This is a genomic window from Williamsia deligens, from assembly GCF_024171765.1.
GTDB classification, from domain to species: Bacteria; Actinomycetota; Actinomycetes; order Mycobacteriales; family Mycobacteriaceae; genus Williamsia_A; species Williamsia_A deligens.
Genome location: NZ_JAMTCI010000002.1, coordinates 458,788 through 516,458, shown reverse-complemented (window position 1 = coordinate 516,458; position 57,671 = coordinate 458,788). Strand labels below are relative to the sequence as shown.

General features: G+C 71.1%; 55 protein-coding genes (2 of these 55 only partly in view). 47 read left to right on the top strand and 8 right to left on the bottom strand.

Features of this window, described 5'->3' with window-relative positions; translation table 11 throughout:
• The 6 genes from ndk to proB form a co-directional block, all read left to right on the top strand.
• A protein-coding gene (ndk, locus tag LX14_RS16690) for a nucleoside-diphosphate kinase (protein WP_253648447.1) crosses the window boundary here: on the top strand, window positions 1–194 show its 3' end. It extends 220 nt beyond the left edge of the window; 194 of the gene's 414 nt are visible here — the last part of the coding sequence; its start codon lies beyond the left edge, outside the window; its stop codon occupies window positions 192–194.
• A 435-nt stretch (window positions 195–629) separates the two neighbouring features.
• Window positions 630–3,929 carry a translation initiation factor IF-2 N-terminal domain-containing protein gene (locus LX14_RS16685; protein WP_253648446.1) on the top strand — a complete coding sequence of 1,100 codons (3,300 nt, stop codon included), beginning with the start codon at window positions 630–632 and terminating at the stop codon, window positions 3,927–3,929.
• Between the two features lie 272 nt (window positions 3,930–4,201).
• Window positions 4,202–4,513 (top strand): 50S ribosomal protein L21, encoded by a 312-nt coding sequence (rplU, locus tag LX14_RS16680; protein ID WP_253648445.1) that lies wholly within the window; start codon window positions 4,202–4,204, stop codon window positions 4,511–4,513.
• A 36-nt stretch (window positions 4,514–4,549) separates the two neighbouring features.
• Window positions 4,550–4,813, top strand: coding sequence for a 50S ribosomal protein L27 (gene rpmA / locus LX14_RS16675; RefSeq protein WP_253648444.1), 264 nt, complete (start codon window positions 4,550–4,552; stop codon window positions 4,811–4,813).
• 117 nt (window positions 4,814–4,930) lie between these two features.
• A complete protein-coding gene (obgE, locus tag LX14_RS16670; RefSeq protein WP_253648443.1) occupies window positions 4,931–6,430 on the top strand; it encodes a GTPase ObgE in 1,500 nt (499 codons plus the stop codon).
• Window positions 6,417–7,556 carry a glutamate 5-kinase gene (gene proB, locus LX14_RS16665; RefSeq protein WP_253648442.1) on the top strand — a complete coding sequence of 380 codons (1,140 nt, stop codon included), beginning with the start codon at window positions 6,417–6,419 and terminating at the stop codon, window positions 7,554–7,556. The genes obgE and proB overlap by 14 nt, the downstream gene beginning before the upstream one ends.
• Here the strand turns inward: proB and LX14_RS16660 are convergent.
• Window positions 7,509–8,465, bottom strand: coding sequence for a Sir2 family NAD-dependent protein deacetylase (locus tag LX14_RS16660; RefSeq protein WP_253648441.1), 957 nt, complete (start codon window positions 8,463–8,465; stop codon window positions 7,509–7,511). The genes proB and LX14_RS16660 overlap by 48 nt on opposite strands.
• Window positions 8,466–9,186: 721 nt before the next feature.
• Here LX14_RS16660 and LX14_RS16655 point away from each other — a divergent pair.
• Window positions 9,187–9,537 (top strand): hypothetical protein, encoded by a 351-nt coding sequence (locus LX14_RS16655; protein ID WP_253648440.1) that lies wholly within the window; start codon window positions 9,187–9,189, stop codon window positions 9,535–9,537.
• Between the two features lie 24 nt (window positions 9,538–9,561).
• Here LX14_RS16655 and LX14_RS16650 read toward each other — a convergent pair whose 3' ends face one another.
• From LX14_RS16650 to ectA, 4 genes are all read right to left on the bottom strand, one after another.
• Entirely contained in the window at window positions 9,562–10,512 is a 951-nt protein-coding gene (locus tag LX14_RS16650) for an NAD(P)-dependent oxidoreductase (RefSeq protein WP_253648439.1), read from the bottom strand.
• A gap of 7 nt (window positions 10,513–10,519) precedes the next feature.
• Window positions 10,520–10,918: an ectoine synthase gene (locus LX14_RS16645; RefSeq protein WP_253648438.1), complete on the bottom strand. Its 399-nt coding sequence runs from the start codon at window positions 10,916–10,918 to the stop codon at window positions 10,520–10,522.
• A 42-nt stretch (window positions 10,919–10,960) separates the two neighbouring features.
• Window positions 10,961–12,214, bottom strand: a complete 1,254-nt coding sequence (ectB, locus tag LX14_RS16640; RefSeq protein ID WP_253648437.1) for a diaminobutyrate--2-oxoglutarate transaminase — start codon at window positions 12,212–12,214, stop codon at window positions 10,961–10,963.
• Between the two features lie 171 nt (window positions 12,215–12,385).
• On the bottom strand, window positions 12,386–12,904 hold the full coding sequence (ectA, locus tag LX14_RS16635) for a diaminobutyrate acetyltransferase (protein WP_253648436.1): 519 nt from the start codon (window positions 12,902–12,904) through the stop codon (window positions 12,386–12,388).
• A 165-nt stretch (window positions 12,905–13,069) separates the two neighbouring features.
• On the opposite strand from ectA, the gene rsmD reads away from it, so the two are divergent.
• The 30 genes from rsmD (at window position 13,070) to LX14_RS16485 (ending at window position 44,243) form a co-directional block, all read left to right on the top strand.
• Window positions 13,070–13,627 (top strand): 16S rRNA (guanine(966)-N(2))-methyltransferase RsmD, encoded by a 558-nt coding sequence (rsmD, locus tag LX14_RS16630; RefSeq protein ID WP_253648435.1) that lies wholly within the window; start codon window positions 13,070–13,072, stop codon window positions 13,625–13,627.
• 5 nt (window positions 13,628–13,632) lie between these two features.
• Window positions 13,633–14,106, top strand: coding sequence for a pantetheine-phosphate adenylyltransferase (coaD, locus tag LX14_RS16625; RefSeq protein ID WP_253648434.1), 474 nt, complete (start codon window positions 13,633–13,635; stop codon window positions 14,104–14,106).
• A 118-nt stretch (window positions 14,107–14,224) separates the two neighbouring features.
• Entirely contained in the window at window positions 14,225–15,007 is a 783-nt protein-coding gene (locus LX14_RS16620) for a DivIVA domain-containing protein (RefSeq protein WP_253648433.1), read from the top strand.
• Between the two features lie 119 nt (window positions 15,008–15,126).
• The gene (locus tag LX14_RS16615) at window positions 15,127–15,705 is read left to right on the top strand and encodes a YceD family protein (RefSeq protein WP_253648591.1); all 579 of its coding nucleotides are present in this window, start codon (window positions 15,127–15,129) and stop codon (window positions 15,703–15,705) included.
• 35 nt (window positions 15,706–15,740) lie between these two features.
• Window positions 15,741–16,496, top strand: a complete 756-nt coding sequence (gene rnc / locus LX14_RS16610) for a ribonuclease III (RefSeq protein ID WP_253648590.1) — start codon at window positions 15,741–15,743, stop codon at window positions 16,494–16,496.
• A gap of 1 nt (window position 16,497) precedes the next feature.
• Window positions 16,498–17,403, top strand: coding sequence for a bifunctional DNA-formamidopyrimidine glycosylase/DNA-(apurinic or apyrimidinic site) lyase (gene mutM / locus LX14_RS16605; protein WP_253648432.1), 906 nt, complete (start codon window positions 16,498–16,500; stop codon window positions 17,401–17,403).
• A 280-nt stretch (window positions 17,404–17,683) separates the two neighbouring features.
• Complete coding sequence (locus LX14_RS16600; RefSeq protein WP_253648431.1) at window positions 17,684–17,782, top strand: potassium-transporting ATPase subunit F; 99 nt, start codon at window positions 17,684–17,686, stop codon at window positions 17,780–17,782.
• 7 nt (window positions 17,783–17,789) lie between these two features.
• Window positions 17,790–19,475: a potassium-transporting ATPase subunit KdpA gene (gene kdpA / locus LX14_RS16595; protein WP_253648430.1), complete on the top strand. Its 1,686-nt coding sequence runs from the start codon at window positions 17,790–17,792 to the stop codon at window positions 19,473–19,475.
• Window positions 19,472–21,586 (top strand): potassium-transporting ATPase subunit KdpB, encoded by a 2,115-nt coding sequence (gene kdpB, locus LX14_RS16590; RefSeq protein WP_372505414.1) that lies wholly within the window; start codon window positions 19,472–19,474, stop codon window positions 21,584–21,586. The genes kdpA and kdpB overlap by 4 nt, the downstream gene beginning before the upstream one ends.
• A 2-nt stretch (window positions 21,587–21,588) precedes the next feature.
• Window positions 21,589–22,215: a potassium-transporting ATPase subunit C gene (locus LX14_RS16585; RefSeq protein ID WP_253648429.1), complete on the top strand. Its 627-nt coding sequence runs from the start codon at window positions 21,589–21,591 to the stop codon at window positions 22,213–22,215.
• A 33-nt stretch (window positions 22,216–22,248) separates the two neighbouring features.
• Window positions 22,249–24,867, top strand: a complete 2,619-nt coding sequence (locus tag LX14_RS16580) for a sensor histidine kinase (protein WP_253648428.1) — start codon at window positions 22,249–22,251, stop codon at window positions 24,865–24,867.
• Complete coding sequence (locus LX14_RS16575) at window positions 24,845–25,552, top strand: response regulator (protein WP_253648427.1); 708 nt, start codon at window positions 24,845–24,847, stop codon at window positions 25,550–25,552. Before LX14_RS16580 ends, LX14_RS16575 begins: the two co-directional genes overlap by 23 nt.
• A gap of 54 nt (window positions 25,553–25,606) precedes the next feature.
• A complete protein-coding gene (locus LX14_RS16570) occupies window positions 25,607–26,062 on the top strand; it encodes an OsmC family protein (RefSeq protein ID WP_253648426.1) in 456 nt (151 codons plus the stop codon).
• Window positions 26,059–26,343 carry an acylphosphatase gene (locus LX14_RS16565; protein WP_253648425.1) on the top strand — a complete coding sequence of 95 codons (285 nt, stop codon included), beginning with the start codon at window positions 26,059–26,061 and terminating at the stop codon, window positions 26,341–26,343. The genes LX14_RS16570 and LX14_RS16565 overlap by 4 nt, the downstream gene beginning before the upstream one ends.
• A gap of 55 nt (window positions 26,344–26,398) precedes the next feature.
• Window positions 26,399–30,010, top strand: coding sequence for a chromosome segregation protein SMC (gene smc, locus LX14_RS16560; RefSeq protein ID WP_253648424.1), 3,612 nt, complete (start codon window positions 26,399–26,401; stop codon window positions 30,008–30,010).
• A 35-nt stretch (window positions 30,011–30,045) separates the two neighbouring features.
• On the top strand, window positions 30,046–31,485 hold the full coding sequence (gene ftsY, locus LX14_RS16555; RefSeq protein WP_253648423.1) for a signal recognition particle-docking protein FtsY: 1,440 nt from the start codon (window positions 30,046–30,048) through the stop codon (window positions 31,483–31,485).
• Between the two features lie 210 nt (window positions 31,486–31,695).
• A complete protein-coding gene (locus LX14_RS16550) occupies window positions 31,696–33,078 on the top strand; it encodes an ammonium transporter (RefSeq protein ID WP_253648588.1) in 1,383 nt (460 codons plus the stop codon).
• A 4-nt stretch (window positions 33,079–33,082) separates the two neighbouring features.
• On the top strand, window positions 33,083–33,421 hold the full coding sequence (locus tag LX14_RS16545; RefSeq protein ID WP_253648422.1) for a P-II family nitrogen regulator: 339 nt from the start codon (window positions 33,083–33,085) through the stop codon (window positions 33,419–33,421).
• Between the two features lie 14 nt (window positions 33,422–33,435).
• Entirely contained in the window at window positions 33,436–36,039 is a 2,604-nt protein-coding gene (locus LX14_RS16540; RefSeq protein ID WP_253648421.1) for a [protein-PII] uridylyltransferase, read from the top strand.
• Window positions 36,040–36,101: 62 nt separating this feature from the next.
• A complete protein-coding gene (ffh, locus tag LX14_RS16535; protein ID WP_253648420.1) occupies window positions 36,102–37,652 on the top strand; it encodes a signal recognition particle protein in 1,551 nt (516 codons plus the stop codon).
• 8 nt (window positions 37,653–37,660) lie between these two features.
• Window positions 37,661–38,734, top strand: coding sequence for an amidohydrolase family protein (locus tag LX14_RS16530; RefSeq protein WP_253648419.1), 1,074 nt, complete (start codon window positions 37,661–37,663; stop codon window positions 38,732–38,734).
• A gap of 173 nt (window positions 38,735–38,907) precedes the next feature.
• Window positions 38,908–39,342 (top strand): 30S ribosomal protein S16, encoded by a 435-nt coding sequence (gene rpsP / locus LX14_RS16525; RefSeq protein WP_253648418.1) that lies wholly within the window; start codon window positions 38,908–38,910, stop codon window positions 39,340–39,342.
• Window positions 39,339–39,581, top strand: coding sequence for an RNA-binding protein (locus tag LX14_RS16520; RefSeq protein WP_253648417.1), 243 nt, complete (start codon window positions 39,339–39,341; stop codon window positions 39,579–39,581). The genes rpsP and LX14_RS16520 overlap by 4 nt, the downstream gene beginning before the upstream one ends.
• A 13-nt stretch (window positions 39,582–39,594) precedes the next feature.
• On the top strand, window positions 39,595–40,113 hold the full coding sequence (rimM, locus tag LX14_RS16515) for a ribosome maturation factor RimM (protein ID WP_253648416.1): 519 nt from the start codon (window positions 39,595–39,597) through the stop codon (window positions 40,111–40,113).
• Window positions 40,114–40,121: 8 nt separating this feature from the next.
• Complete coding sequence (gene trmD, locus LX14_RS16510; protein ID WP_253648587.1) at window positions 40,122–40,850, top strand: tRNA (guanosine(37)-N1)-methyltransferase TrmD; 729 nt, start codon at window positions 40,122–40,124, stop codon at window positions 40,848–40,850.
• 9 nt (window positions 40,851–40,859) lie between these two features.
• Window positions 40,860–41,825 carry a hypothetical protein gene (locus tag LX14_RS16505; protein ID WP_253648415.1) on the top strand — a complete coding sequence of 322 codons (966 nt, stop codon included), beginning with the start codon at window positions 40,860–40,862 and terminating at the stop codon, window positions 41,823–41,825.
• A gap of 78 nt (window positions 41,826–41,903) precedes the next feature.
• The gene (gene rplS / locus LX14_RS16500) at window positions 41,904–42,245 is read left to right on the top strand and encodes a 50S ribosomal protein L19 (protein WP_253648414.1); all 342 of its coding nucleotides are present in this window, start codon (window positions 41,904–41,906) and stop codon (window positions 42,243–42,245) included.
• A gap of 69 nt (window positions 42,246–42,314) precedes the next feature.
• Window positions 42,315–43,187: a signal peptidase I gene (gene lepB, locus LX14_RS16495; RefSeq protein WP_253648413.1), complete on the top strand. Its 873-nt coding sequence runs from the start codon at window positions 42,315–42,317 to the stop codon at window positions 43,185–43,187.
• A gap of 39 nt (window positions 43,188–43,226) precedes the next feature.
• Window positions 43,227–43,910, top strand: coding sequence for a ribonuclease HII (locus LX14_RS16490; RefSeq protein ID WP_253648412.1), 684 nt, complete (start codon window positions 43,227–43,229; stop codon window positions 43,908–43,910).
• Between the two features lie 9 nt (window positions 43,911–43,919).
• Window positions 43,920–44,243: a DUF2469 domain-containing protein gene (locus tag LX14_RS16485; protein WP_253648411.1), complete on the top strand. Its 324-nt coding sequence runs from the start codon at window positions 43,920–43,922 to the stop codon at window positions 44,241–44,243.
• Here the strand turns inward: LX14_RS16485 and LX14_RS16480 are convergent.
• The gene (locus LX14_RS16480; protein ID WP_253648410.1) at window positions 44,209–45,969 is read right to left on the bottom strand and encodes an MFS transporter; all 1,761 of its coding nucleotides are present in this window, start codon (window positions 45,967–45,969) and stop codon (window positions 44,209–44,211) included. The genes LX14_RS16485 and LX14_RS16480 overlap by 35 nt on opposite strands.
• Before the next feature lie 5 nt (window positions 45,970–45,974).
• The gene (locus LX14_RS16475) at window positions 45,975–47,402 is read right to left on the bottom strand and encodes a condensation domain-containing protein (protein WP_253648409.1); all 1,428 of its coding nucleotides are present in this window, start codon (window positions 47,400–47,402) and stop codon (window positions 45,975–45,977) included.
• A 312-nt stretch (window positions 47,403–47,714) separates the two neighbouring features.
• Between LX14_RS16475 and LX14_RS16470 the strand changes: the two genes are divergently transcribed.
• The 6 genes from LX14_RS16470 to LX14_RS16445 all read left to right on the top strand — a co-directional run bounded on the left by LX14_RS16470 (window position 47,715) and on the right by LX14_RS16445 (window position 53,919).
• Entirely contained in the window at window positions 47,715–48,767 is a 1,053-nt protein-coding gene (locus tag LX14_RS16470; protein ID WP_253648408.1) for an alpha/beta hydrolase, read from the top strand.
• A 106-nt stretch (window positions 48,768–48,873) separates the two neighbouring features.
• The gene (locus LX14_RS16465; RefSeq protein ID WP_253648407.1) at window positions 48,874–49,251 is read left to right on the top strand and encodes a YraN family protein; all 378 of its coding nucleotides are present in this window, start codon (window positions 48,874–48,876) and stop codon (window positions 49,249–49,251) included.
• 16 nt (window positions 49,252–49,267) lie between these two features.
• Entirely contained in the window at window positions 49,268–50,788 is a 1,521-nt protein-coding gene (locus LX14_RS16460) for a YifB family Mg chelatase-like AAA ATPase (RefSeq protein WP_253648406.1), read from the top strand.
• Complete coding sequence (gene dprA, locus LX14_RS16455; RefSeq protein WP_253648405.1) at window positions 50,785–51,990, top strand: DNA-processing protein DprA; 1,206 nt, start codon at window positions 50,785–50,787, stop codon at window positions 51,988–51,990. Before LX14_RS16460 ends, dprA begins: the two co-directional genes overlap by 4 nt.
• A gap of 69 nt (window positions 51,991–52,059) precedes the next feature.
• Entirely contained in the window at window positions 52,060–52,905 is an 846-nt protein-coding gene (locus LX14_RS16450; RefSeq protein WP_253648404.1) for a siderophore-interacting protein, read from the top strand.
• Window positions 52,906–52,980: 75 nt separating this feature from the next.
• A complete protein-coding gene (locus LX14_RS16445) occupies window positions 52,981–53,919 on the top strand; it encodes a tyrosine recombinase XerC (protein ID WP_253648403.1) in 939 nt (312 codons plus the stop codon).
• Window positions 53,920–53,922: 3 nt separating this feature from the next.
• On the opposite strand, the gene LX14_RS16440 is transcribed toward LX14_RS16445, so the two are convergent.
• A complete protein-coding gene (locus tag LX14_RS16440) occupies window positions 53,923–54,456 on the bottom strand; it encodes a peptidoglycan DD-metalloendopeptidase family protein (protein WP_253648402.1) in 534 nt (177 codons plus the stop codon).
• 287 nt (window positions 54,457–54,743) lie between these two features.
• On the opposite strand from LX14_RS16440, the gene rpsB reads away from it, so the two are divergent.
• The 4 genes from rpsB to frr all read left to right on the top strand — a co-directional run.
• Complete coding sequence (rpsB, locus tag LX14_RS16435) at window positions 54,744–55,619, top strand: 30S ribosomal protein S2 (RefSeq protein ID WP_253648401.1); 876 nt, start codon at window positions 54,744–54,746, stop codon at window positions 55,617–55,619.
• A gap of 88 nt (window positions 55,620–55,707) precedes the next feature.
• The gene (gene tsf / locus LX14_RS16430; RefSeq protein ID WP_253648400.1) at window positions 55,708–56,532 is read left to right on the top strand and encodes a translation elongation factor Ts; all 825 of its coding nucleotides are present in this window, start codon (window positions 55,708–55,710) and stop codon (window positions 56,530–56,532) included.
• A 147-nt stretch (window positions 56,533–56,679) separates the two neighbouring features.
• Entirely contained in the window at window positions 56,680–57,432 is a 753-nt protein-coding gene (gene pyrH, locus LX14_RS16425; RefSeq protein ID WP_253648399.1) for a UMP kinase, read from the top strand.
• A gap of 66 nt (window positions 57,433–57,498) precedes the next feature.
• A protein-coding gene (gene frr / locus LX14_RS16420) for a ribosome recycling factor (protein WP_253648398.1) crosses the window boundary here: on the top strand, window positions 57,499–57,671 show its beginning. 385 nt of this gene lie beyond the right edge of the window; the window shows 173 of its 558 coding nt (coding positions 1–173); its start codon is at window positions 57,499–57,501; the stop codon falls past the right edge of the window.

Sequence of the window (57,671 nt, the reverse complement as noted above, 5' to 3'; positions counted from 1 at the left end):
CCGTGCTCGAGGGACCGCGGGCCATCGCGGCGTTCCGCCAACTCGCCGGCGGGACCGATCCCGTGGAGAAGGCCGTGCCCGGCAGCATCCGCGCGGACCTCGCCCTCGAGACGCAGAACAACCTGGTGCACGGGTCCGACTCGCCCGAGTCGGCGCAGCGCGAGATCGCGCTGTGGTTCCCCGGTCTCTCCTGACACCCCACCTCTCCTGACACCCCGCCGGTCGTGAGACCGGCCGTACCCCGTCGAACCCCGGCCCGCCCGGACCCATCGGTCCCGGCGGGCCGTGTCGTCCCGCGAGGCGTCCGCGGAACGGTGTGACGCGTGTGGGATACTCGGGTGTCGTCGACGACACAGGAGTCGGCGGTCACGGTGACCAGTCCAGTTCACCGCGGATCCCCCGGACATCGCGGCTCCCGCCGCTCGCACGCAACGTGTGACAGGTGCACCGGACACGGGGCCCGCCGGCCTGGGGCCGGACACCAGCAGGTGTCGTACCGCGACCTGGAACCCCCGGTCACGGACGACGCGAGACCAGACAGACTCGGGCGTCACCTGACGTTCCCGACACACAGCAGAACCCTCGTGCGGCCGCGTCGAACTGATGCGCCCGAGGGTCGAGGAGAATACGTGGCCGACACAGGCACACCGGACGACCGCAGCGACACGTCACCGGCGCAGGAGTTCCCGCACAAGATGAGGGTGCACGCCCTCGCCCGCATGATCGGGCTGACCAGCCGGGAGGTGCTCGCGCACCTCGCCGACCTGGGAATCACCGCCCGCAGTCCGCAGTCGAGCATCGACCGCAGTGCTGCCATCGCCGTGCGCGACGCCCAGGTGGCGGCCGCGGACGGCCCGGCGACGAGCGACGCGGCGGCGACGGACGCCCCTGCCGGCCCGACCTCCACGAAGGCGCCGGGTGCGGGCGACCCGCCACAGGGCACGGCATCGGCCGATCCTGCGCCGTCGCTGTTCTCCGCAGCGACCTCATACGACGCCGCACCCGCGACGCCCGCGGCGGACGCCGCGGCGTCGCCCCTCTTCCTCCCGCCACCGGCGCCCGAGGAGGTCGAGCGGACACGCCGCCGACGTCCCCGCGCCGCCGAGACCGCCGACAACGCCGAGACCGACGGTTCGACCCCCTCGACGCCCGCGCCCGACGCGCCGCGGCGACGCGGTGGTGCCGACACCTCCGGCTCCTCCGACGGCACCGTCGACGCAGAGAAGGTCGCCGACACCACCCCCACCTCCGGACCGGACGACTCCGCAGCGGACGACAGCGACGACGACTCGACATCGGGCGGTCGCCGTCGTCGTCGTGGTCGGCGTGGACGCGGTCGTGGTCGTGGTGACCAGAACGATTCCGAGAACGGCGACGAGACCGGCTCGGGCGGCTCCGACGAGTCGGCCTCCGCAGCGTCCGGCGACTCCGCGGGCGGAAACGACGCCGCCGCGAAGTCCGACACCGCTAAGTCCGACACCGAGAAGTCCGACACCGAGAAGACCGACACCGGCAAGCCCGACACCCGGAAGTCCGAGGCCGAGAAGTCCGACTCCGAGAAGCCCGACACCGCCGAGTCCGACACCGACGGTGAGAAGTCCGACGCGGACGACGGCTCCGACGACGGTGACGACGAGAACGGCTCGGGCACCCGCCGTCGCCGCCGTCGGCGTCGTCGCAAGGGTGGCGCCGACGCCGACGAGTCCGGCGGTGGGGACGACGACCCGCCGAACACGGTCGTCCACGAGCGGGAGCCACGGAACAAGTCGCGTCAGCGCGACCGCGACGAGGTGCAGGGCATCTCGGGGTCGACGCGTCTCGAGGCGAAGCGCCAGCGTCGCCGCGACGGTCGTGACGCCGGTCGTCGACGTCCGCCGATCCTCACTGAGAGCGAGTTCCTGGCCCGTCGAGAAGCGGTGGACCGCGTCATGGTGGTGCGGGAGCGTTCCGCGAACACCGCGCTGACCGCCGACGACGGCTCCGCGGCCACCGAGGACTACACACAGGTGGCCGTCCTCGAGGACGGTGTCCTCGTCGAGCACTTCGTCACCACGTCGACCTCGTCGTCGATGGTGGGCAACATCTTCGTCGGCCGCGTCCAGAACGTGCTGCCCGGCATGGAGGCGGCGTTCGTCGACATCGGCCGCGGCCGCAACGGCGTTCTGTACGCCGGCGAGGTGAACTGGGATGCGGCCGGTCTCGACGGCGGCAGCCGCAAGATCGAGCAGGCGCTCAAGCCCGGCGACCACGTCGTGGTCCAGGTGAGCAAGGATCCGGTGGGTCACAAGGGTGCCCGGCTGACCACCCAGATCTCGCTGGCGGGTCGCTACCTCGTCTACGTCCCCGGCGGTTCGTCCACCGGCATCTCGCGCAAACTGCCCGACACCGAGCGGAAGCGGCTCAAACAGATCCTGTCGAAGGTGGTCCCCGCCGAGGCCGGCGTGATCATCCGCACGGCGTCCGAGGGTGTCAGCGAAGCGGAACTCGCCGCCGACATCGAGCGCCTCAAGGCCCAGTGGGAGACCATCGAGGCCGCGGCCGCGGGTGCCAAGGGCTCGTCGTCGGGCAAGAACGGCGGCAAGGGCGGCGGTCCCTCGGGACCGCAGGTGCTCTACTCCGAGCCCGACCTGCTGGTGAAGGTCGTCCGCGACCTCTTCAACGAGGACTTCTCGAAGCTAGTCATCGACGGGAACGGTGCCTGGGACCAGGTCCACGGATACGTGCAGGCGGTCGCTCCCGACCTGCTCGACCGCGTCACCCGGTTCGAGCGGGCGCACGCCGACGCACCGGACGCGTTCGCCGTCCACCGGATCGACGAGCAGCTCACGAAAGCGCTTGAGCGCAAGGTGTGGCTGCCCTCCGGCGGCACGCTCATCATCGAGCACACCGAGGCGATGACCGTCGTCGACGTCAACACCGGCAAGTTCACCGGCTCGGGGGGCAACCTCGAGGAGACGGTGACGCGCAACAACCTCGAGGCCGCCGAGGAGATCGTGCGGCAGATGCGTCTGCGCGACATCGGCGGCATGATCATTGTCGACTTCATCGACATGGTGCTCGAGTCCAACCGCGACCTGGTGCTGCGCAGGCTCACCGAGGCGCTCTCGCGGGACCGGACGCGCCACCAGGTGTCGGAGGTGACCTCGCTGGGTCTGGTGCAGATGACGCGCAAGCGTCTGGGCACCGGGTTGCTGGAGGCGTTCTCCTCCACCTGCACCTGCTGCAACGGCCGCGGCATCGTCGTCCACGCCAACCCCGTGGAGGTGACCGGCGGCGGCGGTGGTGACGACTCCGGTCGCGACCAGGGCGGCTCGAAGCGGTCGCGCCGTTCGGGTCGCAAGAAGTCCGATTCCGGTCAGGCCGACCAGTCCGACGCGAACGGCAAGGCCCACAACCCCGCCGAGCACCCCATGTTCCGTGCGATGGCCGGACACGGCGAGAACGGCGACGGCGAGGACGGCGGCGGCGCCGAGCAGGCCACCGCCCCGGACACCGAGGCCGAGGCCCCGGCGGAGAGGCGATCGGGGCGGCGCGAGAAGGCCGCGCCGAAGCAGGCGCCCGAACCGCAGAGCGCACCCGAGACGCAGAGCGCACCCGAACCGCAGGGCGCGCCCGAGCCGACCCCGGAACCCGATGTGGTGGCGCCGTCCGAGCCGAGCGTGGAACCCGTGGCGGCCGGTGAGCCCGAGCAGGCCGCCGATCCCGCGGCGCCGCGTCGACGACGACGCGCCGCGCGCCGACCGGCCTCGGCGCCCGTCGGTGGCGGCGACGCCGTCGCGGGCACCGTCGAGACGATCGTGGTGGAGGCGCCGTCCGCGCCGACGACCACCGTCGTCGCCCAGCAGCCCGACACCCCCGTGGTCGCCGTGCGTCGGACCGCCCGTCGCCGCGCTGCCGGTCGCCCGGCAGGCCCCCCGGTGGAGGACTGACCCCGACACCCGGATGCGGGGCACGCGCCGGGGTGACCACGGTTTGACCCGGTCGTCGCTGCTCCCGTAACCTCACACGGTCGCCTCATCGCGGGTCGGACAGTGCTGTGCGGATCACTCCGCCCCGGCACGTCGATCCCAGGGGCAGCCAGGACCACGTCCGGCGCCGGACGGTATCGAGAGATCCGCAGGCGCGGGCGTACCCCGCACAGCACAATGCCGGCGCACCCGCGCGGGCGCAGGACAACGACAGTGAGAAGGTGGTTTTCGCGATGGCAACGTACGCGATCGTCAAGACCGGCGGTAAGCAGTACAAGGTCGCCGAGGGTGACCTCGTCAAGGTCGAGAAGATCGAGGGCGCTGTCGGCGACACCGTCTCTCTCCCGGTCGCCCTCGTGGTCGACGGTGCGTCGCTCACCACCGACGCCGCGGCCCTGGCGAATGCGGCCGTGACCGGTGAGGTCGTCGAGCACGTCAAGGGCCCGAAGATCCGGATCCACAAGTTCAAGAACAAGACCGGCTACCACAAGCGCCAGGGCCACCGTCAGCGTCTGACGGTCCTCAAGGTCACCGGCATCAAGTAGACCTGCAGCACTCATCGTCTCGAGAGGACCGAAGACATGGCACACAAGAAGGGCGCGTCCAGCTCGCGCAACGGTCGTGACTCCAACGCCCAGCGGCTCGGCGTCAAGCGGTTCGGTGGCCAGCAGGTCAACGCCGGCGAGATCCTGGTCCGCCAGCGCGGCACCCACTTCCACCCGGGCGTGAACGTCGGCCGCGGTGGCGACGACACCCTGTTCGCCCTGGAGACCGGCGCGGTCGCCTTCGGCACCAAGCGCGGTCGCAAGACCGTCAACATCGTCCCGGCGCCCGCGCAGGCCTGACCTCGCGACGTCGCACGACACACGTCCATCAGGGGCGGGCAGGTCTCCGAGACGAGACCGCCCGCCCCTGATGTTTTCCACCCCCTCATCAGCACCGACATCGAAGAAGGACCGAGCATGTCGCGTTTCGTCGACCGCGTGACCATCCACGCCGTGGCGGGCAACGGCGGCCACGGCTGCTCGTCGGTGCACCGTGAGAAGTTCAAGCCGCTCGGCGGTCCCGACGGCGGGAACGGTGGCAACGGGGGCGACGTGATCCTGCGCGTGGACCCGCAGGTCCACACCCTGCTCGACTTCCACTTCCGCCCGCACGCGAGGGCCCAGAACGGCAAGCCCGGTGCCGGCTCCAACCGCGACGGCGGTCACGGGGAGACCCTCGAGATGCCCGTCCCCGACGGCACCGTCGTGCTCGACGAGAACGGGCGCATCCTGGCCGACCTCGTCGGCGAGGGCGCGACGTTCGTCGCCGCATCCGGCGGCCGCGGCGGGCTGGGCAACGCGGCGCTGGCCTCGAAGGCGCGCAAGGCACCCGGTTTCGCGCTCCTCGGCGAGGAGGGGCAGACGCGGGAACTCGTCCTCGAGCTCAAGTCCGTCGCCGACGTCGGCCTCGTCGGCTTCCCGTCCGCGGGCAAGTCGTCGCTGGTGTCGGTCTTGTCGGCCGCGAAGCCGAAGATCGCCGACTACCCGTTCACGACGCTGGCCCCGAACCTCGGCGTGGTGACGGCCGGTGCCTCGGTCTTCACCGTCGCCGACGTCCCCGGACTGATCCCCGGCGCCTCGCAGGGGCGTGGACTCGGACTGGACTTCCTGCGGCACCTCGAGCGCTGTGCGGTCCTCGCGCACGTGGTCGACTGCGCCACACTGGAACCCGGACGCGATCCCATCTCCGACATCGACGCACTCGAGGCCGAGCTGGCGGCGTACACGCCGGCACTCTCCGCCGACCACGGCCTGCAGGACCTCGCCGACCGTCCCCGAGTGGTGATCCTGAACAAGATCGACGTCCCCGAGGCCGCCGAACTCGCCGAGATGGTCACCCCGGACCTCGAGGCCCGCGGATGGCCGGTCTACGCGATCTCCGCGGTCGGCCATGTCGGGTTGGACACGCTGCGGTTCGCGCTGGCGCAGAAGGTCGCCGACCACCGCGCGGCGACGCCGACCCCCGTCGCCCGGCGTGCGGTCATCCGACCGATCGCGGTGGACGAGAGCGGTTTCACCGTCTCCCCGGATCCGGCTGTCCCGGGCGGGTTCATCGTGCGTGGCACGCGACCCGAGCGCTGGATCAAGCAGACCGCCTTCGACAACGACGAGGCCGTCGGCTACCTCGCGGACCGGCTGAACCGCCTCGGCGTCGAGGACGAGCTGGTCAAGCAGGGTGCGGTCCCCGGTGCCCCGGTGACCATCGGGGACGTCTCCTTCGACTGGGAGCCCCAGCTGCCCAGCGGCGACGCCGTGCCGGTGACCGGACGCGGCACCGACATCCGACTCGACCGCACCGACCGTGTCGGTGCGGCCGACCGCAAGGTCGCGCGCAAGGCCCGCCGCCACCATGCCGACGACGGACTGGGTCCCGTGGACGGGCCCGACGACTGGTCGGGTCCCGATGGCGACGACTGACCGGTCGGTCGACCCGACCGCCCTGACCTCGCCGGTGCGGACGCAGATCGCGACGGCCCGCAGCATCGTCGTGAAGATCGGGTCGTCGGCGCTGACCGACCTGCACGAGGGGTTGGCGCTCGACCGACTCGATCGGCTGGCCGACGCACTGCAGGCACGCATGGCGGCGGGGACCGACGTCATCGTCGTCTCCTCGGGTGCCATCGGCGCGGGACTGGCCCCGCTGGGGCTGCGTCGGCGTCCCACCGATCTCGCCACGAAGCAGGCGGCGGCCAGCGTGGGCCAACTCGCACTCGCCCACGCCTGGGGTACGTCGTTCGCCCGCCACGGACGCACCGTCGGTCAGGTGCTGCTCACCGCACACGACATCTCCCGCCGGTCGCACCACGCCAACGCGCAGCGCACGCTCGACCGGTTGCGCTCGCTCGGTGCCGTGGCGGTGGTGAACGAGAACGACACCGTCGCCACCGACGAGATCCGCTTCGGCGACAACGACCGTCTCGCGGCCCTCGTCGCCCACCTGGCCGGGGCCACCGCGCTGTTCCTGCTCTCCGACGTCGACGGTCTGTACGACGGTGACCCTCGGAAGGGGGATGCCCGGCTGATCCCCGAGGTCGCCGGCGCCGCCGACCTCGACGGCGTCGTCGCCGGGTCGGGTGGGGCGTTGGGCACGGGTGGGATGGCGTCGAAGCTGTCCGCGGCGCGCCTCGCCGCCGACGCCGGGGTCCCCGTGCTGCTGGCGGCTGCGTCCGATGCCGCCGCCGCGCTGGGCGGCGCCGACGTCGGGACCGCCTTCGCGGCACGTCCCGCGAGGATGTCGGCACGTCGGTTCTGGGTCCGTCACGCCGCGGAGACGCGCGGCCGCCTGATCGTCGACGACGGTGCCGCGGCGGCGATCGCCCGCCGCGCGTCCCTGTTGCCCGCGGGGGTCGTCGGCGCCGACGGCGTCTTCGGCGCCGGGGACGTCGTCGAGGTGGTCGGGACGGACGGCGTGCTGCGGGCACGCGGCGTCACGGCCTACGACTCCGACGAGGTCACCGCGATGATCGGTCGCAGCACCGCCGACCTACCCGAGGGGCTACGACGCGCGGTCGTGCACGCTGACGATCTCGTCGCGACCGCCTGACCGGTCGCCGCCGGTGGACCGCTCGGCGTCGATGCGCGCGACGAGACCCGTGAGCACCTCGGCGCACCGGTGGTCGATCTTGAGCGTGGCGCAGTCGTCGCCACGGGTGACCCCGCGGTTGACGATGACGACCGGCATCCCACGCCGTCGGGCGTGGCGGACGAAGCGCAGCCCGGACATGACGGTCAGGCTGGACCCGAGGACGAGCAGAGCGTCGGCGTCGTCGACCATCGCGAACGCCTCGTCCACCACAGGACGCGGCACGCTCTCCCCGAAGTAGACGATGGCCGGTTTCAGGGCCCCGCCGCACTCCGGGCAGTCGATCATCTGGAAGTCGCCGGTGTCGTCGACGGCCACGTCGGCGTCGGGGGCGACGTCGATCGCTCCGCCCGCGCGGATCCGGGAGGTGAAGGCCGCGTTGAGCGGATCGAGGACGGCGGCGAGGCGGTGCCGCGAGATCTGCCATCCGCACCGCAGGCAGCACACACGGCCGTAGCAGCCGTGGAGTTCGATCACGGGCCGTGAGCCCGCCTTGGTGTGCAACATGTCCACGTTCTGCGTGATCACGCCGCTCACCAGCCCCCGGTGCTGCAGCGCGGTCACCGCGCGATGCCCGGCGTTGGGGGTGGCTGCGTCCATGTGGCGCCACCCGAGATGGTTGCGCGCCCAGTAGTGACGCCGGAAGTCGGGTGAGGCAAGGAACGCGTCGATGGTCATCGGTGTGCGGGGTGCGGCGTCGGGGGAGCGGTAGTCGGGGATGCCCGAGTCCGTCGAGATGCCGGCGCCGGACAGGACCACGGTCCGACGGCCGCTCAGCAGGGCATGGGCCTGCCCGATCCGAGCTGGGAGGTCGTCGTCGGGGTCTGTCGGTGTCCCCGGCGTCCACGCGACCTGGAGTCGTGTCCGCATCGTCCACCAGCCTACCGGCGGGGTCGGCGCGGACCGGTCGATGATTTTGTACTGCACACAGTGGAATTACTGTTCAACATCTCGGACATGGGGTCACCGGTGGCCGGGAGGTGATCTGCTGTGCGTGGGCCGGGACGTCCACGAAGAAGAGTGCAGTGCGGAAGACGATGATGGCGACCGTCGCCGTGTACAGGTCGAGTGACCGGTCGTGGTGGGTCGGGCGGGTTGACCCCGCGGTGTTGGGCGATGCCCGCCAGGAGACAGATGCCCTCCGGATCGACTGGGGGCGCCGTGGGATCGAAGTTCCCGTCGAGGACATCCGGCCGCCACTGCTGGTGATTCAGGACCCTCTGGGTCGGTACGGCCGGGGATGCTCGACGAACTCCCACTTCGACGCACGCGACCACCAGGACACCGATCCCCACGCCGATTGCGCCCACGGGCGGGCGATCGATCGGGTCATCGCGGTGCTGCGCGGGGCGCGCGAACAGGCGCAGGGGCGGGGAGAGTGCCCGGCCGACACGCCTGCCCCGATCGACATGCCCGCCCCGGTCGCACGGTCGACAGCAGCGGGGCCGGGGAGCTGACGGTCTCTCTGCGACGGGGCGCCCACCGATGCTGTCCGTCGAACAGTGGAATTGCGATGACGGATCGTCGGAGAATTCGCCGTGTCGCCGGACCAGGTGGTCTTCTGTACGCGGGGAGTCGAGAAAGAGCGCGAGTGCGAGAGAACAGCTATGCGACGGTCGCCGTCTACCGGCCGTCGGATCGGACCTGGTGGGCCGGTCGAGTCGATCCCGACGTCATGGGTGATGCCACCCGTGAACACGATGCCCTGGTGGCGGATCTGCGCGAGAGAGGCGCACCCGTGACAGGTGACGACGTCGCGCAGCCGACGCTGGTGGTCCGTGACCCCAGTGGCAGGTTCCCGCGGGGCTGTTCGACGAACTCCCACTTCGACGACCACGATCGCGCACACACCGATCCCCATGCCGACTGCGCTCACGGGCGCGCGATGGATCGGGTCCTCGCCGTGCTCCGGACGACCAGGGATCTCGCCGCCGGCCAGTAGCGAGCAGGTCGGTGGTCGAGCAGGTCAGTACGAGCTGTCCGGTCGCACCGTCGACAACAGCGGCGTCCCGGCACGGAACCGGCGCAGGTTCTCGGCCACCCACGGCGCGAGCGTGCGGGTGAGGCCCGACGCCGGATTGGCGACATGCGGTGTCACCACGATGCGGGGTTCGTGCAGTATCGGGTCGTCGGCGTCCGGGGGCTCGGGATCGGTGACATCGAGGGCGGCCCCGGCGATCTCGCCGGATCGCACCGCCTCCAGCAGCGAACCCTGATCGATGAGGGTGCCGCGCGCGACGTTCACCACCCACGCATGAGTGGGCAGTGCCCGGAGGGCGGCGGCGTCCACGAGATGCCGGGTCTCCGGGGTCGACGGTGCGGCGACCACGACATGGTCGACCTGTGACCACAGCTCCGGGAGACGATCCGACGGGAGGGTCGCCCGGGCGCCGTCGACGGTCCGCCCCGACGCGGTGACCGCGATGACATCGGCACCACAGGCGATCAGGCGGGGGATCAGCGCACGCCCGATGCCTCCGGCGCCGACGATCCCCACGGTGGCGCCGTGCAGTTGTCGGACCGCGGTGTCGACGCGGTCCTTGTCCCACCCGTCGCGAACGGCGTCCGGGATGCGATGCAGGCCGGCGAGCAGCAGGGCGAGCGCGTGTTCGGCCACGTTCTCGGCGTAGAACCCGGAGGCGTTGGTCCAGATGCGTCGATCGTCGACGATCCCGGCGGCGAGGAACGCCTCGATCCCGGCCAGTCTCAGTGCCACCCACCGGATGTCGTCACCGAGATCCCGCGGGAAATCGACCTCGCCACCGAGCCAGACGAGCACCTCGGCGTCTGCGAGGTCGGTGACGACCTCACCGCCCGCGGACGACACCGCCGCGGCGATGTGATCGTCCGGCGCGGGGGCTATGGCGACCCGGGTAGGTCGCGACGACCCGTCGTCGCCGGTGGACGCCGGGTCCACGGCGATCTCAGTCCTCGACGGTCATGAGCGGGTAGACGCCGTTCTCGTCGTGGGTCTCGTTGCCCACCACGGGCGGGTTGAACACGCAGAACATGCGGAGCTCGGTGTCGGCGAAGACGGTGTGCCGGTCGTGCTCGTTCAGCAGGTACATGGTGCCGGGGGCCAGCGGGTACTCCGTGCCGGTCTCCCGATCGAGCAGCCGCCCGGTACCCGAGATCAGCCACACCGCCTCGATGTGGTTCGCGTAGTGGAACTCGTTCTCCGTACCGGCCTTGATGACGGTCTCGTGGTAGGAGAATCCGACCTTGTCCCCGCCCAGGATGATCCGCTTGGACCGCCAGTTCCCGTTCTCGGCGACGATGTCGCGATCGGTGTCGGTGATCTCGTCGAGGGTGCGGACGATCAACTGTTTCTCCTGTCGTTGCGGGGACTGCGGACGGCTGTCGGGTCAGACGACCTGTGCGGTCGCCTCGGAGAGGATCTCCAGACCCTGGTCGAGTTCGTCGTCGGTGATGGTGAGCGGCGGGAGCAGCTTGACCACCTGGTCCTGCGGGCCCGAGGTCTCGGCGAGCAGGTGGCGATCGAAGGCCAGCTGACACACCTTGCCGGCGTGTTCGGGGGTCTCGAAGACGAGGCCCTGCGCCATGCCGCGACCGCGGGTGGACACGCCCTCGTGGGCGTCGTCGAGTTTCGCGAAGGCGTCGTGGATCTTCTGGCCCTTGCGCAGCACGTCCTTCTCGAGGGTGTCGTCACTCCAGAAGTGGTCGACGGCGGCCGTCGCGGTGACGAACGCCGGGTTGTTGCCGCGGAACGTCCCGTTGTGCTCGGCGGGACCCCAGATGTCGTGTTCGCGCTTGAACAGCGTGAGCGCCATCGGCAGGCCGTAGCCGCCGATCGACTTCGACAGCGTCACGATGTCGGGGGTGATGCCGGCGATCTCGAACGAGAAGAACGGGCCGGTGCGTCCGACACCCATCTGGACGTCGTCGACGATCAGCAGGATGTCGTGGCGCTTGCACAGGTCGGCGAGGCCACGCAGCCACTCGGCACGCGCGACGTTGACGCCGCCCTCGCCCTGGACCGTCTCGACGATGACGCCGGCGGGCTTGTTGAACCCGCTGCCCGAGTCGGTGAGGATGCGTTCCATCCACCCGAAGTCCTCGACGGAGCCGTCGAAGTAGTCGTCGAACGGCATCGGGGTGGTGTGCACGAGCGGGATCCCCGCACCCGCGCGCTTCATCGAGTTGCCGGTCACCGAGAGGGCGCCGAGCGTCATGCCGTGGAAGGCGTTCGTGAAGTTGATGATCGCCTCGCGCCCGGTCACCTTGCGCGCGAGCTTGAGGGCGGCCTCGACGGTGTTGGTCCCGGTGGGGCCGGGGAACATGACCTTGTAGTCGAGTCCGCGCGGCGTGAGGATCTTGTCGGTGAAGCTCGCGAGGAACTCGCCCTTGGCGACGGTCATCATGTCCAGGCCGTGGGTGATGCCGTCACGCGACATGTACTCGAGGAGGGCCTCCTTGAGCACGGGGTGGTTGTGGCCGTAGTTGAGGGCACCGGCGCCGGCGAAGAAGTCGAGGTACCGGGTTCCGTCACGGTCGGTCAACCACGAGCCGGAGGCCGTGTCGAACACCGCGGGCCAGCCGCGGCTGTAGCTGCGGACCTCGGACTCGCGGTCGGCGAAGATGTTGTCGGGAAAGCTCATCGGTGTTCCTCACTCGTGGTTCGGTTCTCGCCGGTCGCGTCTCGCGGCGGTGTCGCTGGGGCGGCGGGATGCCCGGGCTGGGCGGTCCCGTCCGACGCACGCGTGACGCGATGCGCGACGGTCCGTGCGTCCGCGACCGGTGGTGCGACGGACGCGATCACGGCGGTCGCCTCAGACGCGCGGCGCGATGGTGTAGAGGTCCTCGGGCTCGTGGGAGTCCGGGAAGTCCTCGGGCGCGAAGTAGTCGCGGCGGGTGATGGTCATGCCCCGCTTGTCGGCGAACGACGTGAACAGCTTCTGCGACGCCTCGTTGTCGGGGCTGATGGTCGTCTGCATCCGGGTGATGGCGTCCTCTTCGACGCGGTCCATCAGCGCCATGAGCATGCGGCCTGCCAGGCCGAGCCCGCGCTGGTCGGCGTCGACCGCGACCTGCCAGACCATCACCGTGTCCGGGGCCTGCGGGCGGACGTAGCCGGTGACGAACCCGACCACACGGCCGTCGACCTCGGCCACGACCGACGACCGGGCGTAGTCCTGGCACCACAGCACATATGCGTAGCTGGAGTTGAGGTCGAGGACCTTCGAGTCGCGGGCGATCTCCCACAACCGCACCCCGTCGGAGACGTCGGGGAGGCGAAACGTGACTTCCGGTGTCGTGGTCAGTGTCGCGCCTGTCTGTGCGGTTGTCATGGCATCAACGAAGCTAACAACGGGTCACACCGATGTCACACGACGGACACACCCGTCGAGGTGATGCCTCGGTAAAGGGGCAGTATATCGGGCGGTTGTGATACCTGTCACGACACGGTCCCCGCAGCGCATGGGCGTGCAGGGCGGTACGGGGACAATCGGGCCATGAGGATCATCGCCGGTGACGCGGGCGGGCGGCCCATCGCGGCGCCCCCGGCCGGGACCCGCCCGACCACCGACCGCGTCCGTGAGTCGGTCTTCGCCATGCTCGAGGCCCGGCGCGACCTGACCGCGCTGCGCGTGCTCGACCTCTATGCGGGATCGGGGGCGCTGGCGCTCGAGGCGCTCTCGCGCGGGGCGGGGCACGCGACGGTCGTCGACTCCGATGGGCGGGCGGTGGCGACGATCCGCGCGAACATGCGGGCGGTCGGCGTCGGCACCGACGCCGTGACCGTGGTGCGTCGACGTGTGGAGGCGTTCCTCGACGCGTCGCCGGCCGAGCCCGTCGATCTCGTGTTCTGCGATCCGCCCTACGACGTGGCCTCGGCGGTGGTCGACGAGCACATGGTGCGGTTGACCGACGCAGGACGGCTGGCGCCCGACGCCCTGGTCGTCGTGGAACGCTCCGCACGGTCGCCGATGACGACGTGGCCGACCGGCCTCGTCGCCGACGGTGACCGCCGCTACGGGGACACGCGGGTCGAGTTCGCGCTGCTAGCTTGACCGGCATGACGACAGCCGTGTGCCCCGGTTCGTTCGACCCGATCACCAGCGGCCACCTGTTCGTCGTGGAACGGTGCGTCGACCGGTTCGACGACGTGGTCGTCCTGGTGACGGTCAATCCGTCCAAGCGGGGGATGTTCGACATCGACGACCGTGTCGCCCTGATCGAGGCGAGCACCGCCCACCTGCCGAACGTCCGCGTGGACCGATGGGAGGGGTTGCTCGTCGACTACCTGCGCGGACAGCCGGCGCCGACCCTGGTGAAAGGGCTGCGCAGCGTCGTCGACTTCCAGTACGAGTCGCCGATGGCGCAGATGAACCGGGAACTCGCCGACGTCGAGACGCTGTTCCTGCTCGGGGATCCCCGTCATGCCCACGTGTCGAGCTCGCTGGTGAAGGAGATCGCGCGCCTTGGTGGCGACATCAGCCCCTACGTCCCGGCCCCGGTGGCGTCGGCCATCGCCGCGGCGGCACGCTGACCCGACACGCCCCGCGCGCCTCCTGAGAAACACGAGTCACAGACGGCACACTGTTCACACAGACACCACCCATCTCCCATGGCGGTGGTGCGTCAGGCCCGAACGAAGTGAGGTAGCCGTGTACCGCGTGTTCGAAGCTCTGGACGAACTGGGTGCCATCGTCGAGGAGGCACGCGGCGTCCCGATGACAGCGGGATGCGTCGTCCCCCGTGGCGACGTGCTCGAACTCCTCGACGACGTCAAGGACGCGATCCCCGCCGAGCTGGACGACGCCCAGGACGTGCTGGACCAGCGCGACAAGCTCGTCGGCGACGCCCGCGAGCACGCGGACTCCGCCATCGCCGAGGCCACCTCCCAGGCCGACGCGATGGTGTCGCACGCCCGGGCCGAGGCCGACCGCATCCTGTCGGAGGCCAAGTCCCACGCCGACCGCATGGTCGCCGAGGCGCAGGCGCACGCGACGCAGCTGGTCGGCGACGCGAGCGAGGACGCCCAGCGCACCGCGGCCGGTGCGGCCCGCGAGTTCGAGGCGGTCACCGGACGGGCCCGCGCGGAGGCGGCCCGGATGATCGAGTCGGGCAACGCCTCCTACGAGAAGTCCGTGGCCGACGGCATCGCCGAGCAGCAGCGTCTGGTCTCCGAGACCGAGGTCGTCGCCGCGGCGAAGTCCGAGGCCGATCGCATCATCGACGCCGCCCACGCCGAGTCCGATCGTCTCCGCGGTGAGTGCGACGTGTACGTCGACAACAAGCTCGCCGACTTCGAGGAGGTCCTCACCACCACGATGCGGTCGGTGGGGCGGGGTCGTCAGCAGCTGCGCACCGGCGCCGGTGTGCACGACTACTCCGATCACCCCGTCGACCTGCACGGGCGGGACTTCCCGCACGGCGTCGCGGTCTGACCCGACCCGCTGCGCCCGACGCCCGGTTCCGACCGGTTCGCGTCGGGCGAGGCGGGTGGGAAGACCACCGCAGTTCACGTATCGTTTTGCGCGTGTCCGCCCAGCGATCCAGTTCGACGATGTCCCCGTTCGTGCTCGACATCCGATCCCTCGGACGTCGAGCCGGGACCATGACCCAGGTACACCGCACGGTGTCCTGCGATCACGCGATCGGTCTCGACCTCATCGGCATCCCCGCCGAGAGCGACATCGATCTCGACCTGAAACTCGAAGCGGTGTCCGAGGGTGTCCTGGTGACCGGCACCGTCAGCGGCGAGACCGCCGGACAGTGCGCCCGCTGTCTCGAGCCCCTCGGTGACACGGTGACCGTGTTCCTCACCGAGCTGTACGCCTACCCGGCCAGCACCACCGACAAGACGTCCGACGCCGATGACGTCCACCGCATCGCCGACGACCACATCGACCTCGAGCAGGCCGTGATCGACGCGATCGCTCTCGATCTGCCGATGGCCCCCCTGTGTCGGCCGGACTGCGCCGGTCTGTGCGCGGAATGCGGCGTACGCCTCGACGCCGCCGGACCCGACCACGGTCACGAGCTCATCGATCCCCGGTGGGCGGCGCTGAAGGGTTTCGCGACCACCCCCGACGCCATCACGGAGGAGACCGGGGGACAGGACGGCCCGGAGAGCGACCGATGAGCGACAACAGGGTCGTCACGTCCTCCGCCGCTCCCATGCCGGCGCTCATCGCCGATCCCGCCCCGTTGCTGGCGGCACTCGGGGTCGACATCGCGCCGCCGCTCCTGACCCTCGCGCTCACCCACCGGTCGTTCGCCTACGAGAACGGCGGGCTCCCGACCAACGAGCGCCTGGAGTTCCTCGGGGACTCCGTCCTGGGCGTGGTGGTCACCGAACAGCTCTACCTCACCCACCCCGACCGACCCGAGGGTGAGCTGGCGAAGATCCGCGCCAGCGTCGTCAACATGTACGCGCTCGCCGAGATCGCCCGCGGGCTCGGTGACGGCGGTCTCGGTCGTCACATCCTGCTCGGCCGCGGCGAGGAGATGACCGGCGGTCGCGACAAGGCCAGCATCCTGGCCGACGGCATGGAGTCGATCCTCGGTGCGCTGTACCTCGACCACGGATTCGAGACCGCACGCCGCGTCGTCCGAGCCCTCTTCGCCGCGTCGCTCGACCGTGCCGCCGTCGCCGGCGCCGGCCTCGACTGGAAGACCTCGCTGCAGGAGCTCACCGCGGCGCGTGGGCTCGGGGTGCCGGCGTACCGCATCACCTCCACCGGGCCCGATCACGACAAGGTGTTCACCGCTGTCGCCGTCGTCGCCGGGAGCGGCCACGGTGAGGGCACCGGGCGCACCAAGAAGGAAGCCGAGCAGAAGGCTGCCGCGGCCGCCTACGCCTCGCTGACGGCCGGGTCCGACGACGCCGCCGCGACAGGCGATTTCGTCGCACCCGCCGCACCGCCGGCCTGAGGTGCCCGAACTCCCCGAGGTCGAGGTCGTCCGTCGTGGGCTCGACGCGCACGTGGTCGGCCACGTCGTCGAGTCGGTGGCGGTGACCCACCCCCGGGCCGTGCGCCGTCACGTCGCCGGCGCCACGGATCTCACCGACGCGGTGGCGGGGACACGCGTCGTCGCGGCCCGTCGGCGCGGGAAGTACCTCTGGCTCGACGTCGCGGACGCCACCGCCCCGGCAGGAGCCCCCGCGGACCTCGCTGTCGTCGTGCACCTCGGCATGAGCGGGCAGATGCTCGTCTCCGACGTCGACGCTCCCGCGCAGAAGCATCTGCACATCCGTGCCCGTCTCGACGACGGGCAGGAGTTGCGCTTCGTCGACCAGCGCACGTTCGGGGGGTGGTTCCTCGACGAGCTGGTCGTCCCCGACGGCGGCGCGCGGACGGGCGACACGGTGCCGTCGTCGATCGCCCACATCGCGCGCGACCCGTTCGATCCCGCGTTCGACCGCCGCGCGGTGATCACCGCGTGGAGGGCCAAGCACACCGAGATCAAGCGCGCGTTGCTCGACCAGACGATCGTCAGCGGCGTCGGCAACATCTATGCCGACGAATCACTGTGGCGCAGCAAGATCCACGGGGCACGGATGACCGACGCCCTGGGTCCCCGGGTGCTGGGTCGCCTGCTCGACTCGGCGCGTGAGGTGATGGAGCAGGCTCTCGCGGTCGGCGGGACGTCATTCGACGCGCTCTACGTGAACGTGAACGGGCAGTCGGGGTACTTCGAGCGATCCCTCGACGCCTACGGCCGCGAGGGGAAACCGTGTCGCCGCTGCGGCACGCTGATGCGGCGCGAGCAGTTCATGAACCGCAGCTCGTTCAGCTGCCCGCGGTGCCAGGTCCGCCCGCGCGTCCCGCGGGACTGACCACCCGCGGAAGTCATTACTCCCGCGAATGATACCGCCCCCAGGTGTCGTCCCGGCGTGAAGATCCCGTCAAGACCCCAGGTCACGGTGTCGAAAGGGCGTTAACGCCGACGTCGGAGGCGCACGGGCGCGGCAGCATCGCCGATGCGAGCCGCCCGACCCGGGTGGCGCTGTCCTCAGGAGTGACCGACGTGGCGGACCTCGCCTTCGTGGCATTGATCCTCGTGCTGTTCGCGCTGTGCGCACTGACCCTGCGCGCCGTGGCGTCCCGGGTGTCGCGGTGACGCTCACCGGCACCACCACGGTGGTGGTGCTCGTCGTCGCCGCGGCCCTGGTGCTGTACCTCGTCGCCGCCCTGGTGTTCCCGGAGAGGTTCTGACGCCGCCGTGAATCCCGCGCTCGCCGCCACGCTGCAGGTCGGTGTGGTGGTCCTGATCCTCGCGTTGGCCTACGTCCCTCTTGGCGACCACATGGCCCGTGTCCTCACCTCGCAGCGCCACCTCCGCGTGGAGCGGCTGCTCTATCGCGTCGTCCGCGTCGACGCCTCTCGACCGCAGACCTGGGTCGGGTACACCGCGGCGGTGCTGGGCTTCTCACTCGTCGGCGTGCTGTTCCTCTATGCGCTGCAACGACTGCAGGCCGTCCTGCCGATGTCGGGCGGGCGACCGGACGTGCCCAGCGCGATGGCGTTCAACACCGCGGTCTCCTTCGTCACGAACACGAACTGGCAGTCCTACAGCCCCGAGACCGTCATGGGGAACCTGGTGCAGGCCGGTGGCCTCGCCGTGCAGAACTTCCTGTCCGCGGCCGTCGGCATCGCCGTGGCCGTCGCGCTGATCCGCGGCATCGTCGCCAAGACCGGTGGCGACGGACTCGGCAACTTCTGGGTCGACCTCGTCCGCGCGACGCTGCGCATCCTGCTCCCGCTCGCGGTGCTGTTCGCGATCCTGTTCCTCACGCAGGGTGTCGTGCAGTCGTTCCACTCCGGATTCGACTTCACCAACCTCGACGGGTCGACGGGCCATGCGGTGGTGGGGCCGTTCGCCTCCCAGGAGGCCATCAAGGAACTGGGTACCAACGGCGGCGGATCGCTGGCGACGAACTCGGCCCACCCGTTCGAGAACCCCACCCCGCTGAGCAACATCGCGCAGATCATCGCGATCCTGCTCATCCCGATCTGCCTGACCCGTACCTACTCGACGCTCGTGAAGGACCGTCGCCAGGGCCTGACCATCCTCGGCGTGATGGCAGCGCTGCTCACCGTGATCTTCGCGATCACCGCGTATTTCGAGCAGCACACGACCGGTGTCGCGGCGCGGGCCGCCGGCGCGATGATGGAGGGCAAAGAGCAGCGGTTCGGCATCCCCGGGTCGGTCCTCTACGCGGTCGCGACGACCGGCACGTCGACCGGCGCGGTGAACGCCCAGCACGACAGCTTCTCCGCGGCCGGTGGGGGAGCGCTGATCTGGAACATGCTGCTCGGCGAGGTCGCGCCCGGCGGTGTGGGCACCGGTCTGTACGGGATCCTGGTGCTCGCGGTGATCGCCGTCTTCGTCGGCGGGCTGCTCGTCGGACGCACACCGACGTTCCTGGGCAAGAAGATCGGGCAACGGGAAATCACCATGGCGGCGCTGTCGATCCTGGTGATGCCGGCGCTGGTCCTCGTCGGCACGGGCATCACCATGACGCTGTCGTCGACGACCGGATTCCAGGGCAACAGCGGCGATCCCGGATCCCCACAGTCGGTGCACGGCTACTCGGAGGTGTTGTACGCCTTCGCCTCCGCGGCCAACAACAACGGCAGCGCGTTCGGCGGCCTCACCGTCACCAGCGACTGGTTCCAGACGTCCCTGGCCGTCGCGATGATGCTGGGCCGGTTCCTGCCCATCGTCTTCACCCTCGCGCTCGCCGGTCTGCTCGCCCGGCAACGCCCGGCCGCGTCGTCGACGGCGACGCTGCCGACCCATGGACTCCTGTTCGGCGGACTGCTCTTCGGCACCGTGGTGCTCGTCGCCGGACTCACCTTCTTCCCGGCCCTGGCGCTGGGACCGATCGCGGAGGCGATGCAGTGACCGTCACCCTGGAGTCCGGCACCCCTGAGCCGGGCACCCCCGAGCCCGGGAATGACACGCCCCCGGCCGATCTCGCGGGCCACGGCTCGTTCTCCCCGCGGTCTCTCGTGACCGCGCTGCCGGACGCCGTGCGGGCCCTGACGCCGCGCAAGCAGGTCCGCAACCCGGTCATGTTCGTGGTCTTCGTCGGCTCGATCGTGACGACGATCCTTGCGATCGTGCGGCCCTCGGTGTTCGCCTGGGCCATCGCGTTCTGGCTCTGGTTCACCGTCGTGTTCGCCAACCTCGCCACCGCGGTCGCCGAGGGGCGCGGCAAGGCGCAGGCCGAGAGCCTGCGGAAGGTCAAGCGCGACACGATCGCCCGCCGCCTCGAGGCCGACGGGTCGACCGTCGAGGTGTCGGGGTCGGACCTGGCCATCGGCGACCGCATCGTCGTCGAGGCCGGCGAGACCATCGCCGGCGACGGGGACGTCGTCGAGGGCATCGCGACCGTCGACGAGTCGGCGATCACGGGCGAGTCCGCACCCGTCGTGCGCGAATCCGGTGGCGACCGCTGCGCTGTGACCGGCGGGACCGTCGTCCTGTCCGACCGCATCGTCGTGCAGATCAGCACCCGACCGGGGGAGTCGTTCGTCGACCGGATGATCGCGCTCGTCGAGGGCGCGTCGCGGAAGAAGACGCCCAACGAGATCGCCTTGGACATCCTGCTCGCGAGCCTGACGATCATCTTCCTGCTCGCCGTCGTCGCGATCGGCCCGGTCCAGCAGTACGGCGGGTCCACGCCCGACCCGATCAAGTTGATCGCCCTGCTGGTGTGCCTCATCCCGACGACCATCGGTGCGCTGCTGTCCTCGATCGGCATCGCCGGGATGGACCGCCTGGTCCAGCGCAACGTGCTTGCGATGTCGGGGCGTGCGGTGGAGGCCGCCGGCGACATCGACACCCTGCTGATGGACAAGACCGGCACCATCACGTTCGGCAACCGTCGCGCCACCGCGGTGGTCCCCGCGCCGGACGTGACCGTCGACGAGATCGCCCTGGCCGCATGCCGATCGAGCCTGGGCGACGACACCCCCGAGGGACGCAGCATCGTCGAGTTCTGCGCCCGGACGCACGGCGTCGACGTCGAGGCGGTCCGTCCGGAACCGGGGTCGGCGACGCTCGTCCCGTTCACCGCGCAGACGCGGATGAGCGGACTCGACCTCGCCGAGGGTGTCGCCCTGCGCAAGGGCGCCGCGGACGCCGTGATCTCGTGGGCCCGCTCCACCGGCGCGAGCGTCCCGACCCAGGTGTCCGACGCCGTCGACGAGATCGCCGCCGGCGGTGGCACACCACTGGTCGTCGGCGAGCGCCGACGGGACGGACAGGTCCGCGTCCTCGGTGTGATCGCCCTGTCCGACGTCGTCAAACCCGGCATGGCACAACGCTTCGCGCAGTTGCGGGCCATGGGCATCCGCACGGTGATGGTGACCGGCGACAACCCGCGCACCGCCGCGGCGATCGCGGCGCAGGCCGGCGTCGACGACGTCATCTCCGAGGCCACACCCGAGGACAAGCTCGAGGTCATCCGGTCCGAGCAGGCCGCGGGCAAGCTCGTCGCGATGACGGGCGACGGCACCAACGACGCCCCCGCGCTCGCACAGGCGGACGTGGGTCTGGCGATGAACACCGGTACGTCGGCCGCCAAGGAGGCCGGCAACATGGTCGACCTCGACTCCGACCCGACCAAGCTGATCGACGTGGTCGCGATCGGCAAACAGCTGCTGATCACCCGGGGCGCCTTGACCACGTTCTCGCTGGCCAACGACCTCGCCAAGTACTTCGCGATCCTGCCCGCTCTGTTCAGCGGCATCTACCCGCAGCTCGACGGGCTGAACGTCATGCGGTTGCACTCCGCGCAGTCGGCGATCACCTCGGCGGTGATCTTCAACGCGCTCATCATCATCGCGCTGATCCCGCTGTCGCTGCGCGGTGTCGCCTACCGGCCCTCGTCGGCGTCGCGGCTGCTCGGTCGCAACCTGCTCGTCTACGGGGTCGGTGGTGTCATCTCGCCGTTCGTCGGCATCTGGCTGATCGATCTCGTCGTCCGATTCATCCCGGGAATGGGGTAGTGGTGCTCGTCCTCAAGCAGGTGATCCGCCAGTCGATCGTGGGTCTCGCGGTCCTCGTTGCGCTCACCGTCGTCGTCGGCGTCGCGTATCCCGCTGTCGTGTGGGGTGTCTCACGCATCGCGCCCGGCGGCCCGGAGGGATCGACGGTCACCGACCGCGCCGGCTGCCCGGTCGGGTCGGCGTTGCTCGGCATCGACCCACGTCCCGCCACGGGTGCGCCCGATCCGTATCTGCACGCCCGCGTCGTCGGGTCCGACGACGACCCGTTCGCGCCCGGCGACCCGTCGGCATCGGCGGCGAGCCAACAGGGTCCGTCGAGCGAGATGCTGGCGCAGTGGATCCGGACGCGCCGCGCTGCGATCGCCGTCCGTGAGGGCGTGCCGCCCGATCAGGTCCCGGTCGACGCGGTCACCGGGTCCGGATCGGGCCTCGACCCCGACATCAGCCCCGCCTACGCGGCCATCCAGGTGGCGCGGATCGCGCGGGTGACCGGCAGGACGCCCGCCGAGGTCCGCGCCGTGATCGCGGACAACACCGACGGCCGACAGCTGGGGTTCCTCGGTCAGCCGGTCGTGAACGTCCTCGGCGTCAACCGGGGGCTCGGTCTCACCGCCCCGGGATGCGGGTAGCGCAGCGTGACCTCCCCGGCGCAGGATCGGGCGGTGCCCGCCCCGCAGACCTCGTCCCGTGACGCCGAGCGCCGCGGCACGCTGCAGATCTTCCTCGGGTGCGCGCCCGGCGTCGGCAAGACCTACGAGATGCTCGCCCAGGCGAGGACGCTGCTCGCAGAGGGGTCCGACGTCGTCGCGGCGATCGTCGAGACCCACGGCCGCAGTGCGACCGCGCAGATGGCGGTCGGGTTCGAGACCGTCCCGACCCGGGCGGTCGAGCACCGCGGGACGGTGCTGCACGAGCTCGACGTCGAGGCGGTCCTCGCCCGGCGACCCGACGTGGTCCTCGTCGACGAACTGGCCCACACCAACGCGCCGGGTCTGCGGAACAGCAAGCGGTGGGAGGACATCCGCGATCTCGTCGACGCCGGCATCGACGTCCTCTCGACGGTCAACATCCAGCACCTCGAGAGCCTCAACGACGTCGTCGCGCAGATCACCGGTGTCACACAGAAGGAGACCGTCCCCGACGAGGTGGTGCGCGCCGCGGACGCCATCGAGCTCGTCGACATCGCGCCGGAGGCGCTGCGTCGGCGACTGGCCGCGGGCAAGGTCTACGCCGGCGACCGCATCCAGGGGGCGCTGGTCAACTACTTCCGACAGGGCAACCTCACGGCCCTGCGCGAACTGGCCCTGCTGTGGCTCGCCGACCGTGTCGAGGACTCCCTGGCCGACTACCGCGAGCAGCACGCCATCACCGCGACCTGGGAGACCCGCGAGCGCGTGGTGGTGGCGGTGACCGGCGGCCCCGAATCGGCGACGCTGCTGCGGCGGGCGAGCCGGATCGCGTCACGGTCCAGTGCCGAACTCATCGCGGTGCACGTCGTGCGCGGAGACGGCCTCCTCGACCGGTTGTCGGGGGAGTTGCCCTCTCTGGCCGAGCTCGCCGAGGGTGTCGGTGCCCGGATCCACACCGCCGTCGGCGATTCCATCGCCGAGACACTCCTGGACTTCGCGCGCGGTGTGAACGCCACCCAGCTCGTCCTGGGCACGTCACGCAGGTCCCGGTGGGAACGCCTGGTGTCGGAGGGGACCGGCGCGGCCGTCGTCCGGATGTCGGGCAAGATCGACGTCCACATGGTGACCCACGAACAGGCCCGGCGCCGCAACCCCCTCGACATCCGACGAAGCCGGTTCCACCGACCGCTGACGTGGGTGTTCGCCGTCGTGGTGCCGTGGGCCGCCGCAGCGGTCATGGTCTGGGCGGACCGGTGGATGGGGTTCGCCACCGAGACGGCCGTGTTCTTCCTGGTGGTGCTCGCGATCTCGCTGCTCGGCGGGATCGCACCGGCCGCGCTGACGGCGATCGTGTCGGGGTTGCTGCTCAACTACTTCTTCACCGATCCGCGCTACAGCTTCACCATCGACAACGCCGAGAACGCCTCGACGATCATCGTCCTGCTGGTCGTGGCGGTCGCCGTGGCGGCCCTGGTGGACTCGGCCGCACGCCGTCGTCGAGAGGCGACCCGCGCGGCGGCCGAGGCCGAACTCCTCACGACGTTCGCCGGCGCGGTGCTCAGCGGTACGAGCCCGACCCGACTGCTCGACCTCGTCCGCGAGACCTTCGACCAGACCTCGGTGTCGGTGGTCCGTCTGACACCCGACGCCCTTCCTGTGGTCGAGAACGCCGTCGGTACCGATCCCCCCACCCGCCCCGGCGATGCCGACACGGTCTGCACCGTCGCCTCGGGCGAATACGCGTTGCTCCTGCGTGGTCCCGCCCCGACCGGGCGCGACCGGCGCGTCCTCACCGCGGTGGCCACGCAGGCGGCCGGTGTGGTGGAGCGGCGTCGCCTCGCCGAGGCGGCGTCGGAGGCGCGCGCTCTCAGCGAGACCGACAGACTCCGCCGGGCGCTGCTCTCGGCCGTCAGTCACGACCTGCGCACCCCGCTGGCCGCGGTGAAGGCCGCCGCGTCCAGCCTGCGCAGCACCGACGTCTCCTTCTCGGCCGAGGACACCGCCGAACTCCTCGCCACCATCGAGGAGTCGACCGATCACCTCACCGCGATCGTCGGCAACCTGCTCGACTCCTCCCGCCTGGCCGCCGGTGTGGTGCGCCCCCAGATGCGGCACGTCTACCTCGGTGAGGTCGTCGGCCGCGTGCTGGTGGGGATGGCCAGCTACGCGACCACGGCCACCGAGCGCGTCCGCGTCGAGGGCGGGAACACCCTGGTGTGTGCCGACCCGGTCCTGCTGGAACGGGTGCTGGCCAACCTGATCGACAACGCCCTGCGGCACTCGGGTGACGCCACCGTCACCGTCGCGGCGCGGACCGACGACGCCGACACCGCGTCCGGCGACACCGCGACGAGCGGTGCCCGCGTGCGGGTCCTCGTCGTCGACCACGGCATCGGTATCGACGAGGCCGACCGCGCGTCGGTGCTGGCCGCCTTCCACCGACTCGGTGACCAGAACGCGAGTTCCGGGGTGGGTCTCGGGTTGTCGGTGGCCGCGGGGTTCACCGAGGCCATGGGTGGTCGACTCGAGGTGGTCGAGACCCCCGGCGGCGGTTCGACGATGGTTGTCGACCTCCCGGCCGACGGGGTCGGCGACGGTGTGGTCCCGGACGACGCGGACGGGGGTCGCGATGTCGCAGCCGCCGGCTCCTGAGCCCGTGCGCGTCCTCGTCGTCGACGACGAGCCGCAGATCCTGCGCGCGCTCCGGATCAACCTGCGGGCGCGCGGTTTCGAGGTCACCACGGCCTCGACCGGGACCGGCGCGCTGCGGGCCGCGGCACAGACCGATCCGCAGGTGGTGATCCTCGACCGCGGACTGCCCGACATGGACGGCATGTCGGTGCTGTCGGGCCTGCGCGGGTGGACCTCGGTGCCGGTGATCGTGCTCTCGGCCCGCGTCGACTCCGCCGACAAGGTCGACGCGCTCGACGCCGGTGCCGACGACTACATCACCAAGCCGTTCGGGATGGAGGAGTTGCTCGCCCGGCTGCGCGCGGCGGTCCGCCGGGCCGCGGCACCCGCGCCGGGTGTCGAGGTGCCCGTCGTCGACGCCGGCTCGTTCGTCGTCGACCTGACCGCGAAGATGGTCACCCGGGACGGCGAGCCGGTGCACCTGACACCCACCGAGTGGGGTGTGCTCGAGATGTTGGTCCGCAACGAGGGGAAGTTGGTGGGGCAACGCGAACTGCTCCACGAGGTGTGGGGTCCGTCGTACCACTCGCAGACGCACTATCTCCGGGTCTACCTCGCGGGGCTGCGTCGCAAGCTCGAGCCCGACCCGGCGCACCCCCGCCACCTGCTCACCGAGGCCGGGATGGGGTACCGCTTCGTCCGGTGAGACCGCGGCGGGACCGCCGGAATCGCCGCCGCCGACGGCGTGTTCACTGCTGGTATGACCGTCGAGAACACCCCCGCAGCGACACCCGCACCCACCGACCTCTGGGTGGAACGCACCGGGACCCGGCTCTACACCGGCCACAGCTCGCGCGGCGCGTCGGTGCAGATCGGATCGGTCGACGTCGACGGGGTCTTCACACCCGGCGAGCTGCTCAAGATCGCCCTCGCCGCGTGCACCGGGATGAGCTCGGACGCCACGCTCGCCCGGCGCCTCGGCGACGACTACGCCGCCACCGTGCGCGTCTCCGGCGACGCCGACCGCGAGAACGAGGTCTACCCGCGGCTCGAGGAGTCCCTCGAACTCGACCTGTCCGGCCTCGACGCGACCGCGCTCGAGCGGCTCCTGACCGTGGTCCGACGCTCGGTCGACGCCAGCTGCACCGTCGGTCGCACCCTGAAGGCGGGGACGACGGTCGATCTCGACATCCCCGTCGGGGACGCCGCGCGGTGACCGACCCGGCCGCGGTGCGACTGACCGCCTGGGTCCACGGCCACGTCCAGGGCGTCGGGTTCCGGTGGTGGACACGGTCGAGGGCGCTCGAGCTGGGGCTGACCGGCTACGCCGCGAATCAGGCCGACGGGAGGGTGCTCGTGGTCGCCGAGGGCTCCATAGAGGACACCGTGGCGCTGCTCGCGTGGCTGCGCGGAGGACAGACCCCTGGCCGTGTCGACCTCGTCGTCGACGACACCCGACCGGCGACCGGGGAGTTCACCGGGTTCGTCGAACGCTGACGTCCGGCACGGGTTGGTCACCCGGGGTGCGCCCCGGCGATTACCCTCTACCGTCGTGCACCTCAAGAGCCTGACGTTGAAGGGATTCAAGTCCTTCGCGTCGGCCACCACCCTGCGCTTCGAGCCGGGGATCACCTGCGTCGTGGGCCCGAACGGCTCCGGTAAGTCCAACGTCGTGGACGCCCTGAGCTGGGTGATGGGGGAGCAGGGCGCGAAGGCCCTGCGCGGCGGCAAGATGGAGGACGTCATCTTCGCCGGCACGTCCGGTCGCCAGCCGCTGGGTCGCGCCGAGGTGACGCTCACCATCGACAACGCCGACGGCGCGCTGCCCATCGACTACTCCGAGGTGTCGGTGACGCGGCGGATGTTCCGCGACGGCGCCGGCGAGTACGAGATCAACGGCAGCTCGTGCCGCCTGATGGACGTGCAGGAACTGTTGAGCGACTCCGGCATCGGTCGCGAGATGCACGTCATCGTCGGCCAGGGTCGTCTGTCGGCGATCCTCGAGTCCCGGCCCGAGGACCGTCGCGCCTTCATCGAGGAGGCCGCCGGTGTCCTCAAGCACCGCAAGCGCAAAGAGAAGGCGGTCCGCAAGCTCGAGTCGATGCAGGCGAACCTCGCGCGGCTGACCGATCTCACCGACGAACTGCGTCGTCAGCTCAAGCCGCTCGGTCGCCAGGCCGAGGTCGCCCGGCGTGCCCAGACCGTGCAGGCCGATCTGCGCGACGCGCGCCTGCGTCTCGCCGCCGACGACCTCGTCACGCTCCGGGCGTCGCGGGCCGACCGGGATGCCGTCGAGGCATCCATCCGCGAACGGTCCGACGCGGTCGCCGCCGCGCTCGACGCCGCCACCGCGGAGATGACCGGACACGAGGAGAAGGTCGCCGCGATCGCGCCCGCCGCGCAGGCCGCCGCCGCGAGCTGGTTCCGCCTGTCCGCCCTCGCCGAACGCATCGACGCCACCCGGCGGGTCGCGGCGGAGCGCTCCCGACATCTCGCCGAGCCCGTGGTGGTCGAGACCGGGCGCGACCCCGACGAGCTCGAGGCGGCGGCCGAGGCGGCCGCCGAGGACGAGGAGATCCGCGCCGAGGCACTCGAGGTCGCCCAGGACAGCCTGGAGACGGCCCGCGCGACACTGCTCGCCGCGGAGTCCGTCGCGACCGAGGCCGAACGCGCGCACCTCGCGGCCGTGCGGGCCGTCGCCGATCGGCGTGAGGGCCTGGTCCGACTGGAGGGCCAGGTGACGACACTGGCCGCCCGCGTCGAGTCGGCGCAGGCCGAGGACACCCGGTTGTCGGAGGCGATCGTCGAGGCGACCCAGCGCGCCCAGGAGGCGCAGGCCGAGTTCGACACCGTCCAGGCGCGTGTCCCCGAGCTCGACGCCACCGAGCGTGGTCTGGACGAGCACCACGAACGCACCGTGGCCGCGGTCGACGCGGCCGACGCCCGGGTCCGGGAACTGCAGGCCGCAGAACGGGCCGCCGAGCAGCAGGTGGCGTCGCTGACCGCGCGGATCGAGGCGTTGACCACGGGTTTGAGCCGTCGCGATGGTGGGGCGTGGTTGCTGTCCGGCACGGACGGCCCGCCCGAGGGACTCCGGGGAGCCCTGGCCGACGTCCTGCGCATCGAACCGGGCTACGAGGCCGCCGTCGCCGCCGCACTGGGTCCCGCCGAGGACGCCGTCGCAGCCACCGACCACACCGCGGCCCAGTCCGCGCTGCGCCGGCTCAAGGAGGCCGACGCCGGGCGTGCCGCGCTCGTCGTCGGGGGGATGCCCCGGCACCGACCGGAGCTGTCGCCGCCGCCCGGGTGCCGCCGGGTCGCCGATCTCGTGACCGCTCCCGACGACCTGCAGGGGTCGATGGACCTTCTGCTGGCGCAGACCGTCGTCGCCGACGACCTGCCGACCGCGGCCCGCATCGCGCGCGAAGCCCACGACCGCGGCGACCGGTGGACCGTTGTCACCCGCGACGGTGACGTCGTGGGACCCGGCTGGATCAGCGGAGGGTCCGACCGTCGACCGTCGGCGCTCGAGCTGCAGGCCGAGATCGACTCGGCGCAGGCCGATCTCGTCATCGCGCGCCATCGCGGCGAGGAGTTGTCCGCCGCGCTGTCGGGAGCTCTGGCCGACCAGGACGTGCGCCGCCGCGCCGCCGACGACGCGGTCACCGCGTTGCACGAGTCCGACGCCGCCGTCGGGGCCGTCTACGAGCAGCTCGCGCGGCTGGGCCAGGCCGTCCGCGCCGCGCACGGCGAGGCCGAGCGCCTGAGCATGCGTCGCGCGGCGGTCGAGTCGAACCGGGCGGCGGCGATCGCCGAGCTCGCCGAGATGGAGCAGCGACTGCAGGCCGCCCGCGTCGATCCCGACGACCACGTCACCGACACCGGCGCCGACGCCGAACGCGCCGCGGCGGCGGCGGCCGTCGCCCAGGCGCGCTCGGAGGAGACCGATGCGCGTCTCGCCGTGCGCACGGCCGAGGAGCGGCTGGCCGCGGTCCGCGGCCGCGCTGACCAGTTGCGTCGGTCGGCGGCCGCGGAACGCGAGTCACGGGCACGCGCCGAACGCCAGAACGCCTCGCGTGCACATGCCGCCGAGGTGGCGTCCGCCGTCGTCGCCGCCTGCGACGAGGTCGACAGCCGGTTGAGGATCGCGGTCACCGCCGCGCAGGCCGCCCGCGACCGCCTCGAGACGGCCCGGACCGAGCGCAGCGCACTGCTCGACGTCGCGCGACGTCGCGTGGCGGAGCTGACCGCGGAACTGTCGACCCTGCGCGACAAGCTGCACGCCGACGAGGTGGCGGGCGCCCAACTCGCGCTGCGCGTGGAACAGCTCGAGGCCCAGATCACCGAGACGTGGTCGATCGGCCTCGACGACCTCGTCGCCGAGTACGGACCCGATGTCGCGTTGCCGCCGAGCGCGCTGGAGATCGCCGAGTACGAGCAGGCCCGCGAGCGCGGCGAGATCGTCGTGGCGCCGGCACCCATGCCGTACGACCGCGCCGCGCAGGAGCGGCGGGCCAAGGCCGCCCAGCGCGACCTGACCGCACTGGGCAAGGTGAACCCGCTCGCGCTCGAGGAGTTCGCCGCCCTCGAGGAGCGCTACACGTTCCTCTCGACGCAGCTCGAGGACGTGCGCAGCGCCCGCCGGGACCTGCTCGACGTCGTCGCCGACGTCGACGAGACCATCCTGCGCGTGTTCACCGAGGCCTACGCGGACGTCGAACGCGAGTTCGTCGAGGTGTTCCGGACGCTGTTCCCCGGCGGTGAGGGGCGACTGATCCTCACCGACCCGTCGGACATGCTGGCCACGGGTATCGAGGTCGAGGCGCGGCCCCCGGGCAAGAAGGTCAAGCGCCTGTCGCTGCTGTCCGGTGGCGAGAAGTCGCTGACGGCGATCGCGATGCTGGTCGCGATCTTCCGGGCCCGACCGTCCCCGTTCTACGTCATGGACGAGGTCGAGGCGGCGCTCGACGACACCAACCTGCGGCGCCTGATCCGGCTGTTCGAACAGCTTCGGGAGCGGTCGCAGCTCATCGTCATCACCCACCAGAAGCCGACGATGGAGATCGCCGACGCCCTCTACGGCGTGAGCATGCAGGGCGACGGCATCACCACGGTGATCTCGCAGCGGCTGCGCGGCATCGAGACCGGAGCTGCCGCCCGCTGACGTCGCACACCGGGCGCGGTTGACACAATGAACCGGTGAGCACCGAACTGATCGTCGTCATCGCCGTCGCGGTCGTCGCGGTCCTGCTGATCGCCCTCGTCGTCGGCCTCGTCATCGGCCGTCGACGTCGTGTCTCGTTGCGACAGGCCGACACCGAGACCGCGCCGCGCGAGGTCGACCGCTCCGGCGCCTACCGCGCCGGCGGAGGCTTCTCGTTCACCCAGGGCGGTGACACGGCGACCGTCGACGCCCCGCCTGCGGAGCCGGGCCCCACCACCGGCGGCGACGTGCTCCCCGAGCGCACGGACACCGACGGACAGCCGCGTGTCGGCGACGACGCGTCGATCCCACGGGACGCGCCCAAGCGGTCCTTCACCGACCTGTCGCTGCCGGAGACCGACGTCCCCGCACCCGGCTCGACCGAACCGCAGGTCTCCCAGCCGCTGCCCGAGACCCCGCCCGTCGTCGAACGGCCGTCGGTGCCCGACGACATCGTCACCGTCCCCGACGACGCCGCCACGCTCGACGAGCAGATCCCACACCGCGACGTCATCGATCCCGTCGAGGGGCGGCTCACCCGGCTGCGCGGGCGGCTCGCGCGGTCACAGTCGACCTTCGGCAAGGGCATGCTCGGACTGCTCGGCGGCGGCGACCTCGACGAGGAGTCCTGGGAGGAGGTCGAGGACATCCTCCTCGGCGCCGACCTGGGGTCCGCGACGACGACAGCGATCGTCGACCGACTGCGGACCGGTCTCGCGGAGGCATCGGTGCGCACACCCGCCGGAGCGCGCGAGGTCCTGCGGACGGTCCTCGTCGACGAGCTGATCCCCTCGATGGACCGGTCGATCCGGGCGCTGCCCCACGCCGGCAACCCCGCCGTGCTGCTGGTCGTCGGCGTGAACGGCACCGGCAAGACCACCACCGTCGGCAAGCTCGCGCGGGTCCTCGTCGCCGACGGTCGCCGGGTGCTGCTCGGCGCGGCCGACACCTTCCGGGCCGCAGCCGCCGACCAGCTGCAGACCTGGGGCGAGCGCGTCGGCGCCCCGACCGTGCGGGGCAAGGAGGGTGCCGACCCCGCGTCGGTCGCCTTCGAGGCTGTGGCGAGCGGGGTGGCCGACGGCGTCGACGTCGTCGTGATCGACACCGCCGGACGACTGCACACCAAGACCGGCCTGATGGACGAGCTGGGCAAGGTCAAGCGGGTCGTGGAGAAGAAGGCCACCGTCGACGAGGTGCTCCTCGTGCTCGACGCCACCACCGGCCAGAACGGGCTCACGCAGGCGAAGGTGTTCGCCGACGTCGTCGACATCTCCGGCGTCGTGCTCACCAAGCTCGACGGCACGGCGAAGGGCGGGATCGTCTTCCGCGTCCAGCGTGAGCTCGGTGTGCCCGTGAAGCTGGTCGGACTGGGGGAGGGTGCCGACGATCTGGCCCCGTTCGAACCGGCCGCCTTCGTCGACGCACTGCTCGGCTGACCCCCACGGCGGCTGGTTAGCCGCCCGAACGTGTTCGGTGACCTGCGGCGATACATGGACGTCATCTGGGTGGTCGTTCCGTTCACACCCGGGAAACATGGCATAGCCATCGACGAAACATGGGGATAGCAACCTCGTCGCAGATCGAAGCCGGACACCCATGTGGGTCCTCCGGTGTGACACGAGGAGGAATTGGTGGCTTACCCCGCAATGGGTGTCCCGGATACCGGTGACACCGCCTGGATGCTCGCGAGCGCTGCGCTCGTGTTGCTGATGACGCCAGGTCTGGCGTTCTTCTACGGCGGCATGGTCCGCGCGAAGAACGTCCTCAACATGATCATGATGAGCGTCTCGGCCATGGGCATCGTGACGGTGCTGTGGGCCCTGTACGGCTTCTCGTTCGCCTTCGGCGACGACAAGGGCGGCATCATCGGCGACCCGGGCCAGTACCTCGGGCTCAAGGGCGTCATCAGCGGCAACGGGGCCGCCGCGGTCGCCGCGGACCCGGCCGCCGGTACCGCCGCAGCCGATCCGGTGAACGTCCCGCTCTTCGGGACCCTGCCGCTGTCGGTGTTCGTCGTGTTCCAGCTGATGTTCGCCATCATCACCGTCGCGCTGGTGTCCGGCGCCGTCGCCGACCGCATGAAGTTCAGTGCCTGGGCGGCGTTCACGGTCCTGTGGTCGACCATCGTCTACTTCCCGGTCGCACACTGGGTGTTCGCCTTCGACGGCTACACCGGTGAGCACGGCGGCTGGATCGCCAACAAGCTCAAGGCGATCGACTTCGCCGGTGGTACCGCGGTCCACATCAACGCCGGTGTCGCCGGTCTGGTCCTCGCGATCCTGCTGGGCAAGCGTCGCGGATGGCCGCAGTCGCCGATGCGCCCGCACAACCTCCCGTTCGTCATGCTCGGTGCCGGTCTGCTGTGGTTCGGCTGGTACGGCTTCAACGCGGGTTCGGCGACCTCGTCGAACGGCACCGCGGGCACCACGTTCCTCACCACGACCGTCGCGACCGCCGCGGCGATGCTCGCCTGGCTCGTCGTCGAGGTCATCCGCGACGGCCACGCCACCTCACTCGGTGGGGCGTCGGGTGTGGTCGCCGGTCTGGTTGCCATCACCCCGTCGTGTTCCTCGGTCAACGTGCTCGGTGCGCTCGTGATCGGTGTCGTCGCCGGCGCGATCTGTGCGCTCGCGGTGGGCCTGAAGTTCAAGCTCGGCTTCGACGACTCGCTCGACGTCGTCGGCGTCCACCTGGTCGGCGGACTCATCGGCACGTTGATGGTGGGTCTCGTCGCGACGCACCAGGCGCCGGCGGCCGTGGACGGCCTGTTCTACGGCGGCGGTACCGACCAGCTGTGGCGCCAGGCGGTCGGTGCGTTCTCCGTGCTGGCCTACTCCGCGGTGGCAACTGCCATAATCGGTCTGATCATCAAGTTCACCATCGGCCTGCGGATCGACCCTGAGGCCGAGGCCGAGGGAGCCGACGAGTCACAGCACGCAGAGTCCGCGTACGACTTCGCCGCCCTGGGCGGCAGTTCCGGTACCAGCGCACTGAGCCAGAGCGGGATCGCTCTCGGCAAGGAGGGATGAGCACGTGAAACTCGTCACAGCAATCGTCAAGCCGTTCACGCTCGAGGACGTCAAGACAGGACTCGAGCAGGCCGGTGTCCTCGGCATGACGGTCAGCGAGGTCCAGGGCTACGGACGTCAGAAGGGCCACACCGAGGTCTACCGCGGTGCGGAGTACTCCGTGGACTTCGTCCCCAAGGTGCGCGTGGAGGTCGTCGTCGACGAGTCCGCCGTGGACAAGGTCGTCGACGTGATCGTCGAGGCCGCCCGCACCGGCAAGATCGGTGACGGCAAGGTCTGGGTGTCCCCGGTCGACTCGGTCGTGCGGGTGCGCACGGGCGAACGCGGCACCGACGCACTGTAGGAGACACCGACCCCGTGCCGTTCGTCACCTCCGGTGGCTCCGACTCGCACGGCGAGCACGACGCGACAGGCTCCGGTCCCGGCACCACGCCGGGATCGGGGCCTGTGCCGTCTGCGGCCGCCGGCGACCTCGTGGCCGCGCGCCGACAGATCCTCGCCCGTGTCGACCCCGACAACCGCGCCGACCACTCCGCCCGCGTCGACGCCGCCGGCCTGCGCCGGGTCCTCGTCGACCTCCACGACTTCTGGCTCACCACGAAGGGTGCCGAGCTCGGCATCCGCCCCGACAGCGGTTTCGCGATCGTCGCGGTGGGCGGCCTGGGCCGTGAGGAGTTGCTGCCGCACTCCGATCTGGACCTGATCCTCCTGCACGACGACATGGACCCGGCGCGGGTGTCCGAGGTCGCCGACGGGCTCTGGTACCCGCTGTGGGACGCCCACATCAAGCTCGACCACAGCGTCCGCACCGTCGGTCAGGCCCTGCAGGTCGCCTCGCAGGACATGAGCGCCGCACTCGGTCTGCTCGAGGCACGCCACATCGCCGGGGACGAGTCGCTGACGTCCCTGTTGATCACCGGTGTGCGGCGGCAGTGGCGCGCCGACATCCGGACCCGCTTCCCGCAGTTCGTCGAGTCCGCGCGCGATCGATGGCGGCGCAGCGGCGACATCGCCCACCGCGCCGAGCCCGACCTGAAGAACGGCCGCGGTGGACTGCGCGACGTCCAGATGTTGGGGGCGCTGGCCACGGCCCAGCTCACCGACGGCATGGGCGCACTGCGGCCCGACTCCCCGGGCGCCGGTCTGCAACAGGCCTACACGCGCCTGTTGGACATCCGTACCGAACTGCACCGCATCGCCGGACGACCCCGGGAGCAACTCCGGGCCCAGGACGCCGACGAGATCGGGGCCGCGCTGCGCATCGGCGACCGGTTCGACCTGGCCCGCGTCATCAGCGACAGTGCACGCACCATCGGGTACTCGGTCGACGTCGGCATGCGGACGGCGGGCAACTCGCTGCCGCGCCGGGGTCTGTCCAAGCTCCGACGCCCGCCGGTCCGACGACCCCTCGACGAGGGTGTGGTCGAGCACCTGGGCGAGGTGGTGTTGGCGCGCAACGCGATCCCGAGCAAGGACCCCGGTCTGATCCTGCGGGTCGCGGGTGCGTCGGCGCGAACGGGGCTCCCGATCAGCGCGTCGACGCTGTCGCGGCTGGCCGACCACGCCCCGGAGCTGCGCGAGCCGTGGCCGTCGGAGGCGCTGTCGGACCTCCTCGTGCTGCTGGGCACAGGGCGTCACATGGTGGCGCCGATCGAGGCGCTCGACCGGACCGGACTGTGGGGCCGACTGCTCCCGGAGTGGGGTGCGGTGCGCGACCTGCCACCCCGCGACGCGATCCACACCTGGACCGTGGACCGGCATCTGGTGGAGACCGCGGTGTACGCCTCGGCGATGACGACACGGGTGTCGCGGCCGGATTTGCTGGTCCTCGGTGCGCTCCTGCACGACCTGGGCAAGGGTCGCGGCGCCGACCACAGCGTCGTCGGGGCGGAACTCGCGACGCAGATCGGCAGGCGCTTCGGGCTCTGGCCGCAGGACGTGGCGACGTTGTCGGCGATGGTGCGTCACCACCTGCTGCTGCCGGCCACCGCGACGCGGCGCGACCCCGACGACCCGGCGACCACACAGTTCGTGGTGGACACGCTCGGCGGCGACAGGGTGCTGTTGGAACTGCTCGCCGCCCTGGCCGAGGCCGACTCCCTGGCCACCGGACCCGGTGTGTGGGGGGACTGGAAGGCCTCGCTGATCGCCGAGCTGGTCCGACGGTGTCTGCGGGTGATGGACGGCGAGGAACTGCACCGTCCGGACCCGTTGACCGACCTGCAGCGCGCCCGCGCCGAGGCCGGGGGAGTGCACGTCGACATCGTCGCCGTACCCGGCTCACACACCAGGATCGTCACCGTCATCGCCCCCGACGGCCCGGGTCTGCTCTCGACGACCTCGGGGGTGTTGGCGCTCAACGGCTTGCGGTGTCACACCGCCACGGTGCAGTCGCACGCGGGCAGCGTCGTCAACACCTTCCGGGTGATCCCGGCGTTCGGCGACCCCCCGGATCCCGGACTGCTGCGCCAGCAGGTCGTGCAGGCGACCGCCGGGACGCTCGATGTCATCCGGCGCCTCGATGCACGGGAGGCGGAGTCGCCGGTTCCGGTGGCGCCGCCGTCGATCACCGATCCGCAGGACACCCCGGTCGCAGTGCCCGCGCTGTTCGCCATCGCGCCACCCCGGGTGCTGTGGATCGACAGGCCGACGGGCGGGACGGGTGAGAGCACGCCCCCGATCCTCGAGCTGCGCGCCGCCGATCGCCTCGGACTGCTGAGCCGGGTATCCGCGGTGCTCGAGCGTCAGGGCGTCGACGTGGTGTGGGCGATGGTCGAGACCCTCGGCGGCACCGTGGTGGACACGTTCTGCCTGCGTCTGGACGACGACTCCCCGCAGCGACGGGCGGCTCTGGGCGACGCGGTCCTGGCCGTGGTCCCCGCGCCGGAGCCACGCCGCGAGACCGACACGTCCGCCCCGCCGGTGTCCGACAGCGCGCGCGGGGGCATCCCGGGGTCCTGAGACGCCTCGCGCGTCCGTGGTCGTGGCGCGGGCCGCGACCCGGGTCGAATACGCTGGTCGTCATGTTCGATTCCCTGTCCGACCGGTTGACCGGTGCCCTGAAGGACCTGCGCGGCAAGGGCAAGCTGTCCGACGCCGACATCGACCGCACCTGTCGGGAGATCCGGCTCGCGCTCCTCGACGCCGACGTCTCGTTGCAGGTGGTGCGCGGCTTCATCGCGCGCATCAAGGAGCGGGCGAAGGGCTCGGAGGTCTCCGGAGCCCTCAACCCGGCCCAGCAGATCGTGAAGATCGTCAACGAGGAGCTCGTCACCGTCCTCGGCGGCGAGACCCGGCGCATCGCGTTCGCCAAGACACCGCCGACGGTGATCATGCTCGCGGGTCTGCAGGGTGCCGGTAAGACGACGCTTGCCGGCAAGCTGTCGGCCTGGTTGCTCAAGCAGGGGCACACCCCGCTGCTCGTCGCGTGCGACCTGCAGCGGCCCGGTGCCGTCGACCAGCTCAAGGTGGTCGGCGAGCGGGCCGGGACGCCGGTGTACGCGCCGCATCCCGGCACCTCGGTCGGCGGGGCCGGTGTCCTCGGTGTCAGCGCCGCGGACCCGATCGGTGTCGCCCGCGACGGCATCGCCCACGCCCGCGCCCGACAGCACGACGTCGTCATCGTCGACACCGCCGGCCGGCTCGGCATCGACGCCGAGCTCATGGCGCAGGCCAAGGGGATCCGCGACGCGATCTCGCCCGACGAGGTGCTCTTCGTCGTCGACGCGATGATCGGTCAGGACGCCGTGACGACCGCGGAGGCGTTCGCCGAGGGCGTCGATTTCACCGGTGTGGTGCTCACCAAGCTCGACGGCGACGCGCGCGGTGGTGCTGCGCTGTCGGTCCGCGAGATCACCGGTCGGCCGATCATGTTCGCGTCGTCGGGCGAGAAACTCGAGGACTTCGACGTCTTCCACCCCGACCGCATGGCCAGCCGCATCCTGGGCATGGGCGACGTCCTCTCCCTGATCGAGCAGGCCGAGGAGCACTGGGACGCCGACCAGGCCGAGGCCGCGGCGGCGAAGATCACCCAGGGTGAGCTGACGCTGGAGGACTTCCTCGAGCAGATGCTGATGATCCGCAAGATGGGTCCCATCGGGAACCTGCTGGGCATGCTGCCCGGCGCGGGCCAGATGAAGGACGCCCTGAGCCAGGTCGACGACAAGCAGCTCGACCGCGTGCAGGCGATCATCCGCGGCATGACCCCGGCCGAACGGGACAACCCCAAGATCATCAACGCCTCACGTCGCCTGCGCATCGCCAACGGTTCCGGCGTCAGCGTCAGCGAGGTCAACCAGCTCGTCGACCGCTTCTTCGAGGCCCGCAAGATGATGGCCCAGATGTCGGGGCGGATGGGGATGCCCGGCGGCAACCGCCGCTCCAACCGCAAGAAGGGCGGCAAGAAGGGGAAGAAGGGCAGCGGTCGCGGACCCACGCCGCCGAAGATGCGGGGCGGCATGCCCGGCATGCCGCCGGGGTTCCCGGACCTGTCCGGGATGCCCGCCGGTCTCGACGAGCTGCCCCCGGGTCTCGAGGGCATCGACCTGTCGAGCCTGCGCCCCAAGCAGCGCTGACCACCACCGTGACGCCTCCGCTGCACGTGCGTGGGCGGGATGCGCTCACCGGTGAGCCGCTGGAGCTGTGGACCGACGGTGAGGTCATCCGGCACGACGCGGTCCCCGGTGCGGTCACCGTCGCCGACGACGCCTGGCTGCTGCCGGGGCTCGTCGACGCGCACAACCATGTCGGCATCGCGCCCGGGCTGGGCGTGACCATGGGTCAGGCGCGCGAGTTCGCGCTCGCCGACGCCCGCGCGGGCGCCCTGCTCATCCGCGAGGTCGGCTCCCCGGTCGACACCCATCCGCTCGACGCCGACCCGCGGTGTCCCCGGTTCCTCCGGGCGGGCAGGCACATCGCCCGGCCGAAGCGCTACCTGCGTGACTACGGCGTCGAACTCGACGACCCCGACTCCCTCGCCGACGAGGTCCGCCGACAGGCGCGCGCCGGCGACGGGTGGGTGAAGCTGGTCGGCGACTGGATCGACCGTGAGGTGGGGGATCTGGCACCGCTCTGGACCGACGCGCAGGTCTCGGCGGCCGTGGACGCAGCCCACGACGAGGGTGCGCGGATCACCGCGCACGTGTTCGGGACCGACGCGCTCCCCGGCCTGATCGCCGCCGGCGTCGACTGCATCGAGCACGGGACGGGCCTGACCGACGACCTGATCGCGGCGATGGCGGAGCGGGGGACCGCGCTCGTGCCGACGCTGATCCAGGTGGACAACTTCCCGGGCATCGCCGACTCCGCGGACCGCTTCCCGACCTACGCGGCCCACATGCGCGCACTTCACGCGGCGGCGCCCTCGGTGGTGCGCGCCGCGGTCGAGGCGGGTGTCCCGGTCTACACCGGCACCGATGCGGGCGGCTTCGTCGGGCACGGCCGCATCGTCGACGAGATCGTCGCCCTCACGGGTGCCGGGCTGTCGACCACGATCGTGCTGCGGGCGGCCACCGTGGACGCGCGGCGATGGCTGTCGGCCGGTGCGCTCGCCGACGGCGACCGCGCCGATCTGATCGTGCTGCGCGCCGACCCCCGCGCCGACCTCGACGTCCTGCGCGCGCCCGACGCCGTGATCTCCGGCGGCGCGGTCCTCTGACCGCCGCGGGGCCGACGATTTCGGGCGCGTGGCGGTCCTCTGGCACAATGACCAGCCGGTACGTCGGACCCGGTCATGCGCCGCCCGACGGTCACACCGACATCAACCGCAAAACCGGGCCCACCACACCGGGTGGGTCGCTGAATTGCGCTGTGACCAGAGAAGAGAACCTCATGGCAGTCAAGATCAAGCTCACCCGGCTCGGCAAGATCCGCAACCCGCAGTACCGCGTCGTCGTCGCCGACGCCCGTACGCGCCGCGACGGCCGCGCCATCGAGACGATCGGCAAGTACCACCCCAAGGAAGACCCCAGCCTCATCGAGATCGACTCCGAGCGCGCGCAGTACTGGCTCGGCGTGGGCGCCCAGCCCACCGAGCCCGTGCAGGCGCTGCTGAAGATCACCGGTGACTGGCAGAAGTTCAAGGGTCTCCCGGGCGCCGAGGGCACCCTGAAGGTCAAGGAGCCCAAGCCCAGCAAGCTCGACCTGTTCAACGCCGCGCTCGCGTCGGCCGACAGCGAGCCCGCCGGTGAGGCGACCACCCCGAAGAAGCGTGCGCCGAAGAAGGCCGACGACACCGCGGCCGATGCCGCCGGGACCGCCGAGTGAGCGCAGTCGTCGCCGACGCGGTCGAGCATCTCGTCCGCGGAATCGTCTCCAACCCCGACGACGTTCGGGTGGAGTTCATCACCGGCCGACGCGGCCGCATGGTCGAGGTCCACGTCAACCCCGAGGACCTGGGCAAGGTGATCGGCCGTGGTGGCCGCACCGCGACCGCCCTGCGCACCCTCGTCGGTGGGATCGGTGGCCGCGGCGTCCGTCTGGACATCGTCGACACCGACCGCTGACGCGTAGCACCGGATGGATCTCGCGGTCGGTCGGATCGTCAAGTCCCACGGTGTTCGCGGTGAGGTCGTCGTCGACGTCCGCACCGACGACCCCGACGCCCGGTTCGCGCCCGACAGCGTGCTGCGCGGTCGCGCCCGGGGTGGGGGAGAGCAGACCCTGACCGTCGTCGGTGCACGGACCCACGGCGAACGTCTGCTCGTCCGGTTCGACGGGGTCGACGGGCGTGAGGCGGCGGACGCCCTGCGCGGCGTCGTGCTCGTCGTCGACAGCGACTCGGTCTCCTCCGGCGACGACCCGGACGAGTTCTACGACCACGAACTGATCGGTGTCGCCGTGCGCACCGTCGGCGGCGACCCGGTCGGGACCGTGGCGGACATCCTGCACCTGCCCGGCGGCGACACCCTCGTCGTCACGGTGACCGACGGCGACGCCACCCGTGAGGTGCTGGTCCCGTTCGTCGCCGAGATCGTCCCCACCGTCGGCACCGACGTCGTCGAGATCGATCCGCCCGACGGTCTGTTCGATCTGTGACACCCACGATGCGGGTCGACGTGGTGTCGATCTTCCCGGAGTACCTCGAGCCGCTGCGCCTGGCGTTGCCGGGTCGGGCGGCCGCGCGCGGCATCCTGGACCTGCACCTGCACGATCTGCGGGAGTGGACCCACGACGTCCACCGTGCCGTCGACGACTCGCCGTACGGCGGCGGGCCCGGGATGGTGATGAAGCCCGAGGTGTGGGGACCGTGCCTCGACGACGTCTGTCCCGACGACGCGATCCTCGTCGTCCCCACCCCCGCCGGGATCCCGTTCACGCAGGCCCTGGCGCAGGAGCTCTCGGCGGCACCGCACCTGGTGTTCGCGTGCGGACGGTACGAGGGGATCGACCAGCGGGTCGTCGACGACGCGGCGCGGCGGGTCCGGGTGCTCGAGTTGTCGATCGGCGACTACGTCCTGATCGGCGGCGAGGCGGCGACCATCGTGATGGTCGAGGCGATCGTGCGTCTCGTCGACGGGGTGCTGGGCAACGCCGAGTCCCACCGTCAGGACTCCTTCTCCGACGGACTCCTGGAGGCGCCCGCCTACACACGTCCGCAGACCTGGCGCGGGCTGTCGGTGCCCGACGTCCTGCGTGGCGGTGACCACGCCGCCATCGACGCATGGCGACACACGGAGTCGATGCGCCGGACCCGGGAGCGGCGCCCGGACCTGCTCGTCGACCCGTCGGTCGCCTCCGACGATCCGGACACATCGCCGGAGCGCCGGGGATAATGTCGGCGGGTGCACCACTGGTACACCCACGACATCGTCGGCGGCGGCAAACTGCCGCTGCTGCTGTTCTTCGCCGGGTTCGTCGGCGGGTTCGTCTGCACCCGGGTCAGCGTCCGGTTGATCCGCGCCGACGTGCGGTGGTGGTTCTCCAACGTCAGTGCCGGCGCGACCCATGTGCACCATATGGTCTTCGGCGTCGTGTTGTCGCTCGTGTCGGGCGTGTGGATCATCGCGATCTCGATGACCGCCACCCAGGCTCAGCTGTCCTGGCTCGCCTGCGTGTTCGGCATCGGCGCGGCCCTCGTCCTCGACGAGTTCGCCCTACTGTTCTATCTGCGTGACGTGTACTGGGCCGAGGAGGGCCGCGCCTCGGTGGACGCCGTGTTCGCCACGGTGGGCGCCACCGGGATGGCGCTCCTGGGCTTCCGGCCGCTCGAGCTCATCAGCGTGTCCGGCGTCTTCGACGACGGATGGGTGGAGGGCGTCATCACGATCGCCGCCGGACTGGTGGGCCTCGTGATCGCCGCGGTCGTCGTCGCGAAGGGCAAGCCCTGGACCGCCCTGATCGGTGTCTTCGTGTTGCCGGTGCTGGTCGTCGGTGCCATCCGCCTGGCCAGTCCGTCGTCGCCGTGGGCGCGGTGGCGGTACACGTCCCGTCCGAAACGGATGGCGCGTGCGGTGCGCCGCGAACGGCGCCAGCGTCGACCGCTGGTGCGCGCCAAGATCTTCCTGCAGGACCTCATGGCGGGCAGGCCGGACGTCGGCCACGCGATCGAGGCCGCCGAGACCGAACTCGACCGCGTGGTGCAGCCCGCCCCACCGCCGGAGGCCGGCGGACGGATTTCGTCGCGCCTGGGGGGCTCTGGCACAATGGTTGGGTTGCCGCTCGACGGTCGCATCCCGGTGTCGTCCGCGACACCCGCGCCGGGTGTCCCATCCGGTCAGTCGAGCGGTGAACCCACGACTGGAGCATGAACCGGCGTCGGAGCGCATCGCGAGGTGCGCGCGCCGGGTCCTCTGTTCACGCCATGTACCCCAGATTGGACACGACCGATGAACACGCTGGACTCCCTCGACCAGAAGTCGCTGCGCGACGACATCCCCGACTTCCGTCCCGGTGACACGCTCGACGTGCACGTGAAGGTCATCGAGGGCTCCAAGGAGCGCGTCCAGGTGTTCAAGGGCGTCGTGATCCGTCGCCAGGGCGGCGGCGTCCGCGAGACGTTCACCGTCCGCAAGGTCTCGTTCGGCGTCGGTGTCGAGCGCACCTTCCCGGTGCACAGCCCCACCATCGCCAAGATCGACGTCGTCACCCGAGGTGACGTCCGTCGCGCGAAGCTGTACTACCTCCGTGATCTGCGTGGCAAGGCCGCGAAGATCAAGGAGAAGCGCTGACGCTGTCACCCGCCGCCGCGACGCGTGCCGTCGCGGCGGCCACGGTGACCGCTCGACTAGGCTGACGCGGTGCCCGACACACCTCGCCACGGACATCCCGACCAGGATCCACCGCTCGACGACGAGTCGCGGTACGAACCGCAGGATGCCTCCGCCGATCCCGACGGCGACGAGAAGCCGTGGCGTTCCACGACCCCGAAGCGTGAGGGACGCGGTCGATCGGCCCTGCGCGAGACGGCGATCATCATCATCAGCGTGCTGGTGCTGACCTGGGTCCTGCAGACGTTCATCGGCCGTCAGTACGTGATCCCGTCGGAGTCCATGGAGAACACCCTCCACGGCTGCACGGGATGCACCAACGACCGCATCGTCATCGACAAGCTGACCTACCGGTTCGGCGATCCCACCCCGGGTGACGTCGTCGTGTTCAAGGCGCCGACCGCGTCCTGGGACGAGGGCTGGAGTTCACCGCGGTCGAGCAACACCGTCGTGCGCGGCCTGCAGGATGCGTTGTCCTGGTTCGGGTTCGCGCCCCCGGACGAGAACGACCTCGTGAAGCGGGTCATCGCGACCGGCGGGCAGACCGTCGCGTGTCGCAACGCCGACGGCAAGGGCGTGACCGTCAACGGCAAGCCGCTGACCGAGCCCTACGTCGACCTCGCCCTGCAGCGTCAGGACGCGGGGATCAACCCCGGCCTCACCTCCGGCAGCGGCGGCGCCCTCTCGAGCTGCCTCGGGCCGGACTTCGGCCCGATCACCGTCCCGCAGGGCAACCTGTGGGTGATGGGCGACAACCGTGGCAACTCCGCCGACTCGCGCTACCACATCACCGACGAACTCCAGGGGACCGTGCCGATCTCCGACGTCCGCGGCAAGGTGCGGTTCATCATCTATCCGTTCTCCCGGATCGGTGGTGTCGGCGCTCACGACCCGCAGGGCTGAGGCGTGGCGGTGAGAAGAACGCCCGCGGCGCGCGGACCGATGCGATGGCCGCCGCGTGCGCCGGTCCGGCGGGCCGCGAGCCTGCGGACGTACGAATTCGCCCTGCACAACAGCGGCCTCGGCCCGGTGGCGGGTGTCGACGAGGCCGGACGCGGGGCATGTGCGGGCCCGTTGGTGGTGGCCGCGTGCATCCTCAAGCCGACCCAGCTCGTGTCGCTGGCCGATCTCGACGACTCCAAACGGTTGTCGCCCGCCGTCCGGGAATCGTTGTACGCCTCGGTGATCCGGCACGCTCTCGCGCACAGCGTGGTGGTCGTCGACTCCCACGAGGTCGACCGCATCGGCATCCACGTCGCGAACATCGAGGGCATGCGGCGCGCGGTGGCGACGCTCGGGGTCACGCCGGGCTACGTCCTCTCCGACGGGTTCCCCGTCCCCGGCCTCACCGCGCCGTCGCTGCCCGTCATCGGTGGTGACGGTGCCGCCGCGTGCATCGCGGCGGCGAGCATCCTGGCGAAGGTGACCCGGGACCGGATCATGGTCGAGATGGACGAGCAGCTCCCGGGGTACGAGTTCGCCGTCCACAAGGGCTACAGCACCGAGCTGCACATGTCCTGCATCGACCGCCTCGGTCCGTCGGCCCAACACCGCATGTCCTACCGCAACGTCCGCGACCGCGTCGCTGTCGCGTCCCGCCCCGAGGCCGTGGACCGCACTGGCTAGGCTGACCCCATGAGTGCGGAGGATCTCGAGAAGTACGAGACCGAGATGGAGCTGTCGTTGTACCGCGAGTACAAGGACGTGGTCGGTCAGTTCACGTACGTCGTCGAGACCGAGCGCCGGTTCTATCTCGCCAACACCGTGGAGATGGTGCCCCGCAACGCCGACGGCGAGGTCTACTTCGAGGTCCGGATGTCCGACGCCTGGGTGTGGGACATGTACCGGCCCGCCCGCTTCGTCAAGCAGGTCCGCGTCATCACCTTCAAGGACGTCAACATCGAGGAGCTCGAGTCCTCGGAGCTCAGGCTGCCGGAAGACGGCGCGCTGCCGGGCTGACCCCGGGCGACTCCCCGCCGCCGCGCCCGAGTGCGAGGCACGCGCCGGCGAGCACGACCGCGGTGCCGGCGATGGTCCACAGGGTGGTCACGAACGCGGCGAGGAACGCCCGTGCGGCGGCGTCGTGGGCAGCGACGCGGAGTGCGGGTGCCGCCGCGGCCACGATCTCCGCGCGCGGGCCGCTCGCAGCGGAGCGGTCGGTGGAGCACCCGGGCGGGGCGACCTCTGGTCGCGGTGACGACAGCTGCCGTCGCGCGCAGTCCGCGAACGAGCCCACGACGAACGGTGTGACCTGGGCCGGGACCGATGTCGATCGCAGCGACGCCGACAACCGCTGCGACGACTCCGACGCCGCCGTCGACGCGGCGCCTGCGAGCTGCGCGAAGAAGAAGACCCCCACCACGGCGAGCCCCACCGACGCGCCGATCTGCTGGACGGTGGGCACCATCCCTGAGGCCGACCCGACGGTCTCCGTCGTCGTTCCCGAGACGATCGTCGCCTGCAGGGGCGCGACGAACAGGCCGACGCCGACCCCGCCGGCGACGAGGGCCGGGATCAACGGTCCGATGTCGAGGGCGGCCGACGCCGGAGCGATCAGTGCCGCGGTCCACGCCACCGAACCCGCGAACACGACCATGCCCACGGCGAGCGTGCGGGCTCCGATGCGACGGACGAGCACCGGCGACCCGACCGATCCCAGGGCGGCTCCGAGTGCGAACGGCAGCGTGATCAGACCGGTCCGCAGCGCGGAGTACCCCAGGCCGAACTGGGCGGTGACGGACATGGCGAAGAAGAACGCCGCGAACACCCCGAAGAACGCCACCGACAGCACGCATCCGACCGCGAACGCGCGGCTGCGGAACAGGTCGACCCGCATGAGGGGGTCACCACCGCGCGCGAGCAGGCGACGTTCGTGGACGACGAACGCCGACAGGACGACGACGGCCACGCCCATGAGCGTGAACGACCACGCCGGCCAGCCCTTCTCACGACCGACGGCCAGGGGATAGATGAGCGCGAACAGGCCGACCGACGAGAGGACGACCCCGACGGGATCGAACAGAACCCGTCGTGTCGCGACCATCGGGGGCAGGCACCGCCACGCCACGACGCACGCGATGACCCCGAAGGGCAGGTTGACGAGGAAGATGCTGCGCCAGCCCAGGCCCGCCACGTCGGCGGAGATGAGCGCGCCACCCACGATCGGACCGCAGATCGCCGCCACGCCTGCGGTCGCCCCATAGACGCCGAACACGAGGCCGTGTCGCGCGCGCGGGAACATCGCCGCGATCACCGCGATCGTCTGCGCCGAGGCGCAGGCGGCCGCGACACCCTGTACGCCCCGCAGCACGATCAACTCGGTCGGCCCGGTCGCGGTGCCGCACAGCACCGAGGCCACGGTGAACGCGGCGAGGGCGCCGACGAACATCCGGTGGCGCCCCACGCGCTCGCCGATCCGCGACCCGGTCATGAGGGTGCACGCGAACGCGAGGGTGTAGACCGTCAGGACGAGCAGCTGGTCCGACGATGTCGCCGCGAGGTCCCGCGACAGGTCGGGCAGGGCGATGTTGACGATGGTGGTGTCGACCATCTGCATGAACACCGCGATGAGGCAGGCCGCGAACGCCGCCCAGGCCCGTCCCGGTCGCGGATGGGCCGCCGGTGGGGCGGCGTCGTCGGGAGTCGGTCTGCGATCGGCCGCCGACCCCGCGTGCAGGTCCGCCACGTCGCTCAGCGTGCGGCGAGTGAGACGGCTGCCGGTGTGTAGTCTCCGGTCGTCGCGATGGAGGAGAAGACCCCGGTGAACCGGTCGACGTACTGCTGGATCGAGGCCGCCGCCGTCTCGGTGTCGGGGTAGAGCAGCGTCATGACCGTGTACTCGGGGAAGCGGTTCACCCAGAGGTAGACCTCCTCCGACGAGCCGCGGTTGCCGAACACGCCGCCGTTGATGTGGTCGAACATCTGGGCACCCGGGAGTTTGCGGACGTCGATGAAACTGACCATCGGCACCACCCAGCCCTCGGGGACGTCGATCCCGGCGTCGTCGCCGATGAGTTCGACGACGCGGTGCAGCGACACCTCCGACAGCGCCTTGCCGGCGTCGAAGGACTGCTGCGTCTGTCCGACGAGCGAGGTGAAGCTGCTGTCGGGACCGAAGTCCGTCGTCACCGGGATGAGGTTGGTGAACCACCCGACGGAGTTGAACTCCTCCGGCGTCATGCGCGTGTTCTTGGGGGTGAAGCCGAGGTAGCGCGACGACCCGGTGATCTCGTGGGCGACCATGCCCGCGACGGTCAGCACGCCTGCGGTCATCCCGGCGCCGTTGGCGCGACACACCGCGTCGACCCGGTCGGCGGCCGGACCGTCGAGGACGGGCACCGTCAGGATGCGGCTGCGGGTGTAGCCCTCCTCGGCGACGCCGAGGTCGAGCGGGAACCGGGGGAGTGACCCCCCGTTGGCCGACAACAGCGACTGCCACCGCGCGACCCGTTCGTCCGAGGCGTCGAGCGCCGCACCGGTGTCCCGCTCACGGACGCAGTAGTCGAGGTAGCTGCCGGCGGGCGCAAGGGCGGGTTCGGTGCCCCCGACGGAGCTGCCGTACAGCGAGATCAGGTCGACGCAGGCCAGGGCCTGCGAGACGCCGTCGGAGTTGAGGTGGTCGACGGCGAAGTACACCGTGAAGTCGTTCTCGTGCTCGATCACCCCGACGGTGAAGCAGTCCCAGTGGAACGGGCCGGGGGTCGTGGTCTGCACGTGCGCCAGGATCGACTCGCTGTCCGCGAAGTCGCCGTGGTCGACCGGCGCCAGCTCGACCCCGTCGGGTTCGATGACATGGCGGGTCACGGTGTCGTCGTCGTCGATGTCGAACCAGCTCAGGAAGGTGTCGTGACGACGGATGAACGCGTTGACGGTGCGGGTCATGGCGTCGACGTCGAGGCGCCCTCCGATGTCGAACGAGATCAGGCACAGTCGCGAGAAACGGAACCCCGCGTTCTCGTTGCGCCGCGCCGCGCGCAGGTAGGCCTGCTGCTGGTAGGACGCGGGGACAGGGTGCGGAGGAGCTGCGGAGGCGGCGGTCACCGCGGCCGGGGTCGCGCTCCAGGTGGTCACCCGTCCCGGTGCCGGCGTCCACTCGTCGATCAGCCCGAAATCGATCACGGTCGTCCATCCCCTCCGACGCACCAGCGCCTGTGGCCCCCAGCGGCGTGCCACCTGGTGCACGGCGGTCTCCGGTCGCGGTCGCGTCGCGGTCGGCGACGGGATTCCGGGTCGAGACACGCTGTGCTACAACAGGTGTTGAGGCGTGATCGCCCCCACACACGAGGGCACGCTAATACGGACACCTGAGCGGCGGCAACTTCCGTTGGACGCCCGACGAAGAGGTCGGACATGGTGTGTGACGGCGGTTACGGTCCGGTAGGGTCGCGACCGCGCTCGGGGCGGCGCGCGACGGGGAGCGAGGCGGCGAGGGTGGACACGAGACGGGCGCGCATCTCGGCGCCGGCACGCCTGCGCCGCAGGACCACGGTGGCGACCTGCCTCGCGATCGCCGTGTCGTCGATCATCGCCCTGTCGGTCGGGGCTCCGGCCGCGGCGGCTCCCGGGAACTCTGCCTCAGCCGTCCCCGCGATCGTCGCGGACGCGACCGGACGCGACGGCGTCCGTCATCTGTCCGTGTTCTCGCCCGCGATGCGCGAGCGCATGGCCATCGACGTGCTGCCTGCGCGCGACCCCGCGACTCCGCACCCGACCGTCTATCTGCTCAACGGCGCGCAGGGTGGGCTCAACGGCAGCAGCTGGTTCGACCAGACCGACATCCGCACGTTCTTCGCGGACAAGAACGTGACGGTCGTGGTGCCCGTCGGAGGCCAGGCCAGTTACTTCGCCGACTGGGAGCGCGACGACCCCGTGCTCGGACACCAGAAATGGACGACCTTCCTCACCCGGGAACTGCCCCCGGTCATGGACGCGGAGTTCGGTGGGAACGGACGCAACGCCCTCGGCGGCATCTCGATGGCGGGGACCTCGGTGCTCCAGCTCGCCATCGCGGCACCCGGCCTGTACCGGGCCGTCGGGGCCTACAGCGGATGCGCACAGACCAGCGACCCCATGGGCGAGGCCTACGTGCGTCTCACCGTCGCCCGCGGCGGCGGCAACGCCGACAACCTCTACGGTCCGGTCGGGGACCCCGAATGGGCCCGACACGACCCGTACGTCAACGCCGAGAAGCTGCGGGGCACCGCCCTGTACGTCTCCGCCGCCACGGGCGCGCCGGGCCCCTACGACCGGATCGACGGGCCCGGGATCGACGGGAACGTGGCCGAGCTGGTCTCGCGTATCGGGGTCGGCGCCGTCATCGAGAGCTCCGTCCGACGGTGCACCGTCGCGCTGAAGGCCAAGTTGGAGCGCCTCGACATCCCGGCGACGTTCTCGCTGCCACTGGCGGGCACCCACAGCTGGCCGTATTGGCAGGACAGCCTGCACCGGTCGTGGCCGTTGTTCGCCCGGGCACTGGGCATCTGACCCCCACGGGCCCGATCGCCCACAGGACGGGCCGCGTCCACAGATCGTCTCCGGGTCGGCCTGATGCGGCACCGTCCTGCCGGAGCCGACCGGCACAGTCCTGTCCGTGGAGCAGAGCGCACGGCCACCGAGCCGACAACTGATCGGCCGCCGCGGCGAGGACGCCGCGACGGAGCATCTCCGGCAGGCGGGACTCGTCGTGCTGGACCGCAACTGGCGGTGTCGCCACGGCGAACTCGACATCATCGCGACAGACGGTCCGACGCTGGTGATCGTCGAGGTCAAGACACGCACCGGGGACGGGTTCGGCGCACCGGCCGAGGCGGTGACGACCGCCAAGTACCGACGTCTGCGGCGACTGGCGTGCCTGTGGTTGGAGGCTCAGGAGCGCGGCTGGGCGTCGATCCGGTTCGACATCGTCGCGGTCCGCCTCGACCTGCGGACCGATGCCTGCGCCGTCACCCACATCCGGGGGATCTCGTGACCGCGGGGCGTCGGGCGTGAGCGGTCTGGGGCGCGCGCGGTCGGCGGCGGTCATCGCCGTGGCGGGCTGCCTCGTCGAGATCGAGGCGTTCGTCAACCAGGGTCTCCCGGGGACGTCGCTGGTGGGCCTCGCCGACGCGTCGCTGCGGGAGGCGAAGGACAGGGTCCGTGCGGCGGTGAGCAACAGCGGCTGCAAATGGCCCGACGGCCGTGTGGTCCTGAGCCTGTCGCCGGCGACGATGCCCAAGAGCGGGTCGTCGTTCGACCTCGCCATCGCCGTCGCCGTGCTGGCGGCCGGCGAGCAGGTCCCGGGAGCCCTCCTCGACGAGTGCCTGTTCCTCGGGGAACTCGCCCTCGACGGGCGGGTACGGCCGGTCGCCGGTGTGCTGCCGTCGGTCATGGCCGCGGTGGAGGACGGCGTGCAGCGGGTTGTCGTCCCTCGCGGCAACGCCGCCGAGGCCGCCCTCGTCCCCGGGGTCGAGGTCGGCGCCGTCGACCATCTGCGTGACGTCATCGCGTGGCTGCTGGGCAACCGGGCGCTCGACTCCGTCGACCCCCACGCGCCCGCCCCGGCACCGCCGGCGACCGATGGTGTCGACATGGCCGACGTGGTCGGGCAGGACGAGGCCCGCCGCGCCCTGGAGATCGCCGCCGCCGGGGCGCACCACGTGTTCATGGCCGGGCCCCCGGGCATCGGCAAGACCATGCTCGCCCGCCGCCTGCCGGGGATCCTCCCGCCGCTGACCGAGTCCGAGGCGCTGGAGGCCACCGTCATCCACTCGGTGGCGGGCACGTTGCCGGTGGGCGGGCCGCTGCTGGTGGAGCCTCCCTTCATCGCGCCCCATCACTCCACGTCCCACACGGCGCTCGTCGGTGGCGGGACGGGGATGGCACGTCCGGGTGCCGTCTCGCGGGCGCACCGGGGTGTCCTCTTCCTCGACGAGTGCGCCGAGATGGGGGTCAAGGCGTTGGAATCGCTGCGGACACCCCTCGAGGACGGTCAGACCCGCGTGTGGCGACGGGACGGCGTCGCGGTCCTGCCGGCCCGGTTCCTGCTCGTTCTCGCGGCGAACCCGTGTCCGTGTGCACCGGCCCAGGACGTCGACTGTGTCTGCTCGTCGCAGGTCCGTCGCCGGTATCTCGGCAAGCTGTCGGGGCCGCTGATGGATCGCGTCGACATCCGGATCCGGATGGACCCGCCGGGTACCGCCGCGCTGACCGGCCACGGCGGCGAGTCCAGTGCCGTCATCCGCGCCCGGGTGATCGCCGCGCGCGGCGCCGCCCGCGAACGGTGGTCGGCCCACGGGTGGTCGACCAACGCCGAGGTGCCCGGGTCCGCCCTGCGCACCCGGTTCGGCCTCCCCTCCACCGTCACCCGTCCGATCGGGATCTACCTCCGCGACGGCCGGGTCACGGCCCGAGGGGCCGATCGCGCCCTCCGCCTGGCGTGGACCCTCTGCGATCTGCGGGGCGGGGTCACGCCGACCGAGGACGAGGTCGCGCAGGCGCTCATGTTCCGTGATCGCGAGCGGGTGTGAGCGCGTCGCCGTCCGGGGCGGACACCCGGGAGCTGCGCGCGTGGGCGTACCTGTCGCGGGTCGCGGAGCCGCCCTGCGCCCCACTGGCCCGCCTCGTCGACGACATCGGGGCGTCCGCGGCGGCGGACGCGGTCCGAACGCGCACCGTCCCCGCCGCGCACCGCGGTGTGCTGCGGCCGACCGAGGCTCGTCACGACACCGATTGCGCCGATATCGATCTGACGCTCGTCGAGAAGCTGGGCGGTCGGCTCGTCACCCCCGACGACGACGAGTGGCCGGGGTGGGCACTGCATGCCCTGGCCACCGCGGACACCGCGTCGAGGGGCGGACCGCCGCTCGCTCTGTGGGTCCGCGGTCCGGCGGACCTCGCGGACGTCAGCGGCCGCGCTGTCGCGGTCGTGGGGTCGCGTGCGGCCACGTCGTACGGGACCAGGATGGCGGCGACCGTGGCCGGGGGACTGGTCGACCACGGTCGGACGGTCGTGTCCGGGGGTGCCTTCGGGATCGACGGTGCCGCGCATCGCCGTGCCCTGGCCGGCGGCGGATGCACCGTCGCGGTACTGGCCTGCGGTGTCGACGTCGACTATCCGGCAGGCCACTCCGCGCTGCTGGCCGAGATCGCCCGGACCGGCGCCGTCGTCAGCGAGTACGCGCCGGGGACGACAGCCGCCCGGCATCGCTTCCTGGCCCGCAACCGTCTGGTCGTCGCGCTGTCCTGCGCGGTCGTCGTGGTCGAGGCCGGCCGGCGCAGCGGGGCCAAGAACACCGCGGCATGGGCCCGTGTCACGGGTCGGCCGCTCGGGGCGGTCCCGGGTCCGGCGACCTCGGCGATGTCGGTGGGGTGCCACGGTCTCATCGCCGACGGCTACGCCCAACTGGTCGACGGCGTCGATGCGGTCGAGAGGCTCGCGGAACCGGACGGGGGTGGCGACGTCGGCGGAGAACGGTCGACGACCGATGCCTTGGACCCCGTCGTCGCCCGCGTCCGGGAGGCGATCCCGGCCGCGGGATCGGTCACGGTCGCCGAGATCGCCGTGTCCGCCGGTGTGGACGTCGCCGAGACGCGCAGTGCTCTCGCCCGGCTCGACATGCTGGGACTGGTCGCGGCACAGGGCTCCGGGTGGTCGCTGGCGCGGTCTCGCCGGGTCGGGAGAGGTGGCGCCGGTGGGGATGACCGCGGATCCGCGCAGCGTCTGTTCTGACAGGGCGGTCCATGCCGGGTATGGGTAGATCTGGTTAGGCTTGCCTAATTCGGGTGTAGGCTGCGTGGCATGGGCAAGCGACTGAACACCATGGAGGTCCGCCGGACCGAGTGGATCACCCCGCACATGGTGCGGGTGCACCTCGGCGGACCCGGCTTCGCCGACTTCGCGGCGACCGGCGACACCGACGCCTACATCAAGATCATCTTCGGGGCACCGGGCGTCACCTACCCCGAACCGTTCGACCTCGACCGCATCCGGGCCGAGTTCGCCCCGCACGAGCAGCCGGTGCTGCGGACGTACACCGTCCGCTCGGTCGACGAGGCATCCGGGGAGATCGCGGTCGACTTCGTCGTCCACGGCGACGCCGGCGTCGCCGGACCGTGGGCGGCATCCGCCGTCCCGGGCGAGACGGTGCGGTTCCTCGGACCGGGCAGCGGGTACCGACCCGACCCCGACGCGCCCTGGCACCTGCTCGCCGCGGACGAGGCCGGTCTCCCCGCCCTGGCCGCCGCCCTGGCCGCGCTGCCCCCGACCGCCACCGCACAGGCCTTCATCGAGGTGGCCGGACCCGAGGACGAGATCGCACTCGAGACCGCCGCGGACGCGTCGATCACCTGGGTGCACCGCGGCGTCGGCTCCGACGTCGCCGACGACTCCGTGGCAGGCGATCGGGCACCGATCATCGAGGCCGTCCGTACCGCGCCCTGGCTCGACGGCGAACCGCAGGTCTTCATCCACGGTGAGGCGCAGGCGGTCATGCACCACCTCCGTCCCTACATCCGCAAGGAGCGGGGTGTGAGCGCGCGCCGGGCGTCTATCTCCGGGTACTGGCGACGCGGCCGGACCGAGGAGGGCTTCCGGCAGTGGAAGGCCGAGCTGCGCCGGGCCGAGGAGCCTGTCCCCACCGCCTGACACGAGCGCGCATCACTGCGATCACGATCCGCGCGTCGGCTTGCCGCCGCGCCGTCGACGACGTGGGGTGAACAGATGCATCCGCAGAACGCGTCGCCGGTCGACGGCGAGTCCGTGGACGGCACCGGTCACGTCGCCGCGTTCGAGTCCTTCCTGCGTCACGAGCGGGGAAGCAGCGCCCACACGGTCCGGGCCTACTGCGCAGACGTGCGGTCGCTCATCGCCTTCGCCGGGTCGCGCGCTGTCGCCGTCGCGGACATCGACCTCGACGTCCTGCGGGCATGGTTGGCGCAGTCCGCCCGCCGCGGATCCGCGCGGACGACGATCGCCCGTCACGTGTCGTCGGCGAAGACGTTCTGCGCCTGGGCCGTTCGCGAGGGCCTGCTGGCCGCCGATCCGTCGTTGCGGTTGACCGCCCCGCGCGCCCACCGGACGCTGCCGGCTGTGTTGTCGGCCGATCAGGCGAGATCGGTGGCCGCATCTGCGACCGCCGACCCGGACGGGGACCCCGTCCGGCTGCGCGACGCCCTCGTCGTCGAGATGCTCTACGCGACCGGGATCCGGGTCGGCGAGTTGTGCGGACTCGACCTCGGCGACGTCGACGACGACCGGCGGGTCCTGCGCGTGGTCGGCAAGGGCGACAAGGAACGGCGGGTGCCCTTCGGCGTACCGGCCGCGCGGGCCCTCGACCTGTGGCGGACGCGGGGCCGGCCCGCACTGGCCACCGAGCGATCCGGCGATGCGCTGCTCCTCGGCACACGCGGGGGTCGGCTCGACCAACGCGCCGCGCGTCGCACTGTGCACGAGGCGGTGTCGTCGGTCGACGGTGCGCCGGACATCGGTCCGCACGGCCTCCGCCATTCCGCGGCGACGCACCTGCTGGAGGGCGGCGCCGACCTGCGGGTGGTCCAGGAACTCCTCGGCCACTCCTCGCTCGGGACCACACAGCTCTACACCCATGTCGGCGTGGAACGTCTGCGCGCCGTGCACCGACAGGCACATCCCCGCGCCTGAGGGTCACCTGTCGCGCAGGGGGAGCAGCCGGACCCGCACGGCGCCGACGAGCGCACGGGGATCGAGATAGACCGCGCTGGAACCGGTCCCGCGGCGCGCACCCCAGTGCAGACATGTCGACGCGCACGCCGGGTGACCGGGCATCAGGGTCCCGAGCGGATCCCCGCGTGCGACGACGTCCCCGACCCTCACCGAGGGCTCCACGGGCTCGTACGTGGTGAGGATGCCGTCGGCGTGGAGAACCGAGACGACCTGTTTGCCGCCGACGGATCCCGCGAAGTGGACCGTGCCCGCCCCGGCGGACACCACGATCGGGGAGCCCACGACATCGACACCGCGGTGTCCGGCGAGCCATCGCTGGGCGGGCGGGTCGAAGACGCGGACCACCGACGGTCTCGGGTCCATCGGCCAGCCGTAGCCACCGGGGATCGCCGCATCCGCCGGGGACCCCGCCCCACCCGAGACCAGCGCGACGACGCAGAGGACCTGCGCGACCGGCCGTCGCAGTGCGGCGCCCCGAGTTGTCTCCACCCTCATCGGACGCAGGGGCAGCACCCACGGTTCCGTCCGGAGCCCACGGCGGGTCGACGGATTTCGTGGTGACGGAGCCGGGTGTCTAGACTGGTCGACGCACTCCACCTGGCGGTGGGGTGACTTCGCACGCCTGGACACGGTGAGCACCCCGAGAGGGGCTCGGTCATCGCACACACCCCGGTCAGGCGGTCCCGGAACTCACTGGAGCGCCGGGTTCTGACCGGAGCAGGCGTCAGGGTCGGTCGCACCCCGCGGCCGACGTCGAACTGCACACGAGAGAAGACAACGACATGGCTGTCGTCACCATGAAGCAGCTGCTGGACAGCGGCGCCCACTTCGGCCACCAGACACGACGGTGGAACCCGAAGATGAAGCGGTTCATCTTCACCGACCGCAACGGCATCTACATCATCGATCTGCAGCAGACGCTGACCTACATCGATCGCGCCTACGAGTTCGTCAAGGAGACCGTCGCCCACGGCGGCACCATCCTGTTCGTCGGCACCAAGAAGCAGGCCCAGGAGTCCATCGCCGGAGAGGCGACCCGCGTCGGCATGCCCTACGTCAACCAGCGCTGGCTGGGCGGCATGCTCACCAACTTCTCGACGGTCCACAAGCGCCTCCAGCGCCTGAAGGAGCTCGAGACCATGGAGCAGACCGGTGGCTTCGAGGGTCGCACCAAGAAGGAAATCCTCATGCTGACGCGTGAGATGACCAAGCTCGACCGGACCCTCGGTGGTATCCGCGACATGGGCAGGGTGCCGTCCGCGATCTGGGTCGTGGACACCAACAAGGAGCACATCGCCGTCGGCGAGGCGCGCAAGCTGAACATCCCGGTCATCGCGATCCTCGACACCAACTGCGATCCCGACCTCGTCGACTACCCGATCCCGGGCAACGACGACGCGATCCGCAGCGCGGCGCTGCTGACCCGCGTGGTCGCCTCCGCCGTCGCCGAGGGTGTCCAGGCACGCGCCGGCCAGTCGGCCGACGCCGACGCGAAGCCCGAGGCCGGTGCCGGCGAACCGCTGGCCGAGTGGGAGCAGGAGTTGCTGACCCAGGCGTCCGCACCGACCGACGCCCCCGCGGCCGAGGCGACCGCGGCCCCCGCCACGGAGGCGACAGCGGCTCCCGCCGCCACCGAGGCGCCGACCGCGCAGGCCTGACAGCTCGACACACCACCCACGGGTGCCCGCCCCATCGGAGATCTCCGGTGGGGCGGTCCCCGTCACACGAGAAGGAGGCTCGCCACTCATGGCGAACTACACCGCCGCCGACGTCAAGCGGCTCCGTGAGCTGACCGGCTCGGGGATGATGGACTGCAAGAACGCCCTGGCCAACAACGACGGCGACTTCGACAAGGCGGTCGAGGAGCTGCGCATCAAGGGCGCGAAGGACGTCGGCAAGCGCGCCGAGCGGTCCACCGCCGAAGGCCTCGTCGCCGCACGCGACGGCGTGATGGTCGAGATCAACAGCGAGACCGACTTCGTCGCGAAGAACGCCGAGTTCCAGGAACTCGCGGACAAGATCGTCGACGCCGCGGTGGCGTCGAAGGCCTCTGACCTCGACGAGTTGTCCGCAGCCGAGCTCGACGGTCAGACCGTCGCCGACGCCGTGGCCGCACTCTCGGCGAAGATCGGCGAGAAGCTCGAACTGCGTCGCGTCGTCCGCTACGAGGGCTCGGTCGCGAGCTACCTGCACAAGCGCGCGTCGGATCTGCCCCCCGCCGTGGGCGTGCTCGTCGAGTACACCGGCGACGGTCCCGACGCCGCGGAGGCCGCACGCGGCGCCGCGATGCAGGTCGCCGCGCTCAAGGCCCGCTACGCCACCCGCGAGGAGGTGCCCGCCGACATCGTCGAGAACGAGCGGCGCATCGCCGAGCAGACCGCGCGCGAGGAGGGCAAGCCCGAGCAGGCCCTGGCCAAGATCACCGAGGGTCGCGTCAACGGCTTCTACAAGGACGTCGTCCTCACCGACCAGCCGTCGGTGCAGGACTCGAAGAAGACGGTGAAGGCTCTGCTCGACGAGGCCGGTGTCACCATCACCCGCTTCTCGCGTTTCGAGGTCGGTCAGGCCTGAGTCGGCCGAGTCCAGCGACGAACCCCGGAAGCCCCGTGCTCCGGGGTTCGTCCGCGTCTGGGGCATGACGGGGTGAGTGCACCGCATAGGATTGTCCGCGGACCGCGGCGCGACGCCCGGACCGACCACCACCGCGAAGGAGCACGAGTGAGCGACGGTTCTGCGGGAACGACCGGACCGGCCGGCGCGCCGGCCCGACCGGGCTTCTCCCGGGTGGTGCTGAAGCTGGGTGGCGAGATGTTCGGCGGCGGCAAGGTCGGACTCGATCCCGACGTCGTCTCGACGGTCGCGGCGCAGATCGCCGAGGTCGTCCGCACCGGGGTGCAGGTCGCCGTCGTCATCGGCGGCGGCAACTTCTTCCGCGGCGCGGAGCTGCAGCAGCGCGGCCTGGAGCGGTCCCGCTCGGACTACATGGGGATGCTCGGCACGGTGATGAACTGCCTTGCGCTGCAGGACTTCCTGGAGAAGCAGGGCATCGTCACCCGCGTGCAGACGGCCATCACGATGGGTCAGGTCGCCGAACCGTACATCCCGTTGCGGGCGCAGCGGCACCTCGAGAAGGGCCGTGTGGTCATCTTCGGTGCGGGGATGGGGATGCCCTACTTCTCCACCGACACGACCGCCGCCCAGCGGGCGTTGGAGATCAAGGCCGAGGTGGTGCTGATGGCGAAGGCGGTCGACGGGGTCTACAGCGCCGACCCCCGGACCGACCCCGACGCCACCCTCTACCGCGAGATCAGTCACCGCGAGGTGTTGGAGAAGGGCCTCGCGGTGGCGGACTCGACGGCCTTCAGCCTCTGCATGGACAACAAGATGCCGATCCTCGTCTTCAACCTGCTGCAGGAGGGCAACATCGCCCGCGCGGTCGCGGGTGAGAAGATCGGGACACTGGTCATCTGATCGTCACCCCGCCGCCGTCCACCGGCCGGCGACGACAGATCAGCGACGACGACGAAGGGCGAGAACATGATCGACGAGACACTCTTCGACGCCGAGGAGAAGATGGAGAAGGCCGTGGGCGTCGCCCGCGACGACATGGGGTCGGTGCGCACCGGTCGCGCGAACCCGTCGATGTTCAACCGCATCGTCATCGACTACTACGGCGCGACCACCCCGATCACGCAGCTGTCCTCCATCTC

What these genes read in the sequence shown, in the direction of transcription:
- rplU (WP_253648445.1), top strand. Translation starts at nt 4,202, where the DNA reads ATGGCAACGTACGCGATCGTCAAGACCGGCGGTAAGCAGTACAAGGTC.
- rpmA (WP_253648444.1), top strand. Translation starts at nt 4,550, where the DNA reads ATGGCACACAAGAAGGGCGCGTCCAGCTCGCGCAACGGTCGTGACTCC.
- obgE (WP_253648443.1), top strand. Translation starts at nt 4,931, where the DNA reads ATGTCGCGTTTCGTCGACCGCGTGACCATCCACGCCGTGGCGGGCAAC.
- proB (WP_253648442.1), top strand. Translation starts at nt 6,417, where the DNA reads ATGGCGACGACTGACCGGTCGGTCGACCCGACCGCCCTGACCTCGCCG.
- LX14_RS16660 (WP_253648441.1), bottom strand. Translation starts at nt 8,465, where the DNA reads ATGCGGACACGACTCCAGGTCGCGTGGACGCCGGGGACACCGACAGAC.
- ectB (WP_253648437.1), bottom strand. Translation starts at nt 12,214, where the DNA reads ATGAGCTTTCCCGACAACATCTTCGCCGACCGCGAGTCCGAGGTCCGC.
- ectA (WP_253648436.1), bottom strand. Translation starts at nt 12,904, where the DNA reads ATGACAACCGCACAGACAGGCGCGACACTGACCACGACACCGGAAGTC.
- rsmD (WP_253648435.1), top strand. Translation starts at nt 13,070, where the DNA reads ATGAGGATCATCGCCGGTGACGCGGGCGGGCGGCCCATCGCGGCGCCC.
- coaD (WP_253648434.1), top strand. Translation starts at nt 13,633, where the DNA reads ATGACGACAGCCGTGTGCCCCGGTTCGTTCGACCCGATCACCAGCGGC.
- LX14_RS16615 (WP_253648591.1), top strand. Translation starts at nt 15,127, where the DNA reads ATGTCCCCGTTCGTGCTCGACATCCGATCCCTCGGACGTCGAGCCGGG.
- rnc (WP_253648590.1), top strand. Translation starts at nt 15,741, where the DNA reads ATGCCGGCGCTCATCGCCGATCCCGCCCCGTTGCTGGCGGCACTCGGG.
- LX14_RS16575 (WP_253648427.1), top strand. Translation starts at nt 24,845, where the DNA reads ATGTCGCAGCCGCCGGCTCCTGAGCCCGTGCGCGTCCTCGTCGTCGAC.
- LX14_RS16570 (WP_253648426.1), top strand. Translation starts at nt 25,607, where the DNA reads ATGACCGTCGAGAACACCCCCGCAGCGACACCCGCACCCACCGACCTC.
- LX14_RS16550 (WP_253648588.1), top strand. Translation starts at nt 31,696, where the DNA reads ATGGGTGTCCCGGATACCGGTGACACCGCCTGGATGCTCGCGAGCGCT.
- ffh (WP_253648420.1), top strand. Translation starts at nt 36,102, where the DNA reads ATGTTCGATTCCCTGTCCGACCGGTTGACCGGTGCCCTGAAGGACCTG.
- rpsP (WP_253648418.1), top strand. Translation starts at nt 38,908, where the DNA reads ATGGCAGTCAAGATCAAGCTCACCCGGCTCGGCAAGATCCGCAACCCG.
- rimM (WP_253648416.1), top strand. Translation starts at nt 39,595, where the DNA reads ATGGATCTCGCGGTCGGTCGGATCGTCAAGTCCCACGGTGTTCGCGGT.
- trmD (WP_253648587.1), top strand. Translation starts at nt 40,122, where the DNA reads ATGCGGGTCGACGTGGTGTCGATCTTCCCGGAGTACCTCGAGCCGCTG.
- rplS (WP_253648414.1), top strand. Translation starts at nt 41,904, where the DNA reads ATGAACACGCTGGACTCCCTCGACCAGAAGTCGCTGCGCGACGACATC.
- LX14_RS16490 (WP_253648412.1), top strand. Translation starts at nt 43,227, where the DNA reads ATGCGATGGCCGCCGCGTGCGCCGGTCCGGCGGGCCGCGAGCCTGCGG.
- LX14_RS16485 (WP_253648411.1), top strand. Translation starts at nt 43,920, where the DNA reads ATGAGTGCGGAGGATCTCGAGAAGTACGAGACCGAGATGGAGCTGTCG.
- LX14_RS16450 (WP_253648404.1), top strand. Translation starts at nt 52,060, where the DNA reads ATGGGCAAGCGACTGAACACCATGGAGGTCCGCCGGACCGAGTGGATC.
- LX14_RS16445 (WP_253648403.1), top strand. Translation starts at nt 52,981, where the DNA reads ATGCATCCGCAGAACGCGTCGCCGGTCGACGGCGAGTCCGTGGACGGC.
- LX14_RS16440 (WP_253648402.1), bottom strand. Translation starts at nt 54,456, where the DNA reads ATGAGGGTGGAGACAACTCGGGGCGCCGCACTGCGACGGCCGGTCGCG.
- rpsB (WP_253648401.1), top strand. Translation starts at nt 54,744, where the DNA reads ATGGCTGTCGTCACCATGAAGCAGCTGCTGGACAGCGGCGCCCACTTC.
- tsf (WP_253648400.1), top strand. Translation starts at nt 55,708, where the DNA reads ATGGCGAACTACACCGCCGCCGACGTCAAGCGGCTCCGTGAGCTGACC.